Source organism: Pseudoalteromonas sp. FUC4, assembly GCF_008370255.1.
Lineage (GTDB): Bacteria > Pseudomonadota > Gammaproteobacteria > Enterobacterales > Alteromonadaceae > Pseudoalteromonas.
In genome coordinates, this window is the sequence record NZ_SEUI01000008.1 from 57672 (window position 1) to 115342 (window position 57671).

Sequence of the window (57671 nt, forward strand, 5' to 3'; positions counted from 1 at the left end):
GTAGACTTTTTTTAAGGTTGTTAGCAGATGACATAATCATGCTCCTACTTAACTGTAACGGTTAATTGTGCTACTGGGTTTAACCATCTGTGTACTGTATTACTTAAATCGCTATTACCCGCTTCTAAATCGTCATCACCTAAGCTACCCGGGTGAATATGAATGCTAGTATTTGTATCACCACTTAATACACCTGTACCGCCAGTGCCAGCGTCGCCACCTGGAGCCGCAGGAATACCTGGAGTACCTGGTGCGCCAGAGCCTTCAACTACAAGCTCATTGTTTTGTTCTGTGCCTGCATCGTAAGCATTTAAATTAATTGTGTAAGTACCCGCTTCTGTTGGGATTTTCCAGCTGTTTAAGCCTACAAAGCCATCATTAGTTGGTAGCATCATTGCAGTTAAAGATAGGTACTCATTACCGTCAGTCGTGCTCAGTGTTGCCGTTGTAGATGCGGCTGGTGCAAGTAAACCTTCAGCTGGATTTGCAGCCATATCACTGCCCGCTGCAGTTGCTTGTGCAACTAGCTCTGCAATATTGCCGCCTTCAGCCATTGTTTGTAGTGCTGTAGATGCCTCTGTTGCGACTTCAAATAGTGTGTCTTCGCTGTTGTGTGCTGTAATTAACAGTGGAGTAAAGTGAATACCTTTGGTTAGGTTAGTAACTTTTAGGTCTAATTCTGCGGCCATAGTCGATTGGCTAGCTGCCGCTAAAAGAATTGCGATTGTTAATGTAGAAGTTTTCATTATTATTTCCTGTAAGTGATGATTCGAGTTAAGTATTGAATAATCGTCTCCAGAAACTCTCACAAACTTATCACTTTTTTATCACAAAATTTCACGCTGTGATTTTTAAACATAAATACGTTGGTTGATTTGTAGACATTTGTTTAGTTAAGAGGCAACATACATAAAACAAAAAGGAGAGTGTTATGGAAGAAAATCAACAGGTTGAACCAGTTAATAAAGATGACCGTATGTGGGCTATGTTATGCCATTTGAGTGCGCTTGCCGGATTTATTGTGCCGTTTGGCTCAATAATTGGGCCATTAATTGTGTGGTTAATTAAAAGAGATGAAATGCCTATTGTTGACGTGCACGGTAAAAAGGCGCTTAACTTTCAAATAACGATGGCAATTGCATATGTAGTTTGTTTTTTACTGATGTTTGTAGCAGTAGGCTTAATATTACTACCTATAGTGGCAATTTTTGGGTTTGTAATGGTTGTAATGGCAAGTATTAAAGCTAACGAAGGTAAAGAGTTTAATTACCCGTTTAGTTTAAATTTGATAAAATAAAACCTCAGTTATTTTTATACCAATTGCATTAAATTAGTGATCTATTATAGCGATAAGAAAATAGCTCAATAACAAGGCTAAAATTATGATACATAGTGGTTCTATATAAATAATTTTTAACGTCGTTAGTGAGTTATTTAATACGCTAGAATGATCATGTTTTTAATAAAATTGGTATTATAAACCCAGCTATAGGCTGGGTTTTTACGTTTAGCCATAAGGGCATTATGCTTTATCTCACGTTATTTATTAGCGCATTTATATCTGCGACATTATTGCCTAGCTCTTCTGAGGTGATTATGGTGGGGATGATTACTCAAGATAAAGTTAATTTATGGCTTATGTGGTGCGTAGCAACGCTTGGAAATGTATTGGGAAGCTGCGTTAATTACTGGTTAGGCACGCAGGTACTGCGTTTTAAAGATAAAAAATGGTTTCCTGTATCGCAAAAAGGGCTTGATAGCGCACAAAAGCAATTTAATAAATATGGAGTGTATAGTTTGTTATTTGCTTGGTTACCGGTTGTGGGGGACCCATTAACGGTGATTGGAGGTATATTTAAAGTACGATTTAGTACCTTTTTACTGTTAGTAACACTAGGCAAAGGCGCTCGCTATTTAGCGGTTATCGCCCTTGCCGTAGGATTCGAAAGCTTTTTTAAATAAGTTTTTAAGACCTTATTTAGCCCAATCAAGCGTTAACGACACTGAGTCGGCAAAACGCAGTGCATGTGGTTTATCAACACGTGCTTTAGCGTAATGAACGCTTGGGTGCGCGTGACAAACGGCAAGAATTTCAGCCACTAATTTTTCGAGCAGTAAAAAATGCCCTTGCTCTACTAAGCTAATAACTTCTTTGGTGATCACTTTATAATTAAGTGCTTGGTCAACTTCATCCGTTTTACACGCGTCATCAGCAGGGTAGTGAATCTCTAGATTGATCACTACATCTTGCTTTTTTTCACGCTCATCGGGGTTAAAGCCAATAAACGTACGCAGGCGTAAATTAGTAACGTTAATAATTGCATTAGCCATAGGGTTAACCTTTTATAAGCTGCAAAAATTCGTTACGTGTTTTAGGATCGCTTCTAAAGTTACCTAACATTACTGATGTACGCATGCTTGAATTTTGCTTTTCTACACCGCGCATCATCATACACATGTGTTTTGCCTCAACAATAACGCCTACGCCCTTAGCGCCAGTCACTTCTTCAACTGCTTTAGCGATTTGATGCGTTAACTGTTCTTGAATTTGAAAACGGCGTGAAAACATATCAACAATACGTGCAAATTTAGATAAGCCTAATACTTTACCGTTTGGTATATAAGCAATATGGCAACGACCAATAAAAGGCAGTAAATGATGCTCACACATAGAGTAGAGCTCTATGTCTTGCACTAACACCATATCGTCGGCGTCAGATGTAAATACTGCTTTATTAGTTATTTCATCAAGCGTTTGACGATACCCTTGCGTTAAATATTCCATTGCTTTTGCAGCACGTTTTGGCGTATCAAGTAAGCCTTCGCGGTTAGCATCTTCGCCTACAGCGGTGATGATTTTTTCATAACTTTCTTTTAATTCATTGTGCATAAATATCTCAGTTTATTTATATTTACTTTAAATGACGACCACCATCAATAGGCAAAGAGCGCCCTGTGATGTAGTGGCTTTGTAATAGTAAATCAATGCTATTGATAATTTCTTGGCATCCGGGTTCAATGCCCATTAATGATTTTTTAAGGGTCTTTGCTCGATATTGCTCATCGTCATGTTCATTAAAAATAATGAGCGATGGAGCAACCGAGTTCACTTTTATATTTGGCGCATATTTAGCGCTAAACGATTTAGTTAGGTTGTCGAGTGCTGCTTTACTTGCTGCATAAGCTAAGTGTTTAGGGCTGCCTGTTTCAACTACATAATCAGTAAGATGTATTATATCGGCAGGTACTTTTTCATTTTGCTGATAGTTTAAAAGCAGCTCTGCGCACATTAAATTAATTAAATACGGTGTTTTGGCATGTATACGCATCATATTATCAAACAGTGCTGCAAAGTCAGGGTTGTTAGCTTCGCAGTCCCAGCTTGATGCATTGTGAACAACAGCGCGCAGCGATGTTGTATGCTCTTTAAGCGTATTTATAAATGCACTAATACCGTCATCGTTACTAAAATCGGCATAAATACATACCGCGCCTTGTTGCTCTAATTTATCAACAGCGGCGTGACGAGTACGATACGTGATAATAATGCTCTGCCCTTGGGCTATATAATGCTGAGCGAGTGCTAAACCAATACGTTGGCCTGCGCCGGTAATTAAAATGGGCGATGTCATATAAGGCAGTGTTCTCTTTGGCGGGTAGTTATACCAATATTATTAAAAATATCATCGTTCTATCGCTATTTCATAGGGCTATAATAGCTCACTAATTTAATGCAATTGGTATTATAAAAATTCAAAGCGTTAATTTATTAAAATATACGCAGCTTCTTAATCTGTCGATCAAAAAAGCAATTAATCCTCAAAGGCATTAATTGCTTTATTTTAGCTACTAAACCTTAATCGTAAATTGTCGGAATTGGTTGGCGCTTATGTTGTGTACGCGTGTAAATGCTTACAAGCTTTTGTTCAACATCATTAGACACTGGTTTACCTTCTAAAAAGTCATCAATTTGCTCATAGCTCAAACCAAGCGCTTCTTCATCTGTTAAACCTGGGCGGTCACTTTCTAAATCAGCTGTAGGTGCTTTATCTACCAATAAAGCTGGCGCACCTAGTGCAGTAGCAAGTGCACGAACTTGGCGTTTTGATAAACCAAACAGAGGAGCTAAATCGCACGCGCCGTCACCAAATTTAGTATAGAAACCAGTAATATTTTCAGCACTATGATCGGTACCCACTACTAAGCCTTGGCAAAAACCTGCAATTTCGTACTGAGCAACCATACGTTGACGCGCTTTAACATTACCTTTAATAAAATCTATTTGGGCTTGCTCAGGCAGTGCTTCACCACAGCCAACTACGGCAGCTATTGCTTGCTCATGCAATGCATCAGCCGCAGGTTGTATGTTTACGGTCATACGTTTACTTGGTTGAATAAAATCAACCGCCATTTGTGCTTCATCTTCGTCAGCTTGTACACCATAAGGTAGACGTACAGCAATAAACTGATACTTGTTAGTATCGTGTTCTTTATTTAGCTCGTTTACAGCAAGTTGACATAAGCGGCCGCAGGTTGATGAATCAACACCACCGCTAATACCCAGTACTAATGAGCGGGAGTGAGCTGCTACCAAACGTGTTTTAATAAAATTAACTCGGCGAGTTATCTCAGCATTTACATCAATCGTTGGCTGAACCTTCATTTCAGCCATAATTTCGGCGCGCATTGCCAGCTCCTTATAAAATTTAATATGTGATACGCAATAAACTTATTATGTGATTTAGTTTTAGTTAATTAAAGTTTTAAATGAGCTTTTATTTGGCGAAGCTCTGCTTTTAATTTTTCTACTTCTTCAAGTAAATCGCTTAATTCTTTGTCTTTAATTACTTCGCTTGGTAGCGCAACAAAGGCATCGGCGGGATTATTTTKTTGTTCGCCAAATAAATGAATATATCGACTGTCACGTTTACCAGCTTCACGCTCTAGCTTTGTGACGTACTCGCTTTCAATCAGTTTATTGAGCGCTGCCTCTACTTCATTTACGTTATTAAAATCAGCAAGCCTAGCACTGCGGGTTCTTAATTCACCTGGGGTTTGGGCGCCACGTAAAAGTAATAAACAAACAATGGCACGTTGCTGAGCAGAGAATTGCAGATTACTAAATTCAGTGTTGCAAAAGCGGTGGTCGTATTTATTTACGCGACCCGAAAGACCTTCATCTATTGTAACCAAACGCATTTCTATTAGTTCATCAAGTGCGTTTTGCACGTCTTCATCTGTAAGACTTAACACAGGATCGCGATTAGATTTTTGGTTACATGCATTCACTAGCGCGTTTAACGATAGCGGATAATGCTCTGGCGTTGTGCTTTGTTTTTCTAATAGGCAACCAAGAATACGTTGTTGATTTGTTGATAACTGCATAAATAATCTCAAATTAGTAAGCGTATTTTATTAGCTTACACCTTTATTGAATGCCAAGCCATTGTTGAAGCTTTGGTTGTAATGCAGCTAAATCGAGAGGCTTACTTAAATAGTCGTTCATGCCCGCGGCTAGGCATTTTTCTTTATCGCCCTGCATGGCATTGGCTGTTAGCGCAATAATAGTAATATTTTCATTATCTTTACCTGCATCACCTTCTCTAATGGCTTTAGTGGCCTGGTAGCCATCCATTTCGGGCATTTGGCAATCCATTAAAATGAGCTTATATGGTTTCCCTTGTTTTGCATTGAGCTTTACAATTGCCTCAAGCCCATTTTCGGCAATATCAAAAGTAACACCCGCCTGCTTTAATAGCGCAGAGGCAACCACTTGGTTTATTTTATTGTCTTCAACAAGCAGTAGTTGTGGCTCTGATGAGTCGAGTGCAGGTGCTTTAGTTAGCTTATTTTGCAATTGAGCTTGTTGCTGCTGTTGTTCAATGTATTTATCGTTTGTGAGTGAGTCAAACAAATCAGACGGTGTGAGAGGTTTGAAAATCATACAGTCGACTTCCATACCTACTTTAGACTCCTCAGGTGAATAACTCATTGGCGCCATAATAACTAACTTGCAACTATGCATATTTATAAAGTTTTTGAGCGCGGTGATATGCGTTTGTGGGGCTTTTTCAAAAAAGTAGTAATCAACTAAAATAGCACCAAGGTGGGTGGTTACATTATTTAAGTAATCATCAACCTCAAGATAGTTATGTATACAATTAACTTTTGCCCCCCAAACAGTGAGCTGCTTGTTAGCGGTGTTAGCATTTAACGAGCATTCATCAATAATTAAAATATGTTTGTTTTTAATTAAATGACTCGGTAAATCTTGTTCTTTACTTAAGCGCGGTTGTATTTGTACTGTGAAAGAAAATGTACTTCCTTCACCTTGCATACTGTTTACACTTACTTCACCGTTCATCAGTTCACACAACTGTTTTACTATAGCAAGGCCAAGCCCTGTGCCCCCAAATTGGCGTGTTGTTGAAGCATCGGCTTGTGTGAATGAGTCAAATAACGACGCTTGTTTTTTAGGGTCAATACCAATACCAGTATCAATAATCGAACACTGTAGGAACGAGCCATCCGTTGTTTCATCTATTCTGGCGGTAATGACTACTTCGCCATCAATAGTAAATTTAACCGCGTTGCCAATTAAGTTATTTAAAATTTGGCGCAAGCGGTTAGGATCACTAATTATTTCGCTAACAGTTATTTGAGTCGCATCTAGAATAAGTTTTGTATTGTTTTGTTCTACCTTTAAAGCAAAGGATTCAACTACTTCACCTAATAACCGAGGTAAATTAAATTGCACGTTTTCAATATCGAGCTTACCGGCTTCAATTTTAGAAAAGTCTAATATGTCATTAATTATATTAAGCAAAGATTGAGCTGATGATTGAGCAAGTTCAATATGATGTTTTTGCTGCAGGTCCAATTGAGTTTGCTTAATTATGTTAAGCATACCTAAAACACCGTTCATTGGGGTGCGAATTTCGTGGCTCATACTCGCTAAAAATTCACTTTTAGCTTCAACAGCTTGCTCTGCTGCTTCTTTAGCGGTAACGAGTTGTTGCTCGGTTTCAATGCGTTTTTGGCTTGAGTACAAACTGCCAATAAGTGCTGCGACGGCAATTAAAAAGCTCTCTTCGTTACGAGACCAATTTCTAGGTGATTGGCACTGCTCTGCGCATACAACACCTAAAGCTCCGCTACCGGCTGGGATAACCACGCATAACATGGCTTGAATTTCTAAAGGGTTTAAATAGTGTGCTTTTAGAGGCGTTAAAACCGGGTGATTTAGTGCATCTGGAGCATTAAATACAGCTTGGTGATCAATGGTATTAAAAAAATCTTTAGTATTTCTTCTTAGCCAAATAGAGTCTAAGGTGTCGCTTGATAATTGATTGCTGTGAACTGCAAACGGCCTTAATTTACTCTTATCTTCATTAAAAAACCAAATGCTGGCACGTTTAACGTCAAATGCTTGGCAAATCGATTGTGTGATTATGTCTTTAGATTGGCTTAGTTGTCCGTTTAATATTAGTTTATTAACGGTTAGCGACGCGAGTATTTCATTATGCAGTGCAACTTTATTGCTTTCTAATTCAATTTTTTTACGGGTATCAATATTTTGCAATGATCCAAAGATACGAATGCTACGGCCATTCTTTCGCTCAACTTCACCGTGCGCGAGTACCCATATAGTTTTATTTTCTGCGTTAATAACTTCTAGTTCAACTTCGTAACTTTCACCAAACTTTATAGCTCGTTCAATTAACCCGGCTATTTTTTTTCGGCTTTCACCTTCTTTAAAATAGCCTAAATCACTTGGCCATTCAGGTTGTGTATCTAGTGAGTATTTAAATATTTTTTTGGTCATATCAGACCAATATATTTGCTTGTTTTCTAGATTAAATGACCATGCGCCGATTTGGGCTAGATCACTCATTGCCTCAAGCATTTTTTCGTTTTGTTGCTGACGATTAAGCATTTTCAAAAAGAATAAAAAGGCCCAAATTAATAACCCGCAAATAATTATAATTGATAACCTAAGTGGCCACACAGCTGAATTTGGTGGGCTCCAACCTATTTTAGGTGCTACGTAAAGTTGCCAATTACCACCTTGAAAGCTTAACGTAAACTCAAGGGGGTCTTGCTCTATTATGTTTTGATTACCGTAAAAAAACTCCCCTTTGCTGCCAAGTCCATGCCTGCCTTGTAAAGCAACGTTGTATTCTTTTCCTAGCTCATAAATGCCTGAGTTTTCATAGACTTTTTCAATGTTGAGAACAACTGAAAGTAATCCCCAAAAGCGATTCTCTGGCGGTATGTAAACAGGAACTCGGGCTATAAGTGCTATGTCACCTTGGATTAATTTTAATGGGCCAGCCATTACAATGGTATTTGTATCGCGAGATCTAATTGCATCAGCGCGTTGGTTTTTTTCTTCTAAAAAGTTTAAACCGAGTGCTTTTTCATTACCTTTTAAGGGGTAAGTCATGCGAATGACCATATCGGGAGCGCCAGCAATATTGCGAAGCTCATTTGAGGTTTTAAATAGCGGTTGGGCAATTTGTTCAAATTGTGTTTGCTGTAAATCAGGTTGCGCCGCTACGGCAACACCTAAACCCCGAACTAGTTGGATATTAGAAACTAAAATGGATTCTAATTGAGCTCGATATGTACTTACTTCAGAAAGAATTTGTAGGCGATGAGCATCTTTAACACGATTGTAGTTAATACGGTCAAGAACGATACCAACTAGTACAGTTAGCGTAAGCGATAACCAAAAGGTCAACTTAAAGTTATGAACGTTCGTTTTTTTATTGTTAGTAGATGGTGGCATTTGCTACATCGTGGCGTTAATTTAGGCAAATTAACTATAGCTAATTTATGACACAAATGAAAACGGCGCATTAACAAATGCGCCGTTTATTTTTTATAATTAGTAGTTTAGCGAGTTACGAGTCGCTAACTTCACGCGCCCAATGATTTTGCTTTGCTACATGTAGTTTGCGGTAACCATCAAGTAGCGCCGCATGCTTTTTAAAGCCTTCAAGCGATAAACCAGGGAAAGTTAAACCGTTAAACTGCTTTTTACCTTCGGCAATTTCTATAGCCAGCGCTACATTGTTAGCACCAAACATTAAGCCTAGTGCATCTTGATAATCGGCATATTCGCGCTCGTCATCGTATTTAATTTCTAAAATCGCTTTTAAACAGCGGAAGTGGCGCATTGCCTCTTCGTTTACTTGGCCTGTATGAAGTATCCAATCAACCCAATCAATCGCTTCTTCGCTGCCTGCAGCTAAACATAGGTGCGCTTTAAGCTCACCAATGCGCAGTGTGTGCCATGGTGTGTCGGCATCGGTTGCAAGGCCAATAAATTCTGCGGCGCGGATAATATCGCTGTGGCCTGCTTCTTCAAGGCTGTCGTAAATTTCCATCCATTGCTCTGCATCGTACTGATCAAGCGATAGGAATGTTTCGCGGAATTTAGCGCCTTCGTTGTTGTTACGCCAAATAAGCTCATCAACAGGGTAAATGTCAGACATGCCCGGGACTAAAATACGACACGCGTATACGTTTAGGTGCGTGTAATCCATGATGTAGATATCATGATCCATGCTATGAATTAAGTCAGTACAGAAGTTATATTCTTCTTCAGTTGTTCCGCTAAAGTCCCAGTGTACAAATTCGAAATCAGGTTTTGCACGGAAAAAATCATGCGAAATCAATCCACTTGAATCAATAAAGTGCAGTTCAATGTTCTCTGGTGTTGCTACTTCATCGTTATCAAAGGTAGCAGGTTGGAATACATCTAGTTGATCAAGACGACGACCTTGTAGTAACTCAGTCACGGTACGCTCAAGCGCTACTTCAAATGATGGGTGAGCACCAAAAGAAGCAAATACAGAACCATCAGTTGGGTTAATAAGCGTTACGCTCATTACAGGGTATTTACCCCCAAGAGATGCATCGGCAATGCGTAAATGAAAGCCATGGCTGCGAAGTTCTTCACACGCTTCGTGAATTTTAGGGTATTGCTTAACAACGTCTTCAGGCACGATTGGTAAACAAATGCCTTCGGCGATGATGCGGTTTTTAATAGCGCGTTCAAATACTTCTGATAAACCTTGTACGCGCGCTTCAAACTTGGTGTTACCTGCGCTCATACCGTTAGATACAAAAATATTACCGATAACGTTTACCGGAATGTACACGTCTTGGTTATCGCGTTGGCGTGTGTATGGCAGGGTACAAATACCACGATCGATATTGCCAGAGTTAAAATCAAAAAGGTGTGATGCGTTTAGTTCGCGCTCTGGGTCAAAGTAATCCCATAAGCTTTCATCCATAATGCCTTGTGGCACTTCATCGCCTTCAACTTTAAACCATTTTTCGCTTGGGTAATGAGTAAACTCACCATTAGCAAATTCTTCACCTAGATAAAAGTCTGCAAAAAAGTAGTTACAGCTTAAACGTTCAAAGTATTCACCTAGCGCTGAGGCAATAGAGGCTTTGTCGGTTGCGCCTTTACCATTGGTAAACATAACGCCGCAGTCGCTGTCTTTTATATGAACCGAATAACAGTTAGCTACAGGGTTAAGCCAAAGCGCTTCTTCAACATTAATGTTTAGGGCTTTAAGCTTGTTTTGCATGGTAGAGATTGACGATTCTAGGTCGCGGTCTTTACCTTTGATAAATGTTTTTTCAGTCATATTGATCTCAACTAGTTCTGCACGATGTGTGGAGCTGACATTATCGTGGATTTTGATGTTTATTTCACCCTTTGCGAGCAAGAACATTATTATTTAATAAAACTGTGGTTATTATATGTGCTTAACGCTTGGTCAAAACGTGCAAAGGAAACGGTGATGTTTAAAGTAATCAAACGCTTGTTGTTATTAATTGTGATATTAGGGCTGGCAAGTACCGCTGTTGTTTATGGCGTACTTAGTTTAAGTTTACCCGCTCTTGATGGAAACGGACGTAGTAACGCGGTAATAGAGCCTGTAAAAATTTCGCGCGATGCACTAGGGCAAGCAGTAATAAACGCCAATAGCCGAAACGACGCTGCCTATGGTTTAGGTTATGCGCATGGGCAAGACCGATTTTTTCAAATGGATTTACTAAGACGTAATGCCGCAGGTGAGTTAAGTGAATTATTTGGCGAAGCAGCGCTTGGGCTTGATAAAAAAATGCGTTTTCATCAATTACGTAAACGCAGCCAAATTATTTTACAAACGCTGCCAGAGGCAGATAAGCAATTACTTAAAAGTTACGCTCAAGGTGTAAACGAAGGCTTAGCGCAAGTAGGGTATTCAAGCTTTGAATATTTACTAACAGGTGCAGCGCAAAAGCCATGGCAAAGTGAAGACAGCCTACTTGTGATATTTAGTATGTACCTAGATTTACAAAGCGCGACCTTTGAGCGCGATCAAGCACTGATACAACTTGAGCAAACGTACGGTAAGCAAATGGTTGATTTTTTAACGCAACCGAGCAAATACCAAGCTGCGCTTGATGGTAGTAAATTAACGCCTTATAACGGCGACATACCCGCGTTGCCAACTCAAACACAGCACACAGTTAAAAATATTGAAACAAACCAAGAGCGCGGCAGTAATAACTGGGCTGTTACAGGAGCACTTACTAAAACAGGTGCTGGAATGGTGTCCGATGATATGCATTTATCGATGGCAGTACCTGTAATTTGGTACAGGGCACAATTAAATTACATGCACAGTGGTGAGCAGACTCAGGTTACCGGTGTATCGCTGCCCGGCGCACCTGCCATTGTGGTTGGGACTAACAATAATATTGCATGGGGGTTTACTAACGGTTATTTAGATACAGCCGATTGGATTGCATTAAACGATGACAGTAAAACATGGCAAGTAGATGAGCCTATTGCATTACCCGATGGGGAGGTTGAAAACTACTCATTAATACTTAGTGAATACGGACCTGTAAAATACATTAACGAAAAACCTTATGCACTTAGCTGGGCTGCACATCAGCCTTACGCCGTTAATATGCAGTTACTAAAGTTAGAGCAAGCCAAAACAGTAGATGATGCACTTGCTGTAGCAAGCGATGTGGGCATTCCGGTGCAAAATTTAATGGTGGTAGACAGCCAAGGTAGCGCCGCGTGGAAAAATATCGGTGGTATACCGGCTCGTAAAACACCAAGTGAGCTTGGCGTAAATGCCGATGATTACAGCGTGCTTTGGCAGCAAAACGAATTACAACGGCCCTTTGTTAAAAACCCACAAAGTGGGCGATTATGGACAGGGAACTCTCGCGTAGTATCGGCTGAGGATAACGCGCGTTTTGGCAATGGTGGCTACGCACTCGGTGCACGTTCGAGTCAAATTCGCGATAGATTATTTGAAAAACAAACATTTGCTGAGAGCGACTTTTACGCATTACAACTTGATAACCAAGCTCGCTTTTTAATACCTTGGCATGCTTTGCTATTAAAGCAATTAAAAGCCGATCAAACTAAAAATCAGCAATATATAACAGCGCTTGAAAACTGGCAGCAATGTGCGTGTTCAACCTCCACAGGGTATACCTTAGTTAAGCGCTACCGCGATGAAGTGATTAATATTTTATTTAGCAATATTGAAAGCCAATTAAATAAACAACAAGGCACACTTAAATACGTAAAACGAGATTTAGAGCCCGCTGTTTGGCAGCTTATTAATAGCAAACCTGATTCGTGGATAAATCCACAATTTAAAAGCTGGGATGAGCAGCTACAAGGAGCATTTAGCCAAACTATTACTAAGCTTACAGAACAATTTGGTAATAACGTACAAAGCTGGCAGTGGGGCAAGGTAAATGAGTTAGTGATAGAGCATCCGTTTGCAAAGCAAATGCCGTTACTTGCTAAGTTATTAAATATGCCCACAGCAGCAGGGTTTGGAGATAGTTACATGCCTGCTGTACAAGGGCGTAGTTTTGGCGCATCGCAGCGTTTTATTGCTCAACCTGGGCATTTAGAACATGCAATTTTAGCTATTCCCGGTGGGCAATCGGGGCACCCTCTTTCTGAATTTTACAGAGCGGGATTTAGTGATTACGTAGAAGGTAAACATACGCCTTTGTTGCCGCAAGAATTAATACATCAAATAGTAATAAAGCCGACACGATGAACTAAAGTATAGCTAAACACGTTCTATATTTATTAATTCATACAACAGAGAACTAAAATGAAAAAAATACTACCTGCATTAATAACAGGTTTACTACTAAGTACAGCAGCGCAAGCAGATGATGGCCCAGTAACAGCACAAAAGCTAAGTGAGCATGTATACGTACTATTTGGGCAAGGCGGTAATATTGCAGCAAGTGTAGGTGATGATGGCATTTATATTATTGATGATCAGTTTGCCAAGTTATCAGATGATATTAAAAAAACCATTAGCGATTTAAAACCAGGTAGCGCAGAGTTTGTTATTAATACTCACCATCATGGCGATCATACCGGTGGCAACGAAAACTTTGCTAAAGCGGGTGCGCACGTTATAGCGCACGACAATGTACACAAACGTTTAGAAGAGCAGCACGGCGAAGGGTCAGACTTTTTACCGCGCATTAGTTTTGGTCACGACTTAAAACTACATTTTAATAACGAACACGCCCATGTAGTGCATTACGAACATGCACATACCGATGGCGACTCGGTTATCTTTTTTAGTAACGACAACATAGTACACATGGGTGACATTTACTTTAATTTTGGCAGCTTACCGTTTGTTGATGTAGATAGCGGCGGCAGCGTTGATGGTATTTTAGCGGCAGTAAACGATGTAGTTAATCAAATTGACGACAACACTAAAGTAATACCAGGACACGGTAAGGTAAGTGACCGTTCAGGACTGATAGCGTATGGTAAGCTAGTTCAAAACGCGAAAGACGTAATGCTAAAAGCCATGCAAAATAATGCCACCCTAGAGCAAGTGCTTAAAGCCGATCCATTGGCAGAACTTGGTCTTGAATACGCAGGCTGGTTACCAAAAGAAAAAGTAACCACACTTTTTTATCGTAGCTTAAAGTAGTACGCGTAACGTAAAAAACATGATACAAAGCTGAGTGTACTTTAACGTACATTCGGCTTTTATTTTCTTATGCCCAAAGGAGTTGTGTATGTCGGCAGAAAAAACCCATCTTGAAATTTGTAACTTAACCAGAGAGCAATATCCGCAAATTAAAACCTTGATGGATCAAGCGTATCCCGACTTAGGTGGTGCGTGGCCAAGTCATACCATTTTTAGATTAATAGACCAATTTCCTGAAGGGCAAATAGGTATTGTGGATGACGGCGTGCTGGTGGGCTTAGCATTAAGCGTGCAGGTTGATTACACGCGTTTTTCAAATCCGCATACATACGAAGATATTGCAGACGGTCACGACCGTGTGTTTAGCGATACCGATGGCGATGCGCTATACGGCTTAGATGTTGCCATTAGCGAAACTCACAGAGGCATGCGTTTAGGTCGTCGCCTTTATGATGCCCGTAAAGAATTGTGCCGCCAATATAACTTACGCGCTATTTTAGCAGGTGGGCGTATTCCGCGTTATTACAATCACAGCAGTGAAATGACGCCAATGGAATACATTGCAAAAGTAGATCAAAAAGAATTATACGATCCTATTTTGAGCTTTCAGTTATCTAACGATTTTCAGGTAAAACGCTTACTTAAAAAGTATTTACCGGAGGATCAAGAATCAGTTGGTTACGCCACTTTACTTGAGTGGAATAACATCATGTATGAGCCAACCGATACGGTACTTGAGTCAACTAAATCAATCGTGCGTGTAGGTGCTGTGCAATGGCAAATGCGTTGTGTTGAATCGGTTGAAGAAATGCTAAAGCAGGTTGAATATTTTGTAGATACCGTATCTGACTACAAAAGTGACTTTATACTCTTCCCTGAGTTTTTTAATGCGCCACTAATGGGGCTAGGGAATCAAAGTAATCAAACGGAAGCGATTCGCTATTTAGCGGAATACACCGAGACATTTAAAAACGCCATGTCGCGTATGGCAATAGAGTACAACGCTAATATTATTACCGGCTCTATGCCACTTGCCGAAGATGATAAAATTTATAACGTAAGTTACCTATGCCATCGTAGCGGTAAAATAGACGAGCAACGTAAAATACACATAACCCCGCACGAGCAAAACGATTGGGTTATTCAAGGCGGCGATAAAATTGCCGTGTTTGATACTGATGCCGGTCGTGTGGGTATTCAAATTTGTTACGATGTAGAGTTTCCTGAGCTTTCACGGATATTGGCCAAACAAGGGTTAGATATTCTGTTTGTGCCATTTTGGACCGATACTAAAAATAGCTACTTACGTGTGCGTCACTGTGCACAAGCACGTGCAATAGAAAACGAATGTTATGTGGTTATTGCAGGTTCAGTAGGTAACTTACCTGAAGTAGAAAGCCTTGATGTGCAGTACTCACAATCGGCTGTATTAACGCCTTCGGACTTTTCGTTCCCGCACGATGCAACATTAAATGAAGCCACACCTAATACAGAAATGCTATTATTTAGTGACCTTGATATGGATAAGCTTAAAATACTTCACAGCGAAGGCACAGTGCGTAATTTAAAAGATCGACGTGAAGATTTATACGAAGTGATTGTTAAAAAGAGAGACGTTTAATGGCGTGGATTTATTTGGTTATTGCCGGTTTACTTGAAATTGGCTGGCCGATAGGTTTAAAAATTTCGCAAAACAATGATACTCGCTGGCAGGGTATCGCAATAGCGGTGGCATTTATGGTCGCGAGTGGTTTTATGTTGTGGCTTGCGCAAAAGCAAATATCAATGGGCACTTCATACGCCGTGTGGACAGGTATTGGCGCTGCAGGTACGTTTTTAGTAGGGATATTGTTTTATAACGATGCGGCAACGTTTGGTCGTATTGCGGGAGTATTAATGATTATTAGCGGTGTGATAACACTTAAAATAAGCTCTTAGAATCAGTTCTTAAAGTTATAAAAATTATAACAGCGCAGGTATAAAAGCCTGCGCTTTTTTATGCCCTTAACTTGGCAACATGACCAAAACAGCGGCAATGGCTATGAGTATTAAGCCTGCAGTATCTTGTTTTTTAAGTGGCTGTTTTAACCAAAGTACGGCAATTAGCATGGTAAAAAATACTTCAACCTGTCCAAGTGTTTTAACGTAAGCAACATGTTGTAAGCTCATTGCACTAAACCAACCAATAGAGCCGACACAACTAAAAACACTAATTGCGACAGTAGTGCCTTTGTATTGCCACAGTTTACTAAGTGTTTGCGGCTCTTTTAATAATAAATAGCCAAGTAGTATTAATGTTTGTAGGCTAATTACAAACAGCAAAACCCAAGCTGCTGAGTGAGGAAATAGTAATCCTGAGTTTAAGCTCGCTTCTCGTACCCACAGTGAGGTAAGTGCAAAGCAAGTACCACAAGCAAGGCCTAGTAATGCTGTTTTAGCATTAAAGTGTTTAACGCTTGTTATGCCGCTGAGTAGCAATACGGCAATAGCGCCAAAAAACACACCAAGCCAACCGAGCAAAGAAAGTGCCGAGCCAAAAAATAATACACCTAAAATGGCAGCTACTAACGCCTCGCTTTTGGCAAGACCAGCACCTACAGCGTAATTATTCATTTTAAATAACTTAACCATTAAACCAGTGGCAAGTATTTGCATAACACTTGCGCCTACAATAAATCCCCAAAAGGCATTATTAAACGTAGGCATGGCGGTATCTTGATATTGATACAAACCATATAAATACACGGCAGCAATAGGACCTGCAATAATAAAGCGGGAGAGAGTTACGCCAGCAACACTCACATTGCTACTTAATTTACTTTGCAGGGCATTACGCCAGGCTTGCATAAAGGCGGCTAAAAAAGTGAAAAAGATCCAAGTCATGGTATTTGTCGATTAGAAATAAGGTCTTTAAGTTAACAATCTTTAGTTATTAATGCGATGCATTAAGGGTGATAGTGAATATTCATCATCTGCGACATTATGCCGCACTGTTTTATGAGTAAACTTAGCTATAGTAAGTGTGATGTTATTGTTTAGCCGCCAGCGTTTGTCATAAAACGTATCTGGCGGCTTTTTTATTACGCTTATGCTAAATTATCCGAAACATCAAAAGGATAAATTATGACAACATTAGTTGTATGTGCATTACTTGCGGTATTAATGCCTTACTTTGCAAAAGTGCCGGTAGCTATAGCAATGGCAAAATTAGGTCGATACGACAATAAACATCCAAGGGCGCAACAAACAAAATTAACCGGCTTTGGTGCACGGGCGCTCGCTGCTCATCAAAACTGTTTTGAATCGCTTGCTGTTTTTGCTGTCGCTATTGCAGTTGTACTGGGCACTAACTCTGTAGGTGCAGTGACCGAAACGCTAGCGGTTACGCATATTGTGTCGCGTATTTTGTATTGCGTATTTTACTATATGAACCTAGATATAATTCGCTCATTAGTGTGGTTTATTGGTTTGGGTACAGCCATTGCCATGATTGTGGTGAGTTTGTAGGTTTATATTTTAAAACCACAAAGCAAGCAGCCTAAAAGGGCGCTTGCTTTGTCGTCTTGAACAACCCGGTGGCGTTAATGCGATACTTTAATTCGCTCTATTAAATCGGTAGGCGCCACTTCACTATTAATCGCAAAATCTAGTTGCACAAGTACATCTTCAAAACCTGAATCTGATGCTTTATATTTCCATTTTGCGAGAGCCTCTTTTGCTGACTTATCAAAAACATCTTTAGGTTTAGATTGAATGACACTAATATTTGTTGTGTTGCCATTTGCTGCAATATCGTATTTTAATACAACAGAGCCGCTGATCCCTTGTTGAGCTGCTTGTGCTGGATAGGCAGGTTCAATGCGTATTGTTGGTGAGATATGATCCTCTTTTGTCATTTCGGCTTGTGGTTGTTTAGCAATGGCTAATCCGCTAAGCATGCTTGCCGCTATTAGCATTAAGCTTCCTTTGGCAAATCGAGAGCTATTACCGCTGTGTTTTATGTTAGTTAGTCGTTGTAACATGGTTTTTTTATCTCCGTAGTGTGAATAAGCCATAAGTCCTGTAGGCGCATTTGCCGCGCAGTCAATTAAGGCTTTGCTATATAAAATATGTTGTTGTGTGGTTTTATTGGCAAGTACCCGTTCATCACAAGTCAGCTCTTGTAGTCGGCGCATGCTTGCGTAACAAACCCAAGCTAGTGGGTTAAACCAAAGTAAAATAGTAGGTAGTAATATAAGTGCGTTTGTTAGGTTGTCTTTGCGTTTTATGTGTACGTTTTCGTGCTCTAAAATAAGCGCTAATGTGGCTTTATCAAACTGGGTATTGTAGTTACTCGGTAACACCAGCTTGCTGTTTAAAATACCGACCACCATTGGCGTGGCTACATGTTGGCTGGTATAAGTTTTAACATCAGCGGTAAGAGTGCCTTCAAATTGTGTTAACTCAGTTAACTGCAGGCTTTTAACAAAACGGGTATGCGTAATAAAACTGACTATTAATAACCCTGCGGTAATAAGTACATACATGAGCGCCCAGCTAATACCCATTTCATGTGTAAAAGGCTGGTTAGGGGTGATTAAGTAACGGCTAATATTGCTATTTTGTAGTGGTTTAATCGTATTTGGTAAATTAGCAATCACCAATGCCACAGGTAATAGCCATGCTAATTTATATACAAACCGCGAGCCAAGGGCTTTTAAACCAAATCGCTCGAGTAAAATAAAACCACAAAGCAAAATGCTTAATAGTAATTGCTGCTCAATTAACCAATTAAAACCAGTTTGAATAACCATGTTAATCCCTTACTTTTGGTTTTTTTCCCAGTCATCTATAACTTTTTTAAGTTCGTTTATATCTTGCTGAGAAAGCTGCTCCGATTTAGCAAAGCCACTTACAAGTGGCGCAATACGCCCACTAAAAAATCGCTCAATAAAGTTTTGGCTTTCTTTTAAGGTGTAGTCGGCGCGCTCCATACAGGGAGTGTAAATATATTGGCGACCGTCTTTTTCAAATGTAAGTGCGCCTTTTTTGACTAGTCGACCTAGTAGGGTTTTAATGGTTTTTTCGTGCCATTGCTTATCGTCGCTTAAGCGCTCAATTATTTGGCTCGCGGTGGCGGGGTAGTTAATCCAAAGTGCATCGAGCACGTCAAATTCTGCTTTTGATAATTCAATCATTTTGTTGCCTACAAATGTAATCCTTAACTTAAGACTACACCTGTAATCTATTATTGCAAGTTTATTTTTTGACTTTTTGAGATGTAATTAAGTGACTTGGTATTAGATTTTTGAAATATCGGTTTTATTAATTTGTATATATTGGTTTTCAGGTAGGTTTAGCTTTGAAAGGGTGAGGTCACTAAATTGCACTCTAAATAAATCAATTACTTTGTATCCGCAGTAATGCGCCATTTTACGTATTTGTCTGTTTAGCCCTTGCTTTAAAACAATACTAAACTGATTACTGGCTATTTTATTTACCTCACAAGGCAGGGTTATGAGTTTATCAACGGGTACGCCTGCTGCTATTTTTTTACAAAAAGCATCGTCTAAAGGCTTATTTACGGTGACTAAATAATGTTTAGGCTGGTGGAAGTCAGGATGTATTAGTTGATTACAAAAATCCCCATCGTTGGTCAAAATAAGCAAACCACGCGAGTCTTTATCTAATCGACCAATAGGGTAAACACGGGTAAGTGTAGGTAAATGGTGAATAAGGCTTGCTGGGTCATCAATATTTAATTTGCAGTCAATGCCTACTGGTTTGTGATACGCAAAATAAACTAAATCGGCCGCCCCTTTAATTTCTTTTTCGTTCACTATAACAACGTCTTGCACATCAACGTGATCAATATGATTCGCTGGGCGATTATTTACAGTCACAACACCTTCATCAATTAAACGCGATGCCTGTTTACGAGAACAAATACCTGCATGGGCAATATATTTAGCGAGTCGGATTTTTGTGCTCATCACGTGTGACCCCAGCGGCTAATAAAAATTTGATCGTGATTATAGCAAAGCTGCGTATCGATAATGCTAAATAACAAGAACTCAGGTTAAATATAAAAAGGTAGCCAAGATGGGTATTAAATTTTCACAGTTAAAAAAGCACGAGCCGCTACAAAAAGTCATTGTTCACTCGTTAGATATGGCGCTTTATCAAGTATCGATAATGATTAATAACGTTGAATATTATGTAACAGAAGACAGCGGTGAGTTTTTAAGAGCTCTTAGTCCGTTGCATGTACAAAAGCGTTTTGAAAAAATAGCGTACGCACAGATGATGTTAAGGCAAACAAGCGCTTACGACGAAATGTGCGGCCAGCCGGATAAAACCAGCAGCAATATGCTTGAAGTACCTTATGGTAAAAATAATCTGTATTGATTGAGCTAATTTGCTAGGGCCTGTTGACCTTTCAGGATTAAAATTTGTTCAATCTAGGGGCTATTTAATCGCGGCGCGAGGTTTGTGACCTAGTGGGCTAAGTAAAAACCGAGCAACAAAGAGTAAATTGCCCCTAGGCAGAACCCTTCGGGCAGCGTATGTTTGGCATTTGTGCTACGTTATCGCCTATTTATGGGGAATAACCACACTACATAGGCTCTGCCTTGCCTAAATACCAAACATACTGCTGCAAATTTAACCTCGAAAGATAAACAGGCCCTAGTATCCGCTTTTTAAGGGCGATAAATGTATCAATTAAAAGTAGATAATACCGATGCGTTAAACTCAGCGCTCCGCGAACAAATGGTTGAATTTAACGCCCAGCATTTTGATGCGCAAAGAGTGCCATTAGGCTATAAATTTACTGATGAGCAGGGCGAGCTTGTTGCCGGTATTAGTGGGTGTGTGTTTGGAAATTGGCTGATGATTAGTTGGCTTTGGTGTAGCGATAGTGCGCGAGGTAAAGGGCTTGCAGATAAACTGCTAACGTCACTTGAACAAGCAGCTATTGAGCTAGGTGCTACAACTGCTCAGCTTGATACACTTGATTTTCAAGCAAAACCCTTTTATGAAAAGCGCGGTTATAGTGTTAAGTATCAACTTAATAATTACCCACGCTCAGGTACGCGTTACTTTATGGAAAAGCCACTTTAATTTTTGCTGACTATTTTTCTTTTAGTGGCTCGCCTTCAAAGGTAATACCTAAAAAAGGTGTTGCCTCTGGTGCTAACATAAACGTGCGAATGTTCATGTGATCATCCCCTTTAGGGTTTTGCAGCACGTCTTCTCGGTAAAACTTACCAAAACAATCCAACGTATTTTGTTTACTTAAATCGTTTAATTTAGCAAACGCAAAAATTTTACACGAGCCGTTGTTCTCACTCGCAGCGCTAAGTAATCCATGGTTATTAAAGCCACATGCAGTAAAGTCGTAATTTGCTTCTATCACGGCCATTGTATCGGTAAATTGAATACTTTTTGGGTTTTCAGCAAGTGCTTTTAAATAGTTATTTAGTGTCATGTGTTACCTTTGGATTTTTAATTATTTAGCGCTCAACTCTAGCTCATCTGTTTGCTGATTTATATTGAATTTAAATCGCGATAAAAAATTCATTCCTAGCAAACCTTGCCCACGGGTGTTTTCAATACTCAACACTTCAAAACCATAAATAATTTGCGAGCCCACTTTAAACGATTCAATTTGATAACGCTTTACAACAATTTGACCATTAGCTGTGTTGACCGTTACATCGCCTAAATACAAAGGTCGTGGCGAAATTTGCTCAATAATATTTGTAGGTAGCGAGGTTACGCTTGCGCCTGTATCAATCATTAGTTCGGTCGATAGATTGTTATTTATTTCGGTGTTTATTAAGTAATGCGCGCCGTAAGGCGTTAAAGCAACAAAGTCGTCTTGCGATTGTGCTTTATTGATCATCGCTTGCAGTGTTTGCACTTGGCTTTTTAGATTGTGCTGGTTTGGCATTCGATCAAGGGTTGCTTGTGCGCTAATTAAATCGCCTTGCTGATAGTAGGCATACGCAAGCGGATATAAAAACTGCGCGTTATCGCTTTTATAATCAAGCCAAATTTGTGTTTGCTCAATAATAGCTTGCCAATTTTGTTGCTCAGTTAATGTGTGTAATTCGTTTTGAGTGAGCGTATTTAAACGTGTATTTACATTACTTTGCTGATCAGCAGGTTGTAATGAATTAAGCTCAAATAAAGCAATAATGGCATTTTGTGTTTGCTCGCTATTTATTAAATACTCAACCTGTAAATTAAGTAACTCTACGTTATAAGGGCTGTTATTTAATAGCGCATTGAGAAATGATTCGCTGAGTAATAAATTGCTATTTAGCCATGTTTTAAGCTGTATCAGCCACGATGAATAAAGGTTTTTTGCGATTTCTGGATTGCTGTTTTTGAGTTGTTGATAGCTACTAAGTGCGGCTTCAAATTGGTGTTTTTTAAACTGCTGCTTTGCCGTATTTAATAGCGTATTTTGTTGTTTAGGCGATATGCTTTTTTCAGCACCTTGCGTTTTTTGTACTTTGGTTGGCGCGGGCTGCGGCCACAATAAATAAGCGTTAAGGCTAAGTGAGCCAATTAATAGCAAGGTAATTAGCTTGGTATAGTGGCTCATTGTGACCTCTTATTTAATGCAATTGGTATTATTTAATAAAGTGCGTTAAGGCATGAATATTGGCTATTTCAATATCAGCCAGCCCTTTATAAGCATAATTGGCGCCTTGATCGTTTAACCATACCGATTGGCAACCGGCATTATTTGCGCCTTGTACGTCGGTATCTAGGCTATCGCCAATGTGTAAAATTTCACTTTTAGCAACGTTTAAGTGCTCGGCGGCTTTATCAAATAAGGTGCTGTGAGGTTTTGCTTTACCGTGCATACCGGCTTGTAACACGAGCGAAAATTTATTGTGTAAGTTAAAGCGTTCAATTTCAACATTACCATTAGTTATAGCAACCAGCGTAAAGTGCTGGGCTAAGTTATCTAGCAGCTTTAGTACGTCGTCGGTTACCACTATTTTACTGCGCGCATCGGCAAAGGCGTTGTAGGCAGCATCGGCATGGTACTCTACCTCTTGCTCATTCAAATCTAGTTTAGAAAGGGCTAAGCGCAATGTATGTTGGCGCCATTTAGTGACGTTATCAGCAAGTTCAGGTAACTGTAATACGGCTTCATTGCGGCATTGTTGCCAGTATTTTGGGCCATGGGCTAAGTAGCTAGGGAGCGCGTTTAAATAATCTTGCTGCGCTTTAACCGCTGCTTTTATAATGGGGTGATTGTTGTAAAGAGTGTCGTCTAAATCAAAGCTCATGACAGAAAATGGCTTAATAGCACGATTAAATCGGATCATATTTATTTACCTAATCAGTTCGTTTTTTTGCACGAGGGTGAGTGTTGTCGTACACCTTGGCTAGATGTTGAAAATCTAAATGCGTATACACTTGTGTAGCCGACAAACTGCTGTGCCCTAGTAATTCTTGCACAGCGCGTAAATCACCAGATGATTCTAAAATATGTGACGCAAACGAGTGGCGCAGCTTATGCGGGTGAACCTGCGAGCTAATACCTTGTTTTATTCCCCACTCTTGCATGCGTAGGCGCACTTGGCGAATCGAAATACGGTTTTTTTGGCTACTTAAAAATACTGCTATTTCATCGGGCTTTGCAAACTGAGGGCGTATTGTGAGCCATTTTTTTAATGCGTCTAACGCTTTTTTGCCCACCGGAATTAATCGCTCTTTATTGCCTTTACCACGCACTAAAATTTCACCATTGGCAGCGCTAATATCTTGCATGTTAGCGCCAACTAACTCGCTTATACGCAGCCCTGAAGAATACATTAACTCCATCATTGCTTTATCTCTAATAGCGAGAGGTTCGTCGTCGGGTATTTCGAGCAAGCGTGCCATTTGATCTACATCGAGATTCTTAGGTAGGGGCTTTGCAAACTTAGGGCCTTTTATACCTATAGCCGGATTATGGTAATGCGATTGCTCGGCAATATTTTTTGCTTTTAAAAACTTATATAAGCTGCGAATACAACTGAGCTTTAAGCTAATTGTACGGCCACTTAATTGCTTTGATCGCAGTGCCATGCTGTAGCGGCGAATATGTTCGCCTTGTACGCCAAACCAGTCATCACATAGTTTGCTAAAATATAGGGCTGCAAAGCCAAGTTGGCTTACGTATTGATTAACTGTGTGCGCTGAATATTGTTTTTCAAACTTTAAATAATCGCTAAATAGCGTTATGGGTGTACGCCAGTGGTCGCTTAGCGCGGTAATATTAGGCGCATCGCCACTCATGCTAGTTTTTGTAACCGCAGGTGTAATGCGTTTATAAAGTCGAGCACAAACAGGTTATCTTGCGCGGGCTCAAAATGGTTTACGTTATTGCTACCAAACGCCAAAATAGCGATAGGGTGCTTGGTGTCGCCAATTAAATAAATAGCGACGGATTGTGTATCTTCACTAAATAATTGTTCGCGCTCTTGTTTATTAATTCGCCCTAAATAATGCCCAGAATGGGTAAGGCGATGCGCAATAAGCTCGTCGTACTCGGGATTGTATTTTACTAATTTGCAGTCGTTAACATCTTCACTTGAGCAGATTATATTGCGTAGATTATTTGCAAGAGTGTCAAAATCGTCATGATTCCAAAGCTGGCGATGACATTGGCTAAACAAACGATATACGAGCTCGTTTTGCGTTGCATGCTTGCTCATAGCATCTATTTGGCTTTTTAAAAGCGTGTTGTGCTCGCGTAATTGACGTTGCTGAATATGTACTAGTGACGTTGCACCTTGAGCTTGCTGTTGCAGCTCAAGTTGTGCGAGTAGCTCAGGGTGATGAACTAAAAAGTCAGGATGTTGCTGTAAGTAATTAATAACCTGCTCTGTACTTAGCTCGCTCATAGTGCTACTTGTCCGTCGAAAACATGCTCTGCGGGACCAGTCATGCGTACCGGGTGACCTTCACCACTCCAGCGCACTTGCAAAGTACCGCCCGGCAAATCTACTTGAACGGTTGTTGATAATTTATTTTGCATATGACCAATCACCATTGCTGCACACGCACCTGTGCCACAGGCTAGGGTTTCGTTAACGCCGCGCTCCCACACTCTTAGCTTAATGTGTTCTTGCGATACAACCTGCATAAAGCCAATGTTCGCTTTTTGCGGAAAGCGTTCGTGGTTTTCAAGTAATGGACCCAATATATCAACTTGCGCGGTGGTTACGTCGTCAACTTCTAGCACGCAATGTGGGTTACCCATAGATACCGCGCCACTAAACACAGTGTGTTCTTGCGTTCTAATAATATAAGTAAGCTCGCGTTTGCTGGCTTTTAACGGAATTTTACTTGGCTCAAAATTAGGATGGCCCATGTTAACAGTTACTTGACCGTCTTTTTCTATGTAGAGCGTTAAGTTGCCCGACTTAGTCGATACACTAATTTTGTGCTTGTTAGTAAGGCCTTTCATGCGTACAAAGCGGGCAAAACAGCGTGCGCCGTTACCGCATTGTTCTACTTCGGTACCATCGGCATTAAAAATTCGATAATGGAAGTCGAGATCAGGTGAATATGGTGCTTCAACCATCAGCAATTGGTCAAAGCCAATGCCAAAGTGGCGATCTGCCAGTTTTTTGATTTGGTCTCGCGACAAAAAAACATTTTGTGTAATGTTATCAATCACAACAAAGTCGTTACCTAAGCCGTGCATTTTGGAAAAATTAACTAACATAGCGCTCTAATTCGGTTTTGCTCTGTGCTAATCATGCCACAGAGCAGCTAGTAGACAAAAACGTTTATGGTAAAACTTTCTCACCTTGATAAAGGCTTTCAATAGTTTCGCGTTCGCGAATAAGGTGATGCTGCTGACCATCTACCATAATTTCTGCAACACGCGGGCGCGAGTTGTAGTTTGAGCTCATTGTAAAGCCATATGCACCCGCACTTCGTTGTGCGAGTAAATCGCCTTGTTTAAGCGCAAGTTCGCGGTCTTTTCCTAAAAAGTCGCCGGTTTCGCACACCGGACCCACAATATCAAAGTTGTGAGTAGGTGTTTCGTCGTCGCGAACGGATACCGGAATAATTTTTTGCCACGCTTGATAAAGCGCAGGGCGAAGCATGTCGTTCATACCTGCATCTACAATGGCAAAAAACTTGTCTTGGTTTTGTTTAATAAATTCAACTTGAGTGACCAAAATACCTGCATTAGCTGCAATAGCGCGTCCTGGTTCAAAAATTAGTTCAAGATGTTTGTAGTTAGCTAAGCGTTCGGTAACTTGCGCTGCATATTCACTTGGGTGTGGTGGTTGCTCGTTGTCGTATGGCACACCTAAACCGCCGCCAATATCTAAATGAGTTAGCTCAATACCGTTAGTTTTTAGCTCATCAATAAGCGCCATTAATTTATCAAGGGCTTCTAAAAAAGGTCTAACTTGCGTTAATTGAGAGCCAATATGGCAATCGACACCAATTACTTTTAAACCAGGTAAAGCCGCTGCTTGTTGATAAACACTCACTGCTGTTTGAATATCAATACCAAATTTATTTTCTTTTAAACCGGTAGAAATATACGGATGTGTTTTTGCATCTATGTCTGGGTTTACGCGAATAGAAATAGGCGCTTCTAGGTTAAGCTCGCAAGCCACTTCAGAAATACGCTCAAGCTCAGACGCCGACTCTACATTAAAACATTTAATGCCCAGTTTTAATGCGTAAGCTATTTCGTCAGACGTTTTAGCCACGCCTGAAAAAACCACTTTAGAAGCATCGCCTCCCGCTTTAATTACACGCGCTAGTTCGCCTTTAGATACAATATCGAAACCCGATCCTAAGCGCGCTAATATATTAAGTACGGCAATATTTGAGTTTGCTTTTACAGCGTAACATACCAAGCTTTTATGATTTTTAGTGGCGTTAGCAAATGCTAAGTAATGGCGCTCAAATGTAGCACGCGAGTATACATAACAGGGCGTGCCGTATTGCTGCGCTATGCTTGCTACGCTGACGTCTTCGGCAAATAATTGGTTGTTTTTGTAGTTAAAATAATCCATTTATTGCTCCTGACTTTGCGATGTTTTAGCTTGCTCAGCGGTAGTGGCTGGTTTAGCTGTATTTTGAGGTTGGTTTTGCTCTGTTTGTTGCTCTGGTAAATATAACGGACCGCTTTGTCCGCAGCCAGCTAAGGCGCTTAACAGTACAGTGCTTATTAATAGTCTTTTTAATTGTAAGGTATGTGTCGCTTTCATTAGATTAATACGGTTGCTGGCTTTATAATCGCAGAGTAACAGAATATCTAAAAAATGCAGCTATTCGCGGATGATTTTATTCCTGTTACACTAGCTGCATACTTTTAAAGCTAAAACGTACCCAATATTAGGCGGCTCGCCTGCAAAGGAAATAACAATGACTGAACACGAATATCACCAATTAGCCGAAGCTCTTATGTTCACTATTGAAGAGCAGGTTGATGATTGCGAAGCTGATTTAGATTATGAATCGGCACAAGGTATTTTAGAAATTATTTTTCCTGATAAAAGTAAAATAGTGATCAATAAGCAAGCACCTCTTCATCAAGTATGGGTTGCGACTAAGTTTAACGGACATCATTTTGAAATGCGTGATGGGTTATGGATTGATAACCGCTCTGGCGCTGAATTTTGGGCGTTTATAAATGAAGCCTCAACTCGCCAAGCAGGCCAAGAAGTTAAGTGGCAATCATCACTATGAGTTTAGAATTTGTAGAATATGCAGCCCAAAGTGAACACAAAGCAACGGTTATTTGGTTACATGGTTTAGGTGACTCTGGGGATGGTTTTGCGCCAGTAGCCCCGCAGCTAAATTTACCAAGCGAGCTTGGTATACGGTTTATTTTTCCGCATGCGCCAGTGCAACCGGTCACCATAAATGGTGGTATGGAAATGCGCTCTTGGTACGATATTAAGTCTATAGAATTAGATAAGCGTGCCGATGAACAAGGCGTAAGAGATTCTGCTGCAAAGGTAGAAGAGTTAATTAATAAAGAAATTGCTAATGGCATTCCTGCTAATAAAATAATTTTAGCTGGTTTTTCTCAAGGTGGTGTTGTGTCTTTGCATTTAGCGCCGCGCTTTGAGCAAAAGCTTGGGGGTGTTATGGCGCTTTCTACTTATATGTGTGTGCCACACAAATTTGCTGATGAAGCAAAGCATTCTGATTTAAACGTATTTATGGCTCATGGTAGCCAAGATAACGTTGTACCGCACAGTGCGGGTAGAAATGCGTTTGAAGTATTAACAGCACATAACATGGATGTAAGCTGGCAAGAATATCCAATGGCTCATCAAGTTTGCGCAGAAGAATTGCAAGCTATTCGCCAATGGTTAATTGCTCGTTTAAGCTAATTTTGGAACCGCTGAGGTCAATATGAGTCAAAAAATAGTTATAAAAGCAAATGTTAAACGCGAATTACAACAGAGCGTACCAACGGTAAGCTACGAGTGGAATTGGCGTCGTATTGTGAGTATTGCTATGTTGGTATTAATGACCTCTGCAGCAGTTGTTTATGGCTTAACCACCTCTGTTAATGCAGAGCAAGGTGAGCACCCAAATGAGCAGGAGCAATTCTTAAGTTTCAGCAGTAACGCTGAAAACCAAACAAGCGATGAGGTAATGGATGTTGAGCCTCAATCATCAGTAAACAATACCCCAGCTGAGTCTGCAGAGGTAACTCAAACGAGTGTTGAACCTTTGTTAGCTGAGCAAAATGAGACTCAACTAAGCATTTCAAGTAATACACCTGTCGAAGTAGACCTTGTAAATAATCCCCCGGCTTTGTTGGCTAACAACGATATTGTTACTGATCAAAGCGAAAGTATTAATACAGAGTTAAACTCAAACCTTGATAATGATGTGCAAGAAGAAACCGCAGAAGCCCAAAACGTAACTGAGCCTGCTAGTCAAAGTGACTTACTTTTAGAGTTAGAAAGTGATGATGGCGCATTGAGTGGCACTGAAGGTTTTTCCTCTACAGCACATGTGGCAAGTGTGGCATTGGGCGCGCAAATAGACACGGGTAAAATTAGTCGTGCGGTACTTACTCGTAAAGTAAGTAAGCGTGAGCCTACTAATGTGTTTGCTGCTGATATTAGGTTAAGCCAGTTTGAGGAAGGGTTATCGTTTTTTAGCGAGATTAAAAACCTTCAAGGCCAGCAAGTTAAGCATGTTTGGTCGTTTGAAGGTGAAACGATGGCTGAAATTACACTTAATGTTACTTCGCCTCGTTACAGAACGTACTCAACAAAAAATATCATGAACACACAAACAGGTCATTGGCGTGTTGATGTAGTTGATGAGCAAGGTAATTTAATTGCCCAAAAAGAATTTAGAATTTTAGCTGACTAAAACTGGCTAAACGCAGTAATTAATTGGATACCCCTATGACAGAAAAAACAAAATTAGTACGCATCGCAACGCGCAAAAGCGCTCTAGCACTTTGGCAGGCCGAATTTGTAAAAGCAGAGCTTGAGCGTTTTCATACAGATGTGCGCGTAGAATTAGTCCCAATGTCGACGCAAGGGGATATAATTTTAGATACGCCATTGGCTAAAATTGGCGGTAAAGGCTTATTTGTTAAAGAACTAGAGCAAGCCATGCTAGATGGCCGAGCTGACATTGCCGTACATTCTATGAAAGATGTGCCAGTAGAGTTTCCTCAAGGGCTAGCACTGCATACTATTTGTGAGCGTGAGGATCCACGCGATGCGTTTGTATCAAACAATTTTGCTAATTTAAGTGCCCTACCACAAGGCGCTATTGTTGGTACTTCAAGCTTACGCCGCCAGTGCCAAATTAAGGCACTTCGCCCTGATTTAGATATTCGTGATTTACGCGGCAATGTAAATACGCGTTTAGGTAAATTAGATGACGGCCAATATGATGCTATTATTTTAGCGGCTGCAGGGCTTATTCGTTTAGAAATGGAGTCGCGTATTGCTGACTACATTGAGCCAGAAGTGTCATTACCAGCAAATGGGCAAGGCGCTGTAGGTATTGAATGTCGTATTGATGATGAAGTAACAAAAGCATTACTTGCACCACTTGAGCATACACAAACACGTATTCGCGTAAACGCAGAGCGTTCGATGAATCGCTATTTAGAAGGTGGTTGCCAAGTTCCTATTGGTGCTTATGCATTGGTTGATGGCGAACAAGTGCATTTGCGTGGTTTAGTTGGTGCTGTTGATGGCAGCGAAATTTTACGCGACGAAGTAACAGGCCATGTAAATGACGCAGAAAAACTAGGTATTGAGCTTGCTAAAAAATTACTAGCTCAAGGTGCAGACAAAATATTAGCTGAAGTTTATAGAGACGCATAAATGACACATATTCTGATAACTCGGCCCGAAGGAAAAGGCGCAGCCCTTGCACAGCAACTTGAGCAAGCGGGTTATCAGGCGTCTTTATTTCCGGTATTAAAAATAACGCATTTAACACCCTCCAGCACTGAGCTTAGTCCACTATTAAATGCAGATAAAATAATATTTATATCGCAAGATGCAGTCAGTGCACTTTCGCAATTAAAACCAGATATAAATACCAAAGCGCAGTTTTATGCGGTTGGGCAACAAACAGCCGATGTTATATATGAGCAATTTGGTGTGCGCGCAGCAGTACCAAAGCAGTATGATTCAGAAGGGTTACTTGCGCTTAAATCACTCGCCGAGGTGGATGGCTGTAATATAGTATTAGTTAAGGGCCAAGGTGGCCGCCCTGAGTTAGCTAAAACGCTCAAAGAGCGCGGTGCTTTTTTAAATAATTGTGTTGTGTACAAACGTGAACCCACAGAGAGTATCACCCCTAACTGGACAGACCACTGGAAAAGTCAGAATGTACACGGTATAGTCATAACAAGTAATGCAGCAGTTGATGCTATATTTAAAAGCCTTACTGCACACCAACTACAATGGTTACAACAGTGCCGATTTTATGTTGCTAGCGAGCGTATAGCCGCTTATTTAAAGCTGCAACAGGTAAGTTCGGCTAATATACACATTGCAGCAGGGGCTAGCGATAATGCTATGTTTACCTGCATAAATCAGCAAGGTAGCAACATGAGCGAACAGTCAAAGCCAGTAACGGCAGAAAAAGCCACCCCAACAATAGCTAACACGACCTCTGCTAAATCAACTAAGCAAGAGCCTACAGCTACAAAAAATACGGCAGACAAAAGTAAACAAAAAATAAGTAAGGTTGCAGTACTTGCGCTTCTTATTTCGTTAATTGTGGCCTCTGGTGTTGGATACGAGTTTTATCAAAAATTAAATGCTGGTAAGGCGCAAAACCTAGCCGTTAATGAGTTAAGCGAGCAAAATAAGTTACTCACCCAGGAGCTGAAAGCACTTAAATCGGCGCAATCTAATTTGCAACAAGCGCTGTTTAATAGTGAAGAAAAAGTTGCCGCAGCCCTAAATGAAAGTGCAGTTCAAAATCAGCAAGAACTAAAAGCGGCTTTGCAAAAGGCGCAGCAACAAGGCTCATCGTTAAACCCGCAAGAAGTAACCAGCTTACAGCGTATGGCTGAGTTTAAACTATGGGCTGAAAAAGACTACCAAGGCACTAGTGCTGTTTTAAAACGCTTAGATGGATTACTTAGTGAGCACCCAGGAACAGTTGAAGTTCGCCAAGCGATTATGCAAGATATACAAACACTTGATAGCCTTAAACCTGTTGCAACAGAGGCTATTTATTTACAGCTAAACAGTGTACTAAGCAGTATTGACGACTTAGTTTTTAATGCAGTTAATTTACCAGAAGAAGCAGCTGTAATAGATGAAAATGCTTTAAGTGGTGACGTGAGTGATTGGCAGCAAAACTTGAGTAATAGCTGGAATAAAATTGTGGATAGCTTTATTACTATTCGTCAGCACGAGGGTGTTTCCATTGAGCCATTACTTACGGATCAAGAGCGCCATTTAATAAATCAACGAATCAAGCTTAATATAACTCAGGCACAAGATGCACTTATGAGTAAGCAGGCGAGTATTTTCTTTAGCGCCTTAAGTGAAGCAAAACGTTTAGTTGGTGAGTACTTTAAGCAAGACGATGACACAACTAAAACGGTACTTAAAGCGTTGTCTAAACTTGAAAAAGAGCAGCTTAACTTTAATCAAAAAGTAACCTTAAACAGTACACAAAAGGTTAAGGAGTGGGCGCAATGATAGGGCTAATTATTTTAATTGTAGCTATTGTTGTTGTACTAGCGGTTACTCCATTCGTTCTAGATGAAAAAGGTTATGTACTTATTTCATTTAACAATACGACGATAGAAGGCACGATAGTATCGTTTTGTATAATGGCAGTCATTACCGCTGTTGTTTTATATTTAACATATAAGTTAATTCGTTATTTATTATCGATTTATCATAATACTAAGCATGGCTTTTTTGCACGTAGCCAAGAGCGCAAACAAGCAGCTATTGAACAGGCGTTGTGGAGTGCTATTAATGATGATTACGAGCATGTAGAACAGGCTTTATCGGGTAATAGCGTACCAGATAAGTTTGAAGATATTCGCTTAGCATTACTTGCAAAAGCAGCGCTTGCTAATAATCAAACAGATAAAGCACTTGAGCGTTTATTTGAAATAAGCCCAGAGCATCAATTAAAAGTGGCAAAACTTTGGCTCGCAAGTGGTGATAGCAGTGCAATTGAATCGCAAATGCGCGCAAGTGCTGAAGCTAAAAAAGCGACTGCGCTTGAGCTGAAATTGTATGCAGAGGTATTAGTACAGCAACAACACTTTAGTGCGCTGGAAGACTTTTTGCCGCGTTTACTGCGCAAAAAAGTACTTACTGATGCACAGTGGACGCAGTTATTTAGTGCTTATTTTAATGCGTTAGATGCAGACAAGCTGAGTGAAAAATATAAACAGCTACCGAAAAAGCTGCAAGCTCATGCCCACACCGCATATTTAATGCAAATGGCGCAAGCAGGTCAATTGGCTGTTATTGAAAGTGACTTAATTAAGATGGTTAAGCACAATGAGCAACACTTAGAGCTTGCCAATATATTAAGTAAAGCAACAGCAGCCGATGCAGCTAAGTTGCAAATAAGCATTCAAGAACGGCTTAAGAAGGATGATTCAAATAATTCACTATTACTTGCGCTAGCTTGCCTTGCTAATGCTAAGGGTGATTATGACTTAGCAGCTAGAATTTTTGATAAAGCACTGAATAGTGAAAATAAAAAACAGTTCTCTGAACAAGCTGTGTTGAGTTATAAAAATAGTGCACAGGCAGAAAAGGCGCTCGTTTTATATCAATAAATGACTACACTATAACTACTTAGCATTTTTTGTAGTTCAGGAGCACAAGCTTTGAGAAAGTTTTTAATATTAACCCTTAGCTTGGCTTGTGCTTACTTCTTTACAGGATACTTTAGCAACTCACTTCTTTCTGTAGATGGCTATGCGGTCGCCTCCTGGCCGCCCTCAGGAATTGCTTTAGCCAGCTTTTTAATTTGGGGACGTAAGTCATTTATTGGCCTTATTATTGGGGCTTTTTGTACTAACTTAATTCACCTTGAACACACCGTAGATATTTTTCATTTTATTGTGCTTTTACAAGCTATAGGCATTACTTTAGCCTCTGTTTTACAGGCTTGGATTGGCCGACAAATTATAGTGAATGTTATAAAAGCGCCGTTGGATTTATCCTCTTTAAAACACAGTGTTCAAAGCTTAATAGTAGCGGGGCCAATATGTTGTGTTATTGCTGCAGGTGTAGGAACAAGTTTATTAGCATTGAATAATGTGATTCCGACCAATGCTATTTTTGATAACTTTATAGCATGGTGGATTGGCGACAGTATTGGCGTACTTATATTTACACCTTTAGTACTCGCCGCTTTTAATTACACACAAGTACGCCACCGTATGTTGGTAATTTTACCCTCGCTATTAATTTACATACTGATCAGCGTTAGTTTTTATGGCGCTGCCAGTGTTAAAAAAGAAAAAGATATTCAAAAGCAAGAAGCCAAAATACTTTCTGTGCAAAATGCTATAAGCCAAAAGCTCGATGGTATTACTGCTCATTTAGGCTTATTAGCTACGTTTTTTGCTAGTAGTAGTGACGTGGATTTTAAAGAGTTTAAACAATTTACTTCAAAGCAGTTGGACTACAGCCAAGAAATTCTAGCTTTTGAATGGATACCTTATATACCAGCAAATAAACTCGCAGATTTTGAGACACATGAAAATCCAGCCACAGGCAAACCTCTATATATAAAAGAAAAGTCACTAGATGGAGCTTGGCAACCTGCAGGTACGCGTAGTAATTACTTTCCAGTAAAGTACGTATATCCCTTAAAAGGTAATGAAGATGTTTTAGGGTTTGATTTAGCTTCTAGTAAAGTAAGAGGTGCAGCGCTTAGCAAAGCGAAAGAGCTTAATGAACTTGCACTAAGTGAGCCAATTAATTTGGTCCAAAATACAGCCGAACACGGTGTGCTTTTTTTATATCCTGTTTTTGGAGAGTCCTCTACCGAAGATGATTTTCAAGGCTTTGTGGCAGCGATTGTCAGCCTGAAACGCTTATCGCAAACACTATTATTTGATCACAACAACTCAATTTCAGCTAGTTTTTTTGACACAACGATACCAGGGAAAAAGCAGGCAATTTATATTGCAGATACCGCTAATTCGCAAGCGCTATTTAAAGAATATCAATTGTTGATTGGCAAACGTATGTGGCAGGTTGAGTTATATGAGCCAATAGTTAGAACGTCTTGGTTAGTATATTGGCTTGCACAAATAGTAGGTATGTTGTTTGTGTGGTTACTGATTACATTTTTGATTTCAGTTACTGGTACAAACATACAAATTCGCGAACAAGTGGCTAAGCAAACGCATACATTACGCAAAGAAAAACAAAAAGCAGATGAAGCGAGTCATATAAAGGGGCAGTTTTTAGCAAATATGAGCCACGAAGTCCGTACCCCTATTAACGGTATAAAAGGGCTGCATTATTTAGCGCTCCAGCAAAATGATTGGCAACAAGCTAGAAGTTACATAGAGCAAGCAGATGGGGCACTGGGTGTTTTACTGAGGGTATTAAACGATGTGCTCGACTTTTCAAAAATGGAAGCAGGCAAGCTAGACTTAATGCAAGAGCCTATTAATGTAGCGAGTTTAGCGGATGAAATGCTTAATTTACTTCAATTTGAGGCTGATATTAAATCAATAAAGTTAAGTCTCGATTTTGATAAAACATCAAATTTGGTCATCAATACCGATCCAATCCGCTTAAAACAAGTGCTGCTGAACCTGCTCAATAATGCGGTTAAATTTACAGGGGAAGGTGAAATCACTCTGAAAATTTGGCAGTCGAAAAAAATGACTTATTTTAGTATTAACGATACGGGTATTGGTATAAGTAGCGAAGCACAAAAACAATTGTTTAAACCGTTTGCGCAAGCTGATAGCTCAACCTCACGCCAATATGGTGGTACCGGCTTAGGATTAAGTATTTGCAGAAAACTAGTTGAGTTAATGGGTGGTGCAATTGATTTAGTTAGTTATGAAGGTAAAGGCTCTACATTTACATTTAGTTTGCCGCTAATATCGCCTTTACCAAAGGCAGAGCAAATTCAGCAGCAATACAACGAAATAGACGTAAGTACATTATCATTTACAGGCTATAAATTACTTTTAGTAGAAGATAATCCACTTAATCAGCATGTTGCTAATGCTATTTTAAAAACGAAAGGCTGTATTGCCGACATTGCTAACGATGGTTTTGAGGCCATAGAAAAGCTAGCCGAAAATAGCTACGACATTGTTCTTATGGATATTCAAATGCCAAAAATGGATGGACTCAAAGCAACAAAAGTAATTCGTCGTGATTTAGAGTTAATTGATTTACCCATAATAGGGCTATCGGCGAACGCCCATGACGAGGACGTTAATAAGGCACTAGCCTGTGGAATGAATGGTTATATTACCAAACCTATTGATGCAAATACGCTTTTTAAAACTCTTTGGCATCACTTATCAGGAAAATAAGCTGTATCATTTTTTTGCACAAAAAGCAGACATATGACCGCTAAAACTTACCGCAAATCATATAGACTTGAAAAATAACTGTATCTGCGTATCATGCGCGCAAATTTAACTAAACTGGGTTGCTATTATGATCAATAGAAAATTACCTTTGCTAGATATTCACCGCCATTTAGACGGTAATGTACGTGCGCAAACCATATTAGAACTTGGTCGACAGTTTAATATAGAGCTACCTGCAGATAACGTTGAAGCATTAATCCCTCATGTTCAAGTTATTGATCCTGAACCAAACCTCATGGCTTTTTTACAAAAGTTAGATTGGGGAGTTACTGTGCTTGGCGACTACGATGCGTGTAGACGTATCGCAATTGAAAACATTGAAGATGCACAAGCACAAGGTCTTGATTATGTGGAGCTTCGATTTAGCCCTTACTACATGGCACAAAGCCAAGGTTTACACCCAGAAGGCGTTGTAGAGGCAGTTGTTGATGGTATTAAATCAGCAACAAAAGGTGCAAATATAAAAGCTAACTTGATTGGTATTTTATCGCGTACTTATGGCGTAAAAACGTGTCAAAAAGAGCTTGATGCATTACTCGCATTTAAAAATGATTTAGTTGCTGTTGATTTAGCCGGTGACGAAATTGGCTTCCCGGGTGAGTTATTTGTAGAGCACTTTAAACAAGTACGAAATGCGTATTTAGCTTCGACTGTCCATGCTGGAGAAGCACTTGGTGCTCCAAGTATTTGGCAAGCAATTAATGAGTTGGGTGCGAGCAGAATAGGGCATGGCGTTAAAGCAATTGAAGATCCAAAACTAATGGATTATTTACGCGATAACCGTATTGGTATTGAGTCATGCTTAACAAGTAATATTCAAACCAGTACAGTAAACGATTTAACTAAGCACCCACTTAAACAGTTTTTAGATCATGGTATTTTAGCGTGTATTAATACTGATGATCCTGCGGTTGAAGGTATTGAAATTGAGTATGAATATACCGTTGCTGCACCTAAAGCTGGCTTATCTCAAGCTGATATGGAAAAAGCTCAAAAAAATGCGTTAGAAATAGCATTTTTAAGCGATGGCGATAAAAAAGAACTTTTAGCACTCGTTAGCGCACGTTAATTTAAGAGCATTAAAAATGCCGCTTTATATAAGCGGCATTTTTGTATCTGCAATTTAGTGTGTTTGGCAGCTTATGTAATTATCGTAAAGCGCTTTAAGTACGTCTGCTCGGCTGATCATACCGATTACTTTAACACCCTCTACAACAGGGTAGTTTTTTGGTTTACCAGGCTGCATCTGCTGTGCAAGCTCAATAATGTTGGTATCGCCGCTAACGGTCACTACCTCTGTTTGCATAAGCTGCGATACTTTAACCATCCCATCACAAAAATAACTGCTTTGCGTAAGTGGTTTTAACAGCTCTTGCTCTGATATAAATCCAACTAAGCATTTATCTTTATCAAATACTGGTGCGCCAAGTAGTTTAAATTTTTGTAATTCTGCTATGGCTGTCGTCATTTCTGTATCTGGTGTGATATTTGGCAACTTGCGTTGCATAAAATCTTTTACTTTTGTATTTAGCATTTGGGTCTCTCCCGCTGATGTTCTATACAAAGTATGGTTTATAGATAGGGATTTAGGAAATTGTTTATATTGATGGAGTTGATAGGTTTTAACTATTAAATATTTGTTGTTATAAAAATAAAGGCACCGATTAGGTGCCTTTATTTATAACTGAAAGTAAATTTCAATTATTTGATAAATGCGAATGCATCTGCGTACATGTTTTCACGAATTGCACCATGAGTAATAAAGTCATCACGGACAATACCTATCATGTCAAAACGACCTGCCATATAAATATCGTATGGTTCTAGTGACACAATATCTTGCATTACTGCTTTGTGTACATAGCCAGTGTGTCCTTGCCAATTAGCAGATGGATTTTCTACTACAGGAATAAACTTAAAGTTCTCATGGCTATCTGCCCATGCTTGCATTTCTGTGTGTGCGTATAAAGCAGATTCTTCTTTTACGCCCCAGTAAAACAATACAGGACGGTCGCATTTTATTTCAGCTAAATGATCAGCCATTGATTTTGCGTATGAAAAACCAGTACCACCGGCAAGTAAAATAATAGGGCGCTCACATTGCAGGCGCAACTGTGAAATACCCAGGCCAGCTTCAATGTCTACTAACTGCCCTGTGGTATGGGCGTTTCGTAAATGCTCTAACGATTGCATTGCATACGAATCGGCACCTGAGGCGCCAATATGCAGTTCTATTGCATCGCACTGTGAAGGGCGACTAGCTATAGAAAAAGCACGTTTGTCTTTTTCGCCTAATACGAGTTGCATGTATTGGCCAGCTTCAAAGGTCACCGGTTGTTGTGGCTTTAAAATTACTTTATGAACAAATTCTGTAAGTGGGCTGATAGCTACAACTTCAGCTTTTAATGTTTGCATTTTTTACCTTTTAGCAGCGCTTGTAACAGCAGATACGCAATCGAATAGCTCGATTCTAGCATATCTGCAGGGTTATTTTATAGCCTGATATGTACTTACATATAAACACTTAAACAATATTAAGGCTTTCCCAAATATCATCTACGCGGTCTTTGGTGTCTTTATCCATAACAATAGGCTCGCCCCATTCGCGGGTGGTTTCGCCAGGCCATTTATTGGTAGCATCCATTCCCATTTTTGAACCAAGACCTGAGACTGGTGATGCAAAATCGAGATAATCAATAGGTGTGTTTTCTATTAATGTTGTATCACGCGCCGGATCCATTCGGGTTGTTATAGCCCAAATAACATCTTCCCAATCGCGGGCGTTAACATCGTCATCGCAGACGATTACAAATTTGGTGTACATAAACTGACGTAAGAACGACCAAACTCCCATCATCACGCGCTTAGCATGGCCTGGATATTGTTTTTTCATTGTTACAATCGCCATACGATATGAGCACCCTTCAGGCGGAAGGTAAAAGTCGACAATTTCAGGGAATTGCTTTTGTAGTATCGGCACAAACACTTCATTAAGTGCCACACCTAAAATAGCAGGCTCATCAGGCGGACGGCCAGTAAATGTGCTGTGATAAATAGGATCTTTACGATGCGTTAAGTGAGTAACCGTCATTACTGGAAAGTCATCGACTTCATTATAGTAACCGGTATGGTCACCATAAGGGCCTTCTGGCGCCATTTCACCAGGCATTATGTAACCTTCAAGTACTATTTCTGCACTGGCAGGGACTTGTAGGTCATTTGAAATAGATTTTACAACTTCGGTTCTGCTGCCACGTAATAAGCCAGCGAATGCATATTCGCTTAGAGTGTCAGGTACAGGCGTTACGGCACCTAATATAGTGGCAGGATCGGCACCTAATGCTACCGATACAGGGTAGGGTTGCCCTGGGTTTTCTTTACACCATTCTTGAAAATCAAGCGCGCCACCACGATGTGACAACCAGCGCATAATTATTTTATTTTTGCCTAATAATTGTTGGCGATAAATACCTAAATTTTGGCGCTTTTTATAAGGCCCTTTGGTAACTGTAAGGCCCCAAGTAATTAATGGTGCTGCATCACCTGGCCAGCAATGTTGAATAGGTAATTTAGTTAAATCTACATCATCACCTTCTAAAACTACTTGTTGGCAAGGCGCTTTTTTAACTTCTTTTGCAGGCATATTAAGCACTTGCTTAAAAATAGGTATAGCGCCTAGAGCTTCTTTAATACCCTTTGGTGGATCAGGTTCTTTTAAAAAAGCGAGTAGCTTGCCCACTTCGCGAAGCTCGCTAACATCTGTTTGGCCCATGCCCATTGCTACGCGTTTTGGTGTACCAAATAAGTTGGTAAGCACCGGCATATCGTAGCCTTTTGGGTTTTCAAATAATAACGCAGGGCCTTTTGCACGTAAGGTGCGATCAGATATTTCGGTCATTTCAAGATACGGGTCGATTTCTTGGGTGATACGTTTAAGTTCGCCTTTTTTTTCAAGCAAATCGATAAAATCACGTAGATCTTTATATTTCATTGTGGGCCGCTATTAAGCAAAAGAGTTAAAGTATTATACCCAGTTCATGCAAGGCAAGTCATTATTTGCACTCAAAACTTAGAGTACCCTCAATACAGTTACAATATATATGAGTTAATTAGTTTTTAACTTTGCTTTATAGGGTGGTTATACTTCTCAGTACGCTCTATTACTTTAATTAGTTCAGCATTGAATCGAATATATTGTTTTTTACTCTGTAACGCATTGGTATTTTTTTCCTGCAATTATTAGCATTGCGTTGTTACCTTTCCCCCAAAATAAAACATCTTCATTTATATATTTATTACCCGATGCACTTCTTTCTCGATTAAGTAAATAAGTATGATTATTGAAAGTAAGCTCAGCATTGCTCTGATTAATAACATTGAGATTTACAGTGCTTTTGTCACATAAGTAGGTGGTACTTATTTGCGGGTCGTTACATGCCGTTAAGCTAAGTAAACCGGCCACTATAGACAAATATACTTTCATCATTCCTCCATTTACTTTTAAGCCACTGCTTTTAGATGACTTATCTATTTTGTTTATATGAGAATAACAAAGCAAAATTAACCGTTGGTGAAAATTACGCTTTACGTTATGTTTATAGCAATATTTTTTGAGCTGGGAAGCTTTATGGCAGGCACTAACCTTTTAACGTTATTAGATGATATAACTACTTTACTTGATGACATTGCGACAATGAGTAAGGTAGCAACAAAAAAAACAGCGGGTGTATTAGGCGATGACTTAGCGCTCAATGCACAGCAGGTTACAGGTGTAGCAGCAGAGCGTGAATTACCGGTTGTTTGGGCTGTGGCAAAGGGCTCATTTTTAAATAAAGCGATACTCGTACCCGCCGCTTTACTAATAAGCGTATGGCTGCCTTGGTTAATAACACCGCTTTTAATGATGGGTGGTTTGTTTTTATGTTTTGAGGGAGCTGAAAAAGTATTTGCTAAGTTTTTACCTCATCACAATGAAGCGGTAGACGAGGATGAGAAATTAGATTTAGTTGAGTACGAAAAACAAAAAATAAAAGGGGCAATAAGAACCGACTTTATTTTATCTGCTGAAATAATTGTTATTACTTTAGGTACGGTGGCAGGCGCTACATTGCTTAACCAGACTTTAGTGCTCTGCGTTATCGCTATTATAATGACGATTGGCGTTTATGGCTTGGTTGCCGGTATTGTAAAATTGGATGATGCAGGGCTTTATTTACTTAACCAATCTAAAGTGTCAGCAAATAAATTTAAAGAGTTACTGGGTAAAGGCTTACTTGCTGCAGCACCTAGATTAATGCAATTTTTAGCTTTTGCAGGCACCATTGCCATGTTTTTAGTCGGCGGTGGTATTTTAGTACATGGCGTTGAGTTACTGCATCATACGCAAGTAAATGTAACAAGCTATGCTCAGTCTGTTGCTGGCGGTACTGGTGAAGTATTAGCACCTCTTGTATTTGATGGTTTACTTGGTGTTATTGCCGGTTTAGTCGTTGTGCTTATTCACGTAGGTTATACAAAGTTATTTAAAAAATAATTAATAGCTGGTGTATTTACTACGCCAGCTTTATAAAAACCGACTTACCCGCATTCAGCTATTTCACAAAGAGATTCTAGTTCAAATTGTGCTTTAGTATTTTTTTGCTCAATAGCCTTTTTATACCAGTAAATAGCCTGTTGTTGATTTTGCTCTACGCCTTCACCATCACGATACATCTGCGCTAAATTTAATTGCCCCCACTGAGAACCCGCTTCGGCAGCTAATTTAAAGCTATCAAATGCTTCAACAAATAATCCATCTTTAAAATAAATAATGCCTTGTTGATTGTTTTTATCGAGCTTTAAGCCTTTATATAATGGCTTAGGTTTAGGGGGAAACATCACAAATCCGCCATAAAGGCTGTTGGCATAAGGGCGTAGTACGTCGTAAATAACGTCGTCTTTATATAAGCGTTTTATTTCATTGCGGGGGAGAGTAATTGTTTTAGTTGAAAAATAGTCATTTTGTACTAATTGGCTAGTACGCATTGCCAGCGTAATACTGTTATTTCGTTTATAGCTGTAGTTACTTACTTGAAAGGTAGTAAATTGCGCGTCAAAACTTATTACTTGAGCAATTTTTAGGTTTGTAAGCGTCCAAGGTTCATGGGTAAATTTATCAGCCTGCACTAAGTAGGTATCGTATAGCTTTGGTGCGCTTAAGTAATTTTGCTTTTGAGCTTCGGTATCAAGATGTTGTTGATAAAAGAAGGTGACTAACCATAGTAATAAAAAGGTGCCAATAAAGTATTTAGGGAAGCTAAGTTTTTCGGCTAATGGCAGCTGTTTAATTTTTAAAGATTCGCTTTTTCCGCATTGATAGCACTCGCGTTTATAGCTTAATTTTAAGGCGAGTATAGGCAAAATACTAAATCGCAAATAACGGCTTTTATTTACTAAATGGTAGGCGTCACTTTGGCAGTGTGGGCAGCGTATTGTTTGTGCAAAATATGGAAATGATTCGCTAGTATTGAAAAGTAACATAAAGCACGCTCCTTGTTTAATTACCTAAAGGTAAAACAAGGAGCGTGTTAGTTAAAGCTACAAACTGTAAGTAAGTATGTCTGTTATTACTTATTTTGAGCTTTAGGCTTGATAGTGGTTTTTGCATCAGCAGCCATTAGAGCAAATACAGCGTATGCAGCGGTATTTTGACGAAGCTTAGCAGGTGTTACTTTATCAAGGGTATCGTCAGCTGTATGGTGGTAATCAAAGTAATCAGTTCCATCTTGAGCAAGTTCAAAAATAGGTGCTGAGGTTGCTGCTTTAAGTGGAATTAGATCAGGGCCACCATTCGCTTGGTTTTTACCAATATGCTCAATATTTAACGGCGAAAGTTCTTTTGCAATAGCACGAACTACAGGAAGTGACTCTGCGCTTACGTTCGATTCAAAAGCATATACAACATCGGCGCCAAAATCAGATTCAGCAGCTGCAACAATATTGTTTAGCTCATTTTTATGCTGTGCAAAGTACGCTTTTGCTCCCCAAAGTCCAAGTTCTTCGGCTGCAAAAAGTACCACACGAACACTACGTTTAGTGCGCTTTACATCGCTAATATGTTTAGCGGCTGCCATTGTTAATGCAACGCCTGCACCGTCATCTAGTGCGCCAGTGCCTAAATCCCAAGAATCTAAATGCCCGCCGATCAGTACATATTGTTCTGGGTTTTCGGTACCGTTAAATTGGCCAATAACGTTATAACCTGTGCCTTCACCAAGGCTTTCGGTTTGCACATTAATATTTACCGATACGTCTTTATTTAAAGCGACTAAGCGTGCTATTTGATCCGCATCTGGGTTGGCAATGGTTACGTTAGGTATTTTTGTAACACCTTCTTTGTAGTAACTACCGCCAGTGTGTGCAAAACGATGATGGCCGGTACTTACCGAACGCATCATGTAGGCAACAGCCCCTTTTTTAGACGCTTCTATAGCGCCTGTACCACGTGCTTTTACTGCAGGTCCGTAACCATTGCCGTCTATATCGCGGTTCATGCGGTAATTAATATACGCAATTTTACCTTTTAGGCTATTTGCTGGTGCTGCAATTAACTCATCAAGTGTTTCAAATAAGACTACTGGCGCTGTGATCCCACCTGTAGGCGTGCTTATACTGTTACCTAATGCAGTTAAATGTAGAGGTTGCTCGCTTGGTGTTAGTATTTTTCCGCTTTCGCTATAACGGCGCCATTCAGGAAAAGTCGCTTCTTCAAGCCATACTTTATCAAAACCAAGCTCATTAAATTTAGCTTTAGCCCATGCCACTGCTTTTTTATCATTTTCAGTACCAGGTAAGCGCGGGCCTACTTCAGTTGTTAATGACTCTAGTAATTTATAGCTTAAATCACTATTTAGAGCAGAGGTGCGCACTTCGTTTACTTGTTGTAATTGCTTTTGGGTAAATTCGGCGCTGTTAGCGTTTGCAGCCATACTGCTAGTAAGCAGTAATGCGGTAATGATTTTTTTCATTTGGGTAAGCCTTTTTAATAATTAACACTATTAAAGCATGTAATAAACGCTATAAAAAATAGATGAGATGAATAGGCGCTGTAATGGGTTTAATGCTGTTAGGTATAATACCAACCTGTATAAATCTTTGATCAATTTAACGAATTAAATTCCACTATAACGTCGTTAAAAATTTTTTATTTAGAACAACTAGATACAAAAATTTTTGCCTAGTTCTAGCGTAATTTTCTTAACGTTAAATAGACCCCATATATAAGCAGATTGGTATAAACGTTTAGATGTAAAAAAGCCCACGTAAATGTACGTGGGCTATATTTTAAAGCTGTTATTTAAGGCATTTATTTAAAAGCTAAATTGCGCTGCTAAACGAAGATTTGTACCCTCGCCAACAGTTACATTACTCGTGCCGCCACCACCTAAATAGCTCTTATCAAATAAGTTTTCGATGTTAAGGCGTAAGTTAATATCGGTATTGCTTAAGTTAAACTTATAAGTGGCGCCTACATCAACACGTGTATAGGCATCTTTAGTAATTGTATTATCGCTATCTGCAAAGCGCTCGCCTTCATAAAAAGCACCAGCGTTAAAAGCAATCGCATCATTTAGCTCATAACGAGTCCACAGAGATGCTGACCACTTAGGTGCGTCGGTCGGGCGTTTACCTTGCAGCTCCTCATTCGCTCTTTCATAGTTCGCATCTAAATACATCGCAGAGGCCATTACAAATAAACGATCTGTTGCAGCGCCTTGTGCTGCAACTTCAAAGCCTTTGTGGCGTTGTTCACCCACCTGATTTGTCTCGGTTGTAACTGAGCCAATAGGAGTCTCAAGGTCTTCAGTTACCAGCGTTCCGTTTTTACTTATATCGAAAACGGCTCCACTAAGCAGTAAGCGGTCATCAAGCAGTTGCCATTTTATACCTAGTTCTCTTTGTTCAGAGGTAACAGCATCTATTTCCATACCGAAGTTGATATCTTTATCATTAGTGATGGTTTCATTTTGTGGCTCAAAACCTTCTGTATAACTGGCATAGATAGTGGCCGATGCATTTGGATGATAAAGTACGCCAAATTTAGGTAAGAAAGATTCGTTATTTTGGCCTTCACGTGTTTGCTTATCAAAGCGAGCACCAACAGACACCTGCCATTGTTCAGAGAAAGTAATTAAGTCTTGCGCATATAAACCATAGTAGTCGTATTCAGTTTCGCTTTTAGTGAGATCTGTTTTATAGCTGATATCTGGACGGGCAGGTTCATTTTGGCCTGCTGTAAAACTAAATGAATCAGCAGATGTACGCAGTTGACCATAATAGTAGTCAAGCGAGTTAGCACCAATTAGAAATTGGTGTTGTATGCCAGCCGTTTCAAATTCACCAATAAAATCGATAAATGCTGTTGTAAACTGCCAATCATCAAAGCGATCGTATGGATTCGAGGTGTATGTATTAGTTTGCGCGTCGTAAGAATTTCGACTAGGAGATGACTCAAAACGTTGACGCTCAAAAGTCTGCTCGTTATAACCAAGCTTTACTTGCCAGTCATCGGTTAAAAATACCTCTAGGTCTACACCTAGGTTTTCTACGGTAATATCGGTAAACGCCCAAGACATATCACGGATTGTTTTATCATCACCAATTACATTGGCATTATCGTCTATCCATGCGCCCGTATCTAAACCGGCTTCGTCGTCTGTGCGGTCGTAATGCACACGTACTAATGCGTTATCGCTAATATCGTAATCTACAACTAAAGCACCTAAAAAGCGGTCGCGTTCACGATTTTCACCATTTTGGTACTCACGCCAGTAGTCAACGTCTTGCTTTACTAAAATACCACGAGCACGTAAATCTTCTGATTCAGTTAATGCGCCTGCAGCATCTACCATAAAGCGAGTTGAACCATGCTGATCTACATCGGCACTGGCATTAAATAATGTTTGTGCTGTAGGCTTTTTAGTTACCATGTTAACCAAGCCACCTGGGCCTGACTGACCATATAAAATGCTTGATGGGCCTTTAATTACTTCAACTTGTTGCAAAATTTCGATTGGTTGCTGATAGTGCGACCAATGCTGATGACCGTCGCGTAAATAACCTGTCGATGAGCTCAGCTCAAAGCCGCGTAAGTTAAATACTTCGCGATTTCGTTGTTGTGAGCCTGCAGTTAAGCTTGCGTCATTTGTGAGTACTTCGCCAAGTGTCGTGGCAAGCTGTTCGCTAATAATAGTGTCTGTTATTACAGTGACAGATTGTGCGGTTTCAAGTAATGAAGCTGATGTTCTCATTGCGCCATTAGCGTTATCTACTTTGTAATCGTTAAAGTAGCTACCCTTTACTTCTATGCGTTCAAGGTCGGTAGTGTTTGCATATGTGCTTGTTGAAATGCTTGCTAATAGTGCTATGTAAATAGAATTCAGTTTCATTAATTGCTTCCAGCGTAGATATGTAAAAAACAATCGCGATCTTAATGCAAACTACTATCATTTTCAACATCTTTCATTAACATGTTTTATAATGTGTTTGTTAATGGTTGCCAATTACGAATTCTGCTATTATAAGCTGCATATTAGTGGGGCTTTCTCCCATGTTATTTTATTGCTATGGAACTTACTGTGACTTCAACTGCTTTTTCATCTTTGGCTTTACCGGCTGGACTCGTTGATAACTTATCAACACTTGGTTATGCCCACATGACACCTGTACAAGCGCAAAGTTTGCCGCCTGTACTTGCTGGTAAAGACATCATTGCTCAGGCAAAAACCGGTTCAGGTAAAACTGCTGCGTTTAGCTTGGGTGTGTTAGCTAAATTAAACGTAAAACGCTTTCGTATTCAATCTTTAGTTTTGTGTCCGACTCGTGAACTTGCCGAGCAGGTTGCGGTTGAAATGCGTAAATTAGCACGTGGTATTCATAATATTAAAATATTGACGTTATGTGGTGGTGTATCAATTGGTCCGCAAATAGGCTCGCTCGAACATGGTGCGCATATTATTGTTGGCACGCCAGGGCGTGTTGATGACCATATTCGTAAAGGTACTTTACGTTTAGATGATGTTGAAACATTGGTGCTTGATGAAGCCGATCAAATGCTTGATATGGGTTTTCAAGACACCCTTGATGCAATTATTGAGCGTATTCCACAAAATCGTCAAACATTGTTATTTAGCGCTACATTCCCAAGAGCTATTGAAGCAATTGCTAAGCGTGTACTTAAAAATCCAGAAATGGTTAAAGTAGAAGAAGAGCAAGCCAAAAGCACAATTAAGCAGTACTTCTACAAAATGGATAACAATAAGCAGCGTTATCCAACGCTTAAGTTATTACTTCTTAAATTTACACCACAAAGCTGTGTTGTATTTTGTAATACCAAAGTAGAAACTCAACAAGTGTGTGATGATTTAGCTGACGAAGGCTTCAGCGCTGTTGCATTGCACGGTGATTTAGAGCAACGCGATCGTGAACGTACGCTAATTCACTTTTCAAATAAAAGTGCTTCAATACTTGTTGCAACCGATGTTGCTGCACGAGGTTTAGATATAGATGACATGGATATGGTTATTAACTACCATTTAGCACATGACACGCAAACACATGTTCACCGTGTTGGCCGAACTGGACGTGCCGGTAAAAAGGGCATTGCTTGTTCTATTTATGGTGAAGCTGAAGCATTTAAAATTGCACAAATTGGGGAGCATTACGAGCGTGATATTACTCCAGAGCAAATGCCGCCGTTTAATTTATTAGATAAACCGCCGTACCGACCTGAAATGGTTACTTTGATGATTGATTCAGGTAAAAAGCAAAAAGTACGTGCAGGTGATATCCTTGGTGCTCTAACAGGTAAGGATGGAGTTGCAGGTCGTCAAGTAGGTAAAATTAACGTACTTGATAACGTAGCATTTGTTGCTGTTGAACGTAATTCATCAAAACCAGCACTTCGCAAACTAACCGAAGGCAACATTAAAGGGCGTAAAATACGCGCTCGTCGCCTTACTCGTTAATTTAAACGGCTAAATTAACAAATTAGCGAGCAGCTACCTTTAGCTGCTCGTATTGTAATTTTATTTTTTTAAACTTAACTTCACAACCATTTGGTTTATCTGGGTGCATTTGTAATGCAAGTTGTCTCCAGCGCTTTTGAACGTTTTTAAGAGTGAAATTTTCAGGTAACTTCCATTCTAAAGCCAACGCTTTAAATTCATTTTCATTTAATGCTTGTTGTGGTGATGTCGTTTTAAACTGACGCCAAAAACTATTCAAAAGCTCATCAATTTGATCTTCATCCGTATCGTAATTATGCCAATCTAAATAATAATCTCGCAAATTTTCGTTTGTTGTTACTAAGCTATTACCTTCTTTTTCTAAAAGCTCGATATGCAGAGTTGAAATGAGTAAACTCTGAGGGCGTAATTGTGCCTGCAGTTGGTACAATGCATTCATAATTAAAAAGTTGCGTTTAAATAAATTACGTTCAGGGCTTTTATCGAGAGTTGTAATTGCGCTGCGGTTCGTCAGTTCTGCTGCTAAAGTATGAATTTGCCAAACCTGCTTTGTTAATATTAGCTCAAAAATCTCATCAATCAGTGGGTTAAGCATTGTTTAGGCCCTAGTAGTTGGTGTATCTTCAATAAAGATTACACTGATATAAGTAACGGTTTGAAGGATTAAAATTATGCTGGGCAAGTTTAAATGCCTCTTATTTACTATATGCTGTGTATTAATAGCTCCTGGCTATGCCCAAGATACTGATTCGCTATTTGAGCAATTCAAAAACGAAGTGCAGTGGGAGCCTAAATTACAATTAGCAAACACGCTATTCACTAATAAAAACATCTCCAGAAAAGAGCGTGTCGCTGTTTATTCAGCATTGGGTAATAGTGCGTTATCGGCTGATAATTTTAAAGAATCTTTACACTATTTTAAATTACTAAAACAACATACCTCAGATACTTTCTTTCCTGATGAGCACTTTCGTGCAATTAAAATGCAAGGTGTAGTGCTTTTTTATCAAGGCTTATTTCAAAAGGCTATTACTGAATATACCCGCACTCTAGTATTAGCTGAAAAAAATGAACAATTACTCGAACAAGCAAACTTACTAAATAATATTGGCTTGGCTTATTTTAATATGAATAAGCTAGGCGATACCCTAGAGTTTTATTTAAAAGCAAAAGCTATTTACGAAGCACACGGGAGTGAGCAAGATCAAACCGATATATTGCTTAATATAGCAGGTGTTTATATACGTTTATCACGCTACGATAGTGCGTTTGGCCTTTATCAAGATGTGCTTAAGGTTTATAAGCGATTAGATGATAAAAGCGGTATTGCGCAGGTATATAATAATATGGGTGTTGCTCATATGGAGAGTAACCAATTTGACTTAGCACTGCATTATTATCAGTTAGCGCTGCGTTATTATATTTCAGCCAATGATTATAATAAGTTATCTACACAATATACTAATTTGGCAAATACTAATTTAGTATTGAAAAAAGTTGATGAGGCATACGAGCAAGCTAAATTAGGTGAGCACTATGCGCTTAAAATAGATAACCATAATTTGGAGCTCAATGCGCTACACGCGCTGGCTAAAATTCAGTTTGTTAAGGGAGATTTAGAAGAGGCTCAAATAAATTTAGATAGAGCTATTTTACTTGCTCATGAATATGGCAGTGAGCGAATAATTAGGGAGAGCTTAGGCGCTAAAGCACTTCTTGAGGCTAGTAAAGGTGATTATTCAAGCGCTATGGCTCTGCAACAAAAGTATATTAGTGAGCAACGAAAACTTAGAAGTACGGCAATTATCAATGCATTAGCAGTTCTTCAAAACCAATTTAAAGCAACGCAATTAAACCAAGAAATAGAAAAACTTAAACAAGATCGCCGTGTGCAAAAGCTAAAAATGTCGCAGCGTTCCCAGCTTACTCTATTCTCTTTTTTACTGTTACTTTTAGTTGTTGTAACAGGTATTGCGCTTTATCGTCGTGGTGCAGAAAAACGAGCTAAGCAGCTGTTAACAGAACAAGTTACACAGCGCACAGCCGAGTTACAGGCGATTGCACAAGAGCTCAGAGAAGCCAACGATGTTAAAAGTCAGTTTTTAGCTAATATTAGCCACGAAATTCGCACCCCTCTCACAGCTATATTAGGGCAAACAGATGCTTTAATTAATGGGTTATATGAGCCAGAATCACTTAAAGATGAGTTAAGAGTAATTCAGCGCCATAGCGATCATTTAAAAAGCTTAATAAACGACGTACTCGATTTAAGTAAAATTGAAGCCAATAGATTAGAGTTAAATATTTCGTGCTTTGATATTGTAGCGCTTGTAAATGATGTGCACGCAATGTTCATCACCCAAGCAAAAGCAAAAAATCTACACCTTATTTTAGACAATCAAGTGGGTAATGAGTTTTACACTAAGCTCGACTTGATTCGCGTAAAGCAGATTCTGATAAATTTATGTGCAAATGCTATTAAGTTCACTCATTCTGGGCAGGTTATCATTGCTTTAAATAAGAGTGAGCAGGGGCTAGTTATTATTGTAAAAGATACCGGTATAGGTATGAGCTCTAAACAGTTAAAGCTTATTTTTGAATGTTTCAGTCAAGCAGATAACAGTATTAGCCGCCGTTTTGGTGGTACGGGCTTAGGCCTTAGCTTATCGCAACAATTGGCCTCTATGATGGGCGGTTATATAAGCGTACAAAGCGAATATAAAAAAGGCAGTCAATTCTCGTTTTTCTTACCCTGTGCAGAAGTAAATAAATCGCAAAGCATGATTGAAACTCAAAGTGTTCCTAAGGCAAATAAACAATTAACCGGTCGTGTTCTACTTGCAGAAGATCATCCTGACAATCGTAGGTTAATAAGCCGCTACTTACGTTCAATGGGGCTGGAGGTTATTGCTGTTGAGAATGGTGAGCAAGCGGTAGAGAAGTGCTTACAAGAGTATCCGGATTTAGTTTTACTCGACATTCAAATGCCCGTGATGGATGGGCGTTCTGCTTTTACACTATTAAAGAAATGTGGTTTTGAACGGCCTATTTTTGCTTTAACCGCAAATGCTATGAGCCATGAAGTAGATAGTTATTTAGAGCTTGGATTTACTGGTTACTTAGGTAAACCGATCGATAAAGAGTCATTTTATAAAGCACTTTCTAATCACCTCAATAGCGCAGAGAATCAGCCAATTACAAAGCAAAGTGAAGTTGATATGAGCGATCTCGTGATTAGCTTTAAGCAAAGCTTTGCTTTAGAGAGTGAAACAATTACTCAGCATTTTATAAGCGAGGATTTAGATGCGCTACAAAAAGATAGTCACCGCATCTTAGGAGCTGCGCAAATGTTTGGCTTAGATGAAATTGCGCAATCAGCAAAAAGTTTAGATAGAGCACTTATACGTAGAACCCAAAAGAGTAGTGGGGGTGACTTTAAAACGTTAGTTACTTCGCTGCAGAGCGTACTAAAAAAGTATAATGATACCAATTCCAATAAATAGCTGATCTATTTTATTTACTAAAACAACCCATTTCTTTGTTGTAAATTTCGCAAAGGGAACAACCATTTACATCAATTCACGCCTAGAACTGAATTATTTTTTCGGCGTAAAATTTAGATCTCATACTTAATGGAATTGGTATGAAAGCTAAACTGTATTTAATCTAGACACAAAAAAAGCGCCTAAGGCGCTTTTTTTATCCAATTAAAACGCGTTTATTGGCGTCTCATCGAATCAAAAAATTCGTTATTGGTTTTGCTCATCGATAATTTATCGATTAAGAATTCCATAGCATCAATTTCTGACATGTCATGAACAATTTTACGTAAAATCCAAAGCTTTTGAAGCTCATCTGGTTTTGTTAGTAATTCTTCACGACGAGTACCTGAGCGGTTAAAGTCGATAGCTGGGAATACACGTCTTTCCGCAATTTTACGGTTAAGGTGTAATTCCATATTACCAGTACCTTTAAACTCTTCGTAGATAACTTCATCCATTTTAGAGCCAGTGTCGATAAGCGCTGTAGCTATAATTGTTAAGCTACCGCCTTCCTCAACGTTACGTGCAGCACCAAAAAAGCGCTTAGGTTTGTGTAATGCATTAGCGTCAACACCACCAGTAAGTACTTTACCTGATGAAGGAATAACGGTGTTATAAGCACGTGCTAAACGAGTGATTGAATCCAGTAAGATAACAACATCTTTTTTATGCTCAACTAAACGTTTTGCTTTTTCGATAACCATTTCGGCAACTTGTACGTGACGAGAAGCTGGCTCATCGAACGTTGATGCAATAACTTCGCCTTTAACGAGGCGTTGCATCTCTGTTACTTCTTCCGGACGTTCATCAATAAGTAAAACCATTAATGTTACATCAGGATGATTATGCGTAATTGATTGTGCAATGTTTTGAAGTAGCATTGTTTTACCCGCTTTTGGCGGAGCTACCAACAAGCCACGTTGACCGCGGCCAATAGGAGATGCTAAATCAAGTACACGGGCTGTAATATCTTCTTTACTGCCGTTACCACGTTCCATGCGAAAACGTTCGTTTGCATGTAGTGGAGTAAGGTTTTCAAAAAGAATTTTAGTTCGAGAGTTTTCAGGTTTATCAAAGTTAACTTCATTTACTTTAAGTAAAGCAAAGTAACGTTCACCGTCTTTAGGTGGACGAATAAGACCTGAAATTGAATCGCCAGTACGCATGCTGAAACGGCGAATTTGGCTAGGTGAAACATAAATGTCATCTGGCCCAGCTAAGTAAGAGGCTTCTGATGATCTTAAGAAGCCGAAACCATCTTGTAAAATCTCTAATACACCGCCGCCGAAGATATTCTCTCCGCCTTTGGCATGGGATTTAAGAATGGCAAAAATGATATCTTGCTTTCTTAAGCGGGCTACGTTTTCGAGCCCCATGGACTCAGCTAAGTCTACAAGCTCTTTAATCGACTTGTCTTTTAATTCGCGTAAATGCATATTGGTGGGTTCTTTATTACAGTTGTCATACTCAAAATCGCTTTGATCGTTGAGTGAGGTTTGTTGAATATAACTAAGGATTAGTTGGCTTTATAAACTAGCAGTTCACTGGCAAAGCGTCCAGTCTTTATACAAAATAAATTTAAAAAAGGGCAAAAAAGCCCTTTTTATTGTTCTAGCTTACTGTTAGATGTTGTTTTCTAAAAACTCGATAAGTTGAGTTTTTGAAAGAGCACCTACTTTCGTTGCAGCTACTTGGCCATCTTTAAAAAGAAGTAAAGTAGGAATACCACGAATACCAAACTTTGGCGGTGTGCCAGCATTTTGGTCAATATTTAATTTAGCAACAGTCACACGGCTGTCGTATTCATCAGCAACTTCGTGAAGAATAGGGGCGATCATTTTACAAGGTCCACACCATTCAGCCCAGAAATCTACTAGTACTGGTTTGTCTGATTGTAATACGTCAGCTTCAAAGCTATCGTCAGTAATTTGGATTATTTTCTCGCTCATTGCGCTCTCCGATTTAGTTAGGCGAAATATTTAGTGCGTATTTAAACACTCTTGTTTCTTATTGCAAGTTTAAACGTTATGCTTAAACGCTATGACTAAGACACATTTAACCGATAAAAAGTTTTCAGACTTTGCTATCGCACCGGAAGTGGTTGCCGGTTTAACCGAGAATGGGTTTGAATATTGCACACCTATTCAAGCAAAATGCCTACCTTTTATTTGTGATGGACGCGATATCGCGGGCCAAGCTCAAACGGGTACAGGCAAAACGTTGGCGTTTTTAACCGCCACGTGCCATCGGTTATTACAATCTAGCAAAGCACCTAGTAAACATCCAAGAGCCCTGATCATGGCCCCTACTCGGGAGCTTGCGATTCAGATACACAAAGATGCTAAAATTTTAGCGCCGCACTGTAATCTTAACTTAGGTTTAGTATATGGTGGCGAAGATTACGAAAAACAACGTGCACAACTAGAAAAAGGCGTTGATATTTTAATTGGTACTACAGGTCGCCTAATTGATCTGTATAAGCAAGGCTGTTACACCCTTAATGAAATTGAGGTAGTCGTGCTTGATGAAGCTGATCGTATGTTCGATTTAGGTTTTATCAAAGATATTCGCTATATGTTCGATCGTATGCCAGATACATCAAAGCGTTTAAACTTATTATTTTCTGCCACATTATCGTATCGCGTACAAGAATTAGCTTTTGAACACATGACAAACCCTGAGCATGTTCAAATTGAACCTGACGTTAAAACGGGTAAGCGTATTCAAGAAGAGTTATTTCATCCTTCACAAGAAGATAAAATTAAGCTGTTGTTAACCTTAATTGAAGAAGAATGGCCAGATAAAGCAATTGTATTCGCTAATACCAAGCACAGTTGTGAAACAGTTTATGCTTGGCTTAAATCTGATGGTCATCGTGTTGGTATGCTAACAGGCGATGTTAACCAGAAAAAACGCCAAACTATATTAGCGCAATTCAGCAAAGGCGAATTAGACTTTTTAGTTGCAACCGATGTTGCTGCGCGTGGTCTTCATATCCCAGAAGTAAGTCATGTATTTAACTTTGATTTACCTGATGATTGTGAAGATTATGTACACCGTATTGGTCGTACTGGTCGTGCTGGAGCATCAGGTCATGCAATTAGTTTTGCGTGTGAGCAATATGCATACAACCTGCATGAAATTGAAGAGTATATAGAGCACAGCATTCCTTTATCGCATTATGATAAAACAGCATTGCTAGATGATTTAACTCAGCCTATTATTCAAAGAAAGCGCAACTATTCAAATGGTCCACGTAATCGCAGTAATAACAGCGGACGTCGCCCAAATAATAGTTACCAAAAAGGACGGTCGTAAGCGACCGTTTGTATAAGCAGTAGTAACTAGAGGTTTTTGAACGGTGGGGCAACTTAAACCGCAAAAAAATGTATACGCAGTTATTGATTTGGGCTCAAATAGCTTTCATATGCTTATAGCCAAATCAATTGCTGGCGGTCTACAAACAATTGGACGTGTTAAACGCAAAGTCCGATTAGCCGCAGGGCTTGATAAAGATAACGTATTGAGCACTGAAGCAATGCAGCGAGGCTGGGAATGCCTTGCCCTTTTTGCTGAGCGTCTACAAGATATCCCAGATAAAAACATCACCATAGTAGCCACTGCTACCTTGCGCTTAGCGACTAACGCCGAAGTATTTAAAAATCATGCCGAGAAGATTCTTGGTCATAACATCAATGTTATTAGCGGAGAATTAGAAGCGCGCACAATTTATAAAGGTGTTGCCCATACTTCTTCTTGTACTGGTAAACAGCTGGTTATTGATATTGGTGGTGCAAGTACCGAAGTTGTAATTGGTAAGGCATTTGATGCCTTACATTACAAAAGCCTCAACATGGGGTGTGTTACTTATCTTGAACGCTACTTTAAAGATTGCCAACTAAGTAAGAGTAACTTTAACGCAGCAATAAAAGCAGCTCGTACAGTCATTGATGAAATTTCTCCAGAGTATAAAGCTGCTGGGTGGCAAATTGCATCTGGAGCTTCTGGTACAGTACAAGCAATTCAAGAAATTATGGTCGCGCAAAATCTTGACGACTTACTTACACTTGAAAAGCTCAACACTATAAAAGATCAAGCAATTGCATTTAGCACTATTGCAGCGCTAGACCTTCCTGGATTAAGTGAAGACCGTCGACTGGTATTTGTATCAGGACTCGCAATCTTAATCGCACTATTTGAATCTCTTGAAATAGAAAAAATGGGATTGGCGGGCGGGGCACTGCGTGAAGGTGTTTTATATAGCATGGTTCCGGAGTTTCATAATAACGATATTCGCAAACGCACAGTTGATGGGTTTATGAGTTGTTATCACGTTGATCAAAAACAAGCGTGTCGAGTTTCAAGCTTAGCTATGCAGTTAGCGGTAAATATTGATAAAGATTGGCCAATTGAAAGTTTAAATGGGTTACCACTATTAAAAGCGGTAGCGCAGCTTCATGAGATTGGATTACTAATAGAGTATAAGCAGTACCATAAACATACCGCTTATATTTTGGAAAATACCGATATGCCTGGTTTTTCACAGTCAGAGCATAAATTAATAGTAGCGGTAGCAGATGCACATCGATCTGATTTTCCAAAAGGCTGTTTTAATTCACTCGGGGTAAATAGTCTATTAGCGCAATATATAGTGAGATTACTACGAATATCAGTCATCTTATCAATGCGAAGACAAGATGATGTACTGCCTAAGTTTGAGTTAACTGCTAAAAATGAAGTGTTAGACCTTAAGTTTGAAAGTAACTGGTTAAAAGATCATCCATTAATGGCCAGCGAGCTACAACAAGAGTCTAAACAGCAAGGTAAACTTGGCTGGAAGCTCATAGTAAACTAATCAAAAAGGCCCATCAGGGCCTTTTTAGTGTTTAAAGTAACCATTTCGATGTAAATATGTGCGAACAGCACATTATTTCAAGTTTTCTTCAAAAAAGGGTTGATCTGTTTTCGGATCTCCCTATAATGCGACCCCACTGAGACGGGATACGGCGACGCGCAGCGGACAACGCATAGCGAGGCACGAACTACTCAGAGAGTTAAATAAAACTTCGGTTTTAAATCTTCCAAAAGAAAGTTTAAAACAAAGTGTTGACTCGAAAAATAAAGGGTGTATTATTCGCATCCCTTGAGACGCTAAAGCGACTCAAAACGTTCTTTAACAATATAAAGCAANGACCCCACTGAGACGGGATACGGCGACGCGCAGCGGACAACGCATAGCGAGGCACGAACTACTCAGAGAGTTAAATAAAACTTCGGTTTTAAATCTTCCAAAAGAAAGTTTAAAACAAAGTGTTGACTCGAAAAATAAAGGGTGTATTATTCGCATCCCTTGAGACGCTAAAGCGACTCAAAACGTTCTTTAACAATATAAAGCAATCATCTGTGTGGGCACTCGTACAGATTGAGTTCTAACAGCCAAACTGCTTCGGTAGCGAGGCAAAAAAATTAGAGTCTCAATTGAAAGCTGAGTGACCAACAGAATAGTTATTTCGGTAATTATTCGGCACAGTCAATTCAATATCGAAAGATATTAAAAAATTCAGAATTCATTGAGCTGTCGAAAGACATAAAACTTTTTAATTGAAGAGTTTGATCATGGCTCAGATTGAACGCTGGCGGCAGGCCTAACACATGCAAGTCGAGCGGTAACAGAAAGTAGCTTGCTACTTTGCTGACCGGTAATTATTCGGCACAGTCAATTCAATATCGAAAGATATTAAAAAATTCAGAATTCATTGAGCTGTCGAAAGACATAAAACTTTTTAATTGAAGAGTTTGATCATGGCTCAGATTGAACGCTGGCGGCAGGCCTAACACATGCAAGTCGAGCGGTAACAGAAAGTAGCTTGCTACTTTGCTGACGAGCGGCGGACGGGTGAGTAATGCTTGGGAACATGCCTTGAGGTGGGGGACAACAGTTGGAAACGACTGCTAATACCGCATAAYGTCTACGGACCAAAGGGGGCTTCGGCTCTCGCCTTTAGATTGGCCCAAGTGGGAT

The 57671-nt window shown here is 39.6% G+C and carries 53 protein-coding genes and 1 rRNA gene (2 of these 54 cut by a window edge); 23 read left to right on the forward strand and 31 right to left on the reverse strand.

Annotation, left to right across the window (positions count from 1 at the left end; all coding sequences use genetic code 11):
• Together EU510_RS18250 and EU510_RS18255 are read right to left on the reverse strand one after the other, a co-directional pair.
• A protein-coding gene (locus EU510_RS18250) for a spondin domain-containing protein (RefSeq protein WP_149594635.1) crosses the window boundary here: on the reverse strand, window positions 1-34 show its 5' end (the start). The gene continues 704 nt to the left of window position 1, outside the view; 34 of the gene's 738 nt are visible here — the first part of the coding sequence; the start codon lies at window positions 32-34; its stop codon lies off the left edge, out of view.
• Window positions 35-44: 10 nt separating this feature from the next.
• On the reverse strand, window positions 45-746 hold the full coding sequence (locus EU510_RS18255) for a spondin domain-containing protein (RefSeq protein WP_149594636.1): 702 nt from the start codon (window positions 744-746) through the stop codon (window positions 45-47).
• 185 nt (window positions 747-931) lie between these two features.
• Here EU510_RS18255 and EU510_RS18260 point away from each other — a divergent pair, with 185 nt between their 5' ends.
• Both EU510_RS18260 and EU510_RS18265 read left to right on the forward strand, forming a co-directional pair.
• Entirely contained in the window at window positions 932-1297 is a 366-nt protein-coding gene (locus tag EU510_RS18260; RefSeq protein WP_149594637.1) for a DUF4870 domain-containing protein, read from the forward strand.
• A 227-nt stretch (window positions 1298-1524) separates the two neighbouring features.
• Window positions 1525-1962, forward strand: coding sequence for a YqaA family protein (locus tag EU510_RS18265; RefSeq protein WP_149594638.1), 438 nt, complete (start codon window positions 1525-1527; stop codon window positions 1960-1962).
• A 12-nt stretch (window positions 1963-1974) separates the two neighbouring features.
• Here EU510_RS18265 and folX read toward each other — a convergent pair whose 3' ends face one another.
• The 7 genes from folX to ycaO all read right to left on the reverse strand — a co-directional run bounded on the left by folX (window position 1975) and on the right by ycaO (window position 10667).
• On the reverse strand, window positions 1975-2331 hold the full coding sequence (gene folX, locus EU510_RS18270; protein ID WP_002962340.1) for a dihydroneopterin triphosphate 2'-epimerase: 357 nt from the start codon (window positions 2329-2331) through the stop codon (window positions 1975-1977).
• 4 nt (window positions 2332-2335) lie between these two features.
• Window positions 2336-2890 carry a GTP cyclohydrolase I FolE gene (folE, locus tag EU510_RS18275; RefSeq protein ID WP_002962341.1) on the reverse strand — a complete coding sequence of 185 codons (555 nt, stop codon included), beginning with the start codon at window positions 2888-2890 and terminating at the stop codon, window positions 2336-2338.
• A gap of 22 nt (window positions 2891-2912) precedes the next feature.
• The gene (gene folM, locus EU510_RS18280; RefSeq protein WP_149594639.1) at window positions 2913-3632 is read right to left on the reverse strand and encodes a dihydromonapterin reductase; all 720 of its coding nucleotides are present in this window, start codon (window positions 3630-3632) and stop codon (window positions 2913-2915) included.
• Between the two features lie 224 nt (window positions 3633-3856).
• Window positions 3857-4687 carry an ammonia-dependent NAD(+) synthetase gene (gene nadE / locus EU510_RS18285; protein ID WP_149594640.1) on the reverse strand — a complete coding sequence of 277 codons (831 nt, stop codon included), beginning with the start codon at window positions 4685-4687 and terminating at the stop codon, window positions 3857-3859.
• A 68-nt stretch (window positions 4688-4755) separates the two neighbouring features.
• Window positions 4756-5385: a YceH family protein gene (locus EU510_RS18290; RefSeq protein ID WP_149594641.1), complete on the reverse strand. Its 630-nt coding sequence runs from the start codon at window positions 5383-5385 to the stop codon at window positions 4756-4758.
• A gap of 43 nt (window positions 5386-5428) precedes the next feature.
• Window positions 5429-8791 (reverse strand): ATP-binding protein, encoded by a 3363-nt coding sequence (locus EU510_RS18295; RefSeq protein ID WP_149594642.1) that lies wholly within the window; start codon window positions 8789-8791, stop codon window positions 5429-5431.
• A 115-nt stretch (window positions 8792-8906) separates the two neighbouring features.
• Entirely contained in the window at window positions 8907-10667 is a 1761-nt protein-coding gene (gene ycaO, locus EU510_RS18300) for a 30S ribosomal protein S12 methylthiotransferase accessory factor YcaO (protein WP_149594643.1), read from the reverse strand.
• Between the two features lie 156 nt (window positions 10668-10823).
• Between ycaO and EU510_RS18305 the strand changes: the two genes are divergently transcribed.
• From EU510_RS18305 to EU510_RS18320, 4 genes are all read left to right on the forward strand, one after another.
• Window positions 10824-13109, forward strand: a complete 2286-nt coding sequence (locus EU510_RS18305) for a penicillin acylase family protein (RefSeq protein WP_149594644.1) — start codon at window positions 10824-10826, stop codon at window positions 13107-13109.
• 57 nt (window positions 13110-13166) lie between these two features.
• On the forward strand, window positions 13167-14015 hold the full coding sequence (locus EU510_RS18310; protein ID WP_149594645.1) for an MBL fold metallo-hydrolase: 849 nt from the start codon (window positions 13167-13169) through the stop codon (window positions 14013-14015).
• 88 nt (window positions 14016-14103) lie between these two features.
• Window positions 14104-15636, forward strand: coding sequence for a bifunctional GNAT family N-acetyltransferase/carbon-nitrogen hydrolase family protein (locus tag EU510_RS18315; RefSeq protein ID WP_149594646.1), 1533 nt, complete (start codon window positions 14104-14106; stop codon window positions 15634-15636).
• Window positions 15636-15953, forward strand: a complete 318-nt coding sequence (locus EU510_RS18320) for a DMT family transporter (RefSeq protein WP_149594647.1) — start codon at window positions 15636-15638, stop codon at window positions 15951-15953. Before EU510_RS18315 ends, EU510_RS18320 begins: the two co-directional genes overlap by 1 nt.
• A 66-nt stretch (window positions 15954-16019) precedes the next feature.
• Here EU510_RS18320 and EU510_RS18325 read toward each other — a convergent pair whose 3' ends face one another.
• Window positions 16020-16898 (reverse strand): DMT family transporter, encoded by an 879-nt coding sequence (locus EU510_RS18325; RefSeq protein ID WP_188085442.1) that lies wholly within the window; start codon window positions 16896-16898, stop codon window positions 16020-16022.
• Window positions 16899-17138: 240 nt separating this feature from the next.
• Here EU510_RS18325 and EU510_RS18330 point away from each other — a divergent pair, with 240 nt between their 5' ends.
• Window positions 17139-17522 (forward strand): MAPEG family protein, encoded by a 384-nt coding sequence (locus EU510_RS18330; RefSeq protein WP_024605945.1) that lies wholly within the window; start codon window positions 17139-17141, stop codon window positions 17520-17522.
• A gap of 74 nt (window positions 17523-17596) precedes the next feature.
• Here EU510_RS18330 and EU510_RS18335 read toward each other — a convergent pair whose 3' ends face one another.
• The 3 genes from EU510_RS18335 to EU510_RS18345 all read right to left on the reverse strand — a co-directional run bounded on the left by EU510_RS18335 (window position 17597) and on the right by EU510_RS18345 (window position 19987).
• Window positions 17597-18808: a TonB family protein gene (locus EU510_RS18335; RefSeq protein ID WP_149594649.1), complete on the reverse strand. Its 1212-nt coding sequence runs from the start codon at window positions 18806-18808 to the stop codon at window positions 17597-17599.
• 9 nt (window positions 18809-18817) lie between these two features.
• Complete coding sequence (locus EU510_RS18340; RefSeq protein ID WP_138683399.1) at window positions 18818-19192, reverse strand: BlaI/MecI/CopY family transcriptional regulator; 375 nt, start codon at window positions 19190-19192, stop codon at window positions 18818-18820.
• A 102-nt stretch (window positions 19193-19294) separates the two neighbouring features.
• The gene (locus EU510_RS18345; RefSeq protein ID WP_149594650.1) at window positions 19295-19987 is read right to left on the reverse strand and encodes a pseudouridine synthase; all 693 of its coding nucleotides are present in this window, start codon (window positions 19985-19987) and stop codon (window positions 19295-19297) included.
• A 109-nt stretch (window positions 19988-20096) separates the two neighbouring features.
• Between EU510_RS18345 and EU510_RS18350 the strand changes: the two genes are divergently transcribed.
• Window positions 20097-20402 (forward strand): DUF6482 family protein, encoded by a 306-nt coding sequence (locus tag EU510_RS18350; protein ID WP_149594651.1) that lies wholly within the window; start codon window positions 20097-20099, stop codon window positions 20400-20402.
• Between the two features lie 306 nt (window positions 20403-20708).
• Window positions 20709-21116 carry a GNAT family N-acetyltransferase gene (locus EU510_RS18355; protein WP_149594652.1) on the forward strand — a complete coding sequence of 136 codons (408 nt, stop codon included), beginning with the start codon at window positions 20709-20711 and terminating at the stop codon, window positions 21114-21116.
• 10 nt (window positions 21117-21126) lie between these two features.
• On the opposite strand, the gene EU510_RS18360 is transcribed toward EU510_RS18355, so the two are convergent.
• The 8 genes from EU510_RS18360 to lptM form a co-directional block, all read right to left on the reverse strand.
• Window positions 21127-21483 carry a HopJ type III effector protein gene (locus EU510_RS18360; protein WP_149594653.1) on the reverse strand — a complete coding sequence of 119 codons (357 nt, stop codon included), beginning with the start codon at window positions 21481-21483 and terminating at the stop codon, window positions 21127-21129.
• 21 nt (window positions 21484-21504) lie between these two features.
• Window positions 21505-22608: a retroviral-like aspartic protease family protein gene (locus EU510_RS18365; RefSeq protein ID WP_149594654.1), complete on the reverse strand. Its 1104-nt coding sequence runs from the start codon at window positions 22606-22608 to the stop codon at window positions 21505-21507.
• A 28-nt stretch (window positions 22609-22636) separates the two neighbouring features.
• A complete protein-coding gene (locus EU510_RS18370; RefSeq protein ID WP_149594655.1) occupies window positions 22637-23344 on the reverse strand; it encodes an HAD-IA family hydrolase in 708 nt (235 codons plus the stop codon).
• A gap of 10 nt (window positions 23345-23354) precedes the next feature.
• Window positions 23355-24299 (reverse strand): tyrosine recombinase XerC, encoded by a 945-nt coding sequence (locus EU510_RS18375; RefSeq protein WP_149594656.1) that lies wholly within the window; start codon window positions 24297-24299, stop codon window positions 23355-23357.
• Window positions 24296-24907 (reverse strand): DUF484 family protein, encoded by a 612-nt coding sequence (locus EU510_RS18380; RefSeq protein WP_149594657.1) that lies wholly within the window; start codon window positions 24905-24907, stop codon window positions 24296-24298. The genes EU510_RS18375 and EU510_RS18380 overlap by 4 nt, the downstream gene beginning before the upstream one ends.
• Entirely contained in the window at window positions 24904-25734 is an 831-nt protein-coding gene (gene dapF, locus EU510_RS18385; protein WP_002960987.1) for a diaminopimelate epimerase, read from the reverse strand. Before dapF ends, EU510_RS18380 begins: the two co-directional genes overlap by 4 nt.
• A gap of 64 nt (window positions 25735-25798) precedes the next feature.
• Entirely contained in the window at window positions 25799-27052 is a 1254-nt protein-coding gene (lysA, locus tag EU510_RS18390) for a diaminopimelate decarboxylase (RefSeq protein ID WP_002960983.1), read from the reverse strand.
• Entirely contained in the window at window positions 27053-27247 is a 195-nt protein-coding gene (gene lptM / locus EU510_RS18395) for an LPS translocon maturation chaperone LptM (protein WP_002960981.1), read from the reverse strand. It abuts the gene before it with no gap.
• Window positions 27248-27404: 157 nt separating this feature from the next.
• Here lptM and cyaY point away from each other — a divergent pair, with 157 nt between their 5' ends.
• From cyaY to add, 8 genes are all read left to right on the forward strand, one after another.
• Window positions 27405-27728, forward strand: a complete 324-nt coding sequence (cyaY, locus tag EU510_RS18400; protein ID WP_002960979.1) for an iron donor protein CyaY — start codon at window positions 27405-27407, stop codon at window positions 27726-27728.
• Window positions 27725-28381 (forward strand): alpha/beta hydrolase, encoded by a 657-nt coding sequence (locus EU510_RS18405; RefSeq protein ID WP_039486876.1) that lies wholly within the window; start codon window positions 27725-27727, stop codon window positions 28379-28381. Before cyaY ends, EU510_RS18405 begins: the two co-directional genes overlap by 4 nt.
• A gap of 22 nt (window positions 28382-28403) precedes the next feature.
• Window positions 28404-29381, forward strand: a complete 978-nt coding sequence (locus EU510_RS18410) for a DUF2914 domain-containing protein (RefSeq protein ID WP_149594658.1) — start codon at window positions 28404-28406, stop codon at window positions 29379-29381.
• Window positions 29382-29416: 35 nt separating this feature from the next.
• Complete coding sequence (gene hemC / locus EU510_RS18415) at window positions 29417-30355, forward strand: hydroxymethylbilane synthase (protein ID WP_149594659.1); 939 nt, start codon at window positions 29417-29419, stop codon at window positions 30353-30355.
• Window positions 30356-32197, forward strand: coding sequence for a uroporphyrinogen-III synthase (locus tag EU510_RS18420; RefSeq protein WP_149594660.1), 1842 nt, complete (start codon window positions 30356-30358; stop codon window positions 32195-32197).
• Window positions 32194-33303 carry a heme biosynthesis HemY N-terminal domain-containing protein gene (locus EU510_RS18425; RefSeq protein WP_149594661.1) on the forward strand — a complete coding sequence of 370 codons (1110 nt, stop codon included), beginning with the start codon at window positions 32194-32196 and terminating at the stop codon, window positions 33301-33303. Before EU510_RS18420 ends, EU510_RS18425 begins: the two co-directional genes overlap by 4 nt.
• A gap of 51 nt (window positions 33304-33354) precedes the next feature.
• Window positions 33355-36042: a CHASE domain-containing protein gene (locus EU510_RS18430; RefSeq protein ID WP_149594662.1), complete on the forward strand. Its 2688-nt coding sequence runs from the start codon at window positions 33355-33357 to the stop codon at window positions 36040-36042.
• A gap of 127 nt (window positions 36043-36169) precedes the next feature.
• Entirely contained in the window at window positions 36170-37171 is a 1002-nt protein-coding gene (gene add / locus EU510_RS18435) for an adenosine deaminase (protein ID WP_039486862.1), read from the forward strand.
• Window positions 37172-37225: 54 nt separating this feature from the next.
• Here add and EU510_RS18440 read toward each other — a convergent pair whose 3' ends face one another.
• The 4 genes from EU510_RS18440 to EU510_RS18455 form a co-directional block, all read right to left on the reverse strand.
• Window positions 37226-37636 (reverse strand): CBS domain-containing protein, encoded by a 411-nt coding sequence (locus tag EU510_RS18440; RefSeq protein ID WP_024594621.1) that lies wholly within the window; start codon window positions 37634-37636, stop codon window positions 37226-37228.
• A 167-nt stretch (window positions 37637-37803) separates the two neighbouring features.
• Window positions 37804-38517 (reverse strand): NAD(P)H-flavin reductase, encoded by a 714-nt coding sequence (fre, locus tag EU510_RS18445; protein WP_149594663.1) that lies wholly within the window; start codon window positions 38515-38517, stop codon window positions 37804-37806.
• Between the two features lie 109 nt (window positions 38518-38626).
• On the reverse strand, window positions 38627-40093 hold the full coding sequence (gene ubiD, locus EU510_RS18450) for a 4-hydroxy-3-polyprenylbenzoate decarboxylase (protein ID WP_002960958.1): 1467 nt from the start codon (window positions 40091-40093) through the stop codon (window positions 38627-38629).
• Between the two features lie 210 nt (window positions 40094-40303).
• Entirely contained in the window at window positions 40304-40585 is a 282-nt protein-coding gene (locus EU510_RS18455) for an MliC family protein (RefSeq protein ID WP_149594664.1), read from the reverse strand.
• A 144-nt stretch (window positions 40586-40729) separates the two neighbouring features.
• Between EU510_RS18455 and EU510_RS18460 the strand changes: the two genes are divergently transcribed.
• Window positions 40730-41635 (forward strand): DUF808 domain-containing protein, encoded by a 906-nt coding sequence (locus EU510_RS18460; RefSeq protein WP_149594665.1) that lies wholly within the window; start codon window positions 40730-40732, stop codon window positions 41633-41635.
• 44 nt (window positions 41636-41679) lie between these two features.
• Here the strand turns inward: EU510_RS18460 and EU510_RS18465 are convergent, their stop codons facing one another.
• The 3 genes from EU510_RS18465 to EU510_RS18475 form a co-directional block, all read right to left on the reverse strand.
• A complete protein-coding gene (locus EU510_RS18465) occupies window positions 41680-42621 on the reverse strand; it encodes a tetratricopeptide repeat protein (protein WP_149594666.1) in 942 nt (313 codons plus the stop codon).
• Window positions 42622-42707: 86 nt separating this feature from the next.
• Window positions 42708-44108 (reverse strand): M20/M25/M40 family metallo-hydrolase, encoded by a 1401-nt coding sequence (locus tag EU510_RS18470; protein ID WP_149594667.1) that lies wholly within the window; start codon window positions 44106-44108, stop codon window positions 42708-42710.
• Between the two features lie 342 nt (window positions 44109-44450).
• A complete protein-coding gene (locus EU510_RS18475; protein ID WP_149594668.1) occupies window positions 44451-46529 on the reverse strand; it encodes a TonB-dependent siderophore receptor in 2079 nt (692 codons plus the stop codon).
• Between the two features lie 189 nt (window positions 46530-46718).
• Between EU510_RS18475 and dbpA the strand changes: the two genes are divergently transcribed.
• The gene (dbpA, locus tag EU510_RS18480; protein ID WP_165743273.1) at window positions 46719-48107 is read left to right on the forward strand and encodes an ATP-dependent RNA helicase DbpA; all 1389 of its coding nucleotides are present in this window, start codon (window positions 46719-46721) and stop codon (window positions 48105-48107) included.
• 22 nt (window positions 48108-48129) lie between these two features.
• On the opposite strand, the gene EU510_RS18485 is transcribed toward dbpA, so the two are convergent.
• Entirely contained in the window at window positions 48130-48702 is a 573-nt protein-coding gene (locus EU510_RS18485) for a DNA-J related domain-containing protein (protein WP_149594670.1), read from the reverse strand.
• A gap of 76 nt (window positions 48703-48778) precedes the next feature.
• On the opposite strand from EU510_RS18485, the gene EU510_RS18490 reads away from it, so the two are divergent.
• Complete coding sequence (locus EU510_RS18490) at window positions 48779-51610, forward strand: ATP-binding protein (RefSeq protein WP_149594671.1); 2832 nt, start codon at window positions 48779-48781, stop codon at window positions 51608-51610.
• Window positions 51611-51825: 215 nt separating this feature from the next.
• On the opposite strand, the gene rho is transcribed toward EU510_RS18490, so the two are convergent.
• Both rho and trxA read right to left on the reverse strand, forming a co-directional pair.
• Window positions 51826-53085: a transcription termination factor Rho gene (gene rho, locus EU510_RS18495; RefSeq protein WP_149594672.1), complete on the reverse strand. Its 1260-nt coding sequence runs from the start codon at window positions 53083-53085 to the stop codon at window positions 51826-51828.
• Between the two features lie 186 nt (window positions 53086-53271).
• A complete protein-coding gene (gene trxA, locus EU510_RS18500) occupies window positions 53272-53598 on the reverse strand; it encodes a thioredoxin TrxA (protein ID WP_002960942.1) in 327 nt (108 codons plus the stop codon).
• Between the two features lie 91 nt (window positions 53599-53689).
• On the opposite strand from trxA, the gene rhlB reads away from it, so the two are divergent.
• The 3 genes from rhlB to EU510_RS18515 all read left to right on the forward strand — a co-directional run.
• On the forward strand, window positions 53690-54967 hold the full coding sequence (gene rhlB, locus EU510_RS18505; RefSeq protein ID WP_149594673.1) for an ATP-dependent RNA helicase RhlB: 1278 nt from the start codon (window positions 53690-53692) through the stop codon (window positions 54965-54967).
• A gap of 43 nt (window positions 54968-55010) precedes the next feature.
• Window positions 55011-56504, forward strand: a complete 1494-nt coding sequence (gene gppA, locus EU510_RS18510) for a guanosine-5'-triphosphate,3'-diphosphate diphosphatase (RefSeq protein ID WP_149594674.1) — start codon at window positions 55011-55013, stop codon at window positions 56502-56504.
• 929 nt (window positions 56505-57433) lie between these two features.
• Window positions 57434-57671: ribosomal RNA gene (locus EU510_RS18515) — 16S ribosomal RNA — on the forward strand; its annotated part runs 181 nt beyond the window's last position; the annotation flags it as partial.

Coding starts and splice junctions, on each gene's coding strand:
- EU510_RS18255 (WP_149594636.1), bottom strand. CDS start 746: ATGAAAACTTCTACATTAACAATCGCAATTCTTTTAGCGGCAGCTAGC.
- EU510_RS18260 (WP_149594637.1), top strand. CDS start 932: ATGGAAGAAAATCAACAGGTTGAACCAGTTAATAAAGATGACCGTATG.
- EU510_RS18265 (WP_149594638.1), top strand. CDS start 1,525: ATGCTTTATCTCACGTTATTTATTAGCGCATTTATATCTGCGACATTA.
- folX (WP_002962340.1), bottom strand. CDS start 2,331: ATGGCTAATGCAATTATTAACGTTACTAATTTACGCCTGCGTACGTTT.
- folE (WP_002962341.1), bottom strand. CDS start 2,890: ATGCACAATGAATTAAAAGAAAGTTATGAAAAAATCATCACCGCTGTA.
- folM (WP_149594639.1), bottom strand. CDS start 3,632: ATGACATCGCCCATTTTAATTACCGGCGCAGGCCAACGTATTGGTTTA.
- nadE (WP_149594640.1), bottom strand. CDS start 4,687: ATGCGCGCCGAAATTATGGCTGAAATGAAGGTTCAGCCAACGATTGAT.
- EU510_RS18295 (WP_149594642.1), bottom strand. CDS start 8,791: ATGCCACCATCTACTAACAATAAAAAAACGAACGTTCATAACTTTAAG.
- ycaO (WP_149594643.1), bottom strand. CDS start 10,667: ATGACTGAAAAAACATTTATCAAAGGTAAAGACCGCGACCTAGAATCG.
- EU510_RS18305 (WP_149594644.1), top strand. CDS start 10,824: ATGTTTAAAGTAATCAAACGCTTGTTGTTATTAATTGTGATATTAGGG.
- EU510_RS18310 (WP_149594645.1), top strand. CDS start 13,167: ATGAAAAAAATACTACCTGCATTAATAACAGGTTTACTACTAAGTACA.
- EU510_RS18315 (WP_149594646.1), top strand. CDS start 14,104: ATGTCGGCAGAAAAAACCCATCTTGAAATTTGTAACTTAACCAGAGAG.
- EU510_RS18320 (WP_149594647.1), top strand. CDS start 15,636: ATGGCGTGGATTTATTTGGTTATTGCCGGTTTACTTGAAATTGGCTGG.
- EU510_RS18325 (WP_188085442.1), bottom strand. CDS start 16,898: ATGACTTGGATCTTTTTCACTTTTTTAGCCGCCTTTATGCAAGCCTGG.
- EU510_RS18330 (WP_024605945.1), top strand. CDS start 17,139: ATGACAACATTAGTTGTATGTGCATTACTTGCGGTATTAATGCCTTAC.
- EU510_RS18335 (WP_149594649.1), bottom strand. CDS start 18,808: ATGGTTATTCAAACTGGTTTTAATTGGTTAATTGAGCAGCAATTACTA.
- EU510_RS18340 (WP_138683399.1), bottom strand. CDS start 19,192: ATGATTGAATTATCAAAAGCAGAATTTGACGTGCTCGATGCACTTTGG.
- EU510_RS18345 (WP_149594650.1), bottom strand. CDS start 19,987: ATGAGCACAAAAATCCGACTCGCTAAATATATTGCCCATGCAGGTATT.
- EU510_RS18350 (WP_149594651.1), top strand. CDS start 20,097: ATGGGTATTAAATTTTCACAGTTAAAAAAGCACGAGCCGCTACAAAAA.
- EU510_RS18355 (WP_149594652.1), top strand. CDS start 20,709: ATGTATCAATTAAAAGTAGATAATACCGATGCGTTAAACTCAGCGCTC.
- EU510_RS18360 (WP_149594653.1), bottom strand. CDS start 21,483: ATGACACTAAATAACTATTTAAAAGCACTTGCTGAAAACCCAAAAAGT.
- EU510_RS18365 (WP_149594654.1), bottom strand. CDS start 22,608: ATGAGCCACTATACCAAGCTAATTACCTTGCTATTAATTGGCTCACTT.
- EU510_RS18370 (WP_149594655.1), bottom strand. CDS start 23,344: ATGATCCGATTTAATCGTGCTATTAAGCCATTTTCTGTCATGAGCTTT.
- EU510_RS18375 (WP_149594656.1), bottom strand. CDS start 24,299: ATGAGTGGCGATGCGCCTAATATTACCGCGCTAAGCGACCACTGGCGT.
- EU510_RS18380 (WP_149594657.1), bottom strand. CDS start 24,907: ATGAGCGAGCTAAGTACAGAGCAGGTTATTAATTACTTACAGCAACAT.
- dapF (WP_002960987.1), bottom strand. CDS start 25,734: ATGTTAGTTAATTTTTCCAAAATGCACGGCTTAGGTAACGACTTTGTT.
- lysA (WP_002960983.1), bottom strand. CDS start 27,052: ATGGATTATTTTAACTACAAAAACAACCAATTATTTGCCGAAGACGTC.
- lptM (WP_002960981.1), bottom strand. CDS start 27,247: ATGAAAGCGACACATACCTTACAATTAAAAAGACTATTAATAAGCACT.
- cyaY (WP_002960979.1), top strand. CDS start 27,405: ATGACTGAACACGAATATCACCAATTAGCCGAAGCTCTTATGTTCACT.
- EU510_RS18405 (WP_039486876.1), top strand. CDS start 27,725: ATGAGTTTAGAATTTGTAGAATATGCAGCCCAAAGTGAACACAAAGCA.
- EU510_RS18410 (WP_149594658.1), top strand. CDS start 28,404: ATGAGTCAAAAAATAGTTATAAAAGCAAATGTTAAACGCGAATTACAA.
- hemC (WP_149594659.1), top strand. CDS start 29,417: ATGACAGAAAAAACAAAATTAGTACGCATCGCAACGCGCAAAAGCGCT.
- EU510_RS18420 (WP_149594660.1), top strand. CDS start 30,356: ATGACACATATTCTGATAACTCGGCCCGAAGGAAAAGGCGCAGCCCTT.
- EU510_RS18425 (WP_149594661.1), top strand. CDS start 32,194: ATGATAGGGCTAATTATTTTAATTGTAGCTATTGTTGTTGTACTAGCG.
- add (WP_039486862.1), top strand. CDS start 36,170: ATGATCAATAGAAAATTACCTTTGCTAGATATTCACCGCCATTTAGAC.
- EU510_RS18440 (WP_024594621.1), bottom strand. CDS start 37,636: ATGCTAAATACAAAAGTAAAAGATTTTATGCAACGCAAGTTGCCAAAT.
- fre (WP_149594663.1), bottom strand. CDS start 38,517: ATGCAAACATTAAAAGCTGAAGTTGTAGCTATCAGCCCACTTACAGAA.
- ubiD (WP_002960958.1), bottom strand. CDS start 40,093: ATGAAATATAAAGATCTACGTGATTTTATCGATTTGCTTGAAAAAAAA.
- EU510_RS18455 (WP_149594664.1), bottom strand. CDS start 40,585: ATGAAAGTATATTTGTCTATAGTGGCCGGTTTACTTAGCTTAACGGCA.
- EU510_RS18460 (WP_149594665.1), top strand. CDS start 40,730: ATGGCAGGCACTAACCTTTTAACGTTATTAGATGATATAACTACTTTA.
- EU510_RS18465 (WP_149594666.1), bottom strand. CDS start 42,621: ATGTTACTTTTCAATACTAGCGAATCATTTCCATATTTTGCACAAACA.
- EU510_RS18470 (WP_149594667.1), bottom strand. CDS start 44,108: ATGAAAAAAATCATTACCGCATTACTGCTTACTAGCAGTATGGCTGCA.
- EU510_RS18475 (WP_149594668.1), bottom strand. CDS start 46,529: ATGAAACTGAATTCTATTTACATAGCACTATTAGCAAGCATTTCAACA.
- EU510_RS18485 (WP_149594670.1), bottom strand. CDS start 48,702: ATGCTTAACCCACTGATTGATGAGATTTTTGAGCTAATATTAACAAAG.
- EU510_RS18490 (WP_149594671.1), top strand. CDS start 48,779: ATGCTGGGCAAGTTTAAATGCCTCTTATTTACTATATGCTGTGTATTA.
- rho (WP_149594672.1), bottom strand. CDS start 53,085: ATGCATTTACGCGAATTAAAAGACAAGTCGATTAAAGAGCTTGTAGAC.
- trxA (WP_002960942.1), bottom strand. CDS start 53,598: ATGAGCGAGAAAATAATCCAAATTACTGACGATAGCTTTGAAGCTGAC.
- rhlB (WP_149594673.1), top strand. CDS start 53,690: ATGACTAAGACACATTTAACCGATAAAAAGTTTTCAGACTTTGCTATC.